Below are 57,671 nucleotides of genomic sequence, written 5' to 3' on the forward strand. Positions count from 1 at the left end.
CCGGCTGCGGATCGTGGACCCCGCCTGCGGCTCCGGCTCCTTTTTGCTGGGGGCCTACCAGTTTCTGCTCGACTGGCACCTAGCCTACTACCAGGCCCACCCCACGGCGGCCCTGCCGCCTACGGTGGCCCCGGCCGGGGCCGTCCAGGCGGGGCGGCGCCAGCGGCGGCGGCTTTCGGTCAGGCGGGGGCCCAGGCGGGCTTCGGTGCCCCGTACCCACAGTACGTTGGCCACCAGGGCCAGCAGCAGCGCCCCGGCGGCCCAGTACAGCTTAAACCAGTTGAAGCCCTCCAGGAAGTGCCCATACTTGTTCAGGTCGGAGTACTGCACGTCGGGGTTGCCGCCGTATTCGAGCAGCTTGTGGTTGAGGCCCAGCTTCTCTTTGAAGATCTTGGCCACGTAGTACACCACCATCACAAAGTGGCCCAGGTACTTGTTGTTCACCAGCACCTGCATGGCCAGCACGCACAGCAGCAGGTAGTCGGGCAGCTGCACCACAAACAACGTTACGAGGTAAAGTCCGGGCTCGTAGTTGAAGTAGCCTTTCAGGGTCTGGAGCAGTGAAGCTTGGAAAAGGGAAGCAATCTAAGTAGATTTAACACGTATTACTGATTCGTATGCCATGACCAAAAGCAGAATAACTAATTTGTCATCAGACATGAATAAATTAATACTTACTATAATCTTATCGTTACATTCGCAAATAGACCTATTTGCTGGTTCTGGTTCTGACAGGTATATTGATGAGACAGGAGAGGGAGGGCCTTTAGCTTTTCTTATGCCCTTTGTCATCCTTATAATCTTAGCCATTGTACTGATTGGTCATTTTAAAGGGTCTACTCGTTCTAAATCAGAGATAAGGGCTTCGGAAGCTAGAGCGAAGGCAGATGACGAGGCACGCGCATCAAAAAAAGCAAGGGAGGACGCAAGACTGGAAGCAATTCGGCAAGCTGAACTCCTTTCAATTATATCACAGAAGATATTTTGCACACAATCCCCTGAAGATCAGTCAACTACAATAAATGAACAAGGTGAATTAAACGCTACACTTATACATGAAGGAGAGTATATTTCTCAGATGTTCTCCATGAAAGGGGGATTCATTGTGGAAAGATTCTGGGATAAGGGTAATCATCCTTTGCGCAATACGACCATTATTCGTGAGGATATCACCCATGCTACTGAAGCAAATGGATATGTTTGGGCAGAAGACCCCCCTGATTACCCTTATTATTAGTATGTGCTTGAAAAGTGGTGTTGAAGAAGCATGGTGAATACACACCTTACTAACTGATGTTACGCACCATTTTGACCGATTGGCTGGAAAGGGCCTTTGCTGAAGCAGCTAAAGTGGCTTCAGAAAGAGGGGGCGCAATCAGTGCGTAACATCAGTTACTAAGAGTGCAATTCAAATCTTCGCTTGGTTGTTTTTGAGCAGTTGGGTGACGAGGTCAAACTTTCGGCTTTTGTAGGCTACGCGCAGGCGCAGCAGGTGGTCGCAGCCATGGTTAGCCCAGCGCTGGCCGGAGCGTTTCATGCGCACTTGCAGCACACTGCGGTGAGCGGCCTCAATCGGACCGCTGCCGATGAGCAGGCCGTCGGCCTGATAGGAGCCATAGCGCATGCGGTAGTGATTGGCCCGCAAGTAGGTGCCCAAGCACTGCCAGTCCGCCGCGGGTAGCTGCCGCAGCCCGGCCACGTGGGCTTCGACTTGTTCGCTCTCGTCGCAAAGCAGGTACTGGCATGCCGCACCCCATCAGCACCAGCAGCAGCACCCCCTAAATTAGCCCCAGGGCGACCAGCTTACTCAGGAAGGGCACCCAGTTGGGCACGGGCAGGGCGTCGGTGATTTGGGCCACGCCGTTGTCGCGCTCCCGCCACACCAACTCGCCGGAGTAGTGGCCTTGGTTAAAAGTTTGGTCCAAAGGTTAAACGGGCCGGTCATCAGGCGCTGCCTGGTTCCCCTCCTGGCGCGAGTTTAGCGCAGCGTAACTCGTGACCAGCCATGAGGTGGAGGTTGTACCTCCACTGCCGCGCCAGCGGCAAACCGATACCGCGCCGCCCGGAGCAATCCGGGCGGCGCATTCGTTCTGGCGGGGGAGGCACAGCCTCCCGGCAAGGCTGGTCACGAGTTACGCTGCGCTAAACTCGCGCCAGCAGGGGCGGGCTTCCTTGCTGATTGACACTATTTCACTACTAATAGGCCGCCCCGCCGGGGCTGGCAAACGGCGCAAGTGCGTAAGTCCTATGCAGGTCGAATACCAGCTGATCTGGGTCGGGCTGAGTGACATTCTCTGCGTGAAAGGGCTCAGGGATTACGTGAAGGTGCATTTACACAGCGTGCCACGGCCTTTGCTGTCGCTCTTGAGGGTGGAGGCCATGGAAGCGCAGCTGCCCGCCCGCCGGTTGCTGCGCTTCCCCCGCTCCTTCATCGTGGCCCTGGACAACATCGAGGCGGTTCGCCGCCACACGGTGCCCGTCGGTCCCGTCGCCATTGTAGTCAGCGACCAGTACAAGGAAACGTTCCTGCAGTTTCTGAGCCGCCGGGCTTCGCCTTAGAGCGTGTGGACACTTAGCTAAAAGGGCCTTTGAAGCCATCGAAACAGTCATGCTGAACTTGTCGAAGCATCTCTACCGAACGTTTTGCCGCAAAAAAACGGTAGCGATGCTTCGACAAGCTCAGCATGACCGCCTTTTTCGTTAAGTGTCCACACGCTCTAGGTGGGGCGGCGGGTTCACAGCCGGAGTTTGGGGGCTGATTCCGGCCCGGCTTTTTCTACTTTTGCCCCACGGCCCGGCCGCTTTCATTTTGCTTTAGTATCCATGCCCGACCACGCGGCCGTTCCGGCCACCATTTCCCGCCCCCGGTTAGCCGTGCTGTGCCTGTCCGAAAGTCTGGGCGGGCTCGAGCTCAACAGCCTGAAGTTCGCGGCCTGGATGCAGGCGCGGGGCTGGGACGTGACGTTCGTGGCGCCCCCGGCTTCGCCCCTGGCCGGGCTGGCGGCGCAATGGTTCGTGCCTCTGGCCCCCCTGCGGGCGCAGCGCGGCTTCCGGCTCCCGGCCGCTGCCCGGGCCCTGGGCCGGGAGCTGGAGCAGCGCCGGGTAGAGGTGCTCATCATCACCCAGAACAAGGATCTGGGCCTGGCGACGCTGGCCAAGCTACTGGTCAAGGGCCGCCTGCACCTGATTTATCAGCAGCACATGCAGCTGGGCCTGGCCAAGCGCGACTGGTTTCACACCCTGCGCTTCCGCCTGCTCGATGCCTGGCTGTCGCCCCTGCCCAGCCTGGCCCGGCAGGTGACGGAGAAAACCCGGTTTGCCCCCAGCCGGGTACACGTAGTACCCCTGGGCTTGCTCGTAGAGCAGTTTTCCGCTTCGCCGGTTCCCCGGGACGTAGCCCGGCGGGCGTTGAACCTGCCAGCGGAAGGTCCCCTGCTCGGCATTCTGGGCCGGCTCGACGACGGCAAGGGTCAGGATTTCGTGCTTGAGGCCCTGCATCAGCTGCGCACCACCACGGCCCACCCGGCCCGGCTGCTGATTATGGGCGAGCTGACCCGCAACGAAGGCGACGCCTACCTGCACCGGCTGCGGGAGCTGGTGGTGCGGCTGGACTTGCAGGAACAGGTGTTTTTCCGCGACTTCCAACCCGACCCGGTCACCTTCTACCAGGCCATCGACGTGTTCGTGCTGGCCTCGACCAGCGAAACCTACGGCATGGTGACCCTGGAAGCCATGGCGGCCGGCGTGCCCATCGTAGCCTCGGCCACGGGCGGCACCGTCGACCTGGTTCAGGACGGCCAAACCGGTCTGCTCTACCCGCTGGGTGATGTAGCCGCCTGCGTGCGGCAGCTCCGTCAGTGCCTGGAACAAGCCGAACCCACCCGGCAGCGCGTGGCCCGGGCCCGACAGGAAGTGCAGCGCTATTCCCACCATCAGCAGTGCGCGCTGACGGAAGTGGTTATCGATTCGATAGTGGCTCCGGACTCCGCCCCCCGCTAGAGCGGTTTCGCCCTCCGTTTACCGGTCACCCATAACGCGAAGTTCCCCTTCACGAGTAGTTGCTGACGGCGGCTTCACACTCGGGCAACGAGTCGCGAAGTGGAACTTCGCGGGTCGTTGCTGACGGCGACTTCGCACTCGGGCAACGAGTCGCGAAGTCCACCTTCGCGGGTCGTTGCTGACGGCGGCTTCACACTCGGGCAACGAGTCGCGAAGTGGAACTTCGCGTTACTTCAACTGACGCCGAAAGACGGCATACCGTTGAGGCATCGACGGCCAAAACGGAGCGGCAAAAGGCTGTGCGTAGGAATGGCGCTGCCTCAAATCTGTCGTCGCCCCGGCGGGGAGTAAAAGCTCCGAAGAAGAGCCCGGCCGGCCGGGACTGTCCCAACTCTGGCGGCCGTACCCCATCTTTACGCCGACTCTTTCTGTTTCCTATGACCCTTTCCTGGACCACCAAGCCCTTTGCCGACCTTACCCTCGCCGAGCTCTACGCCCTGCTCCAGCTGCGCTCCGCCGTATTTGTGGTAGAGCAGACCTGCGCGTTTCAGGATATCGACGGCCAGGATCAGGCCGCCTACCACCTGCTGGGCTACACCGAAAGCGGGGCGCTGGCCGCCTACGCCCGTCTGTTTGCCGCCGGTATCTCCTACCCGGAAGCCAGCATCGGCCGCGTGGCGGTGAGTCCGCAGCTCCGGCGCTACGGGCTGGGCCGGCAGCTATTGGCGCAGGCGCTGACCACGGTAGAAACGCTGTTCGGCGCCCAGCCCATTCAGATTGGGGCCCAGCTCTACCTGCAGAAGTTCTATGAGGGCTTCGGCTTCCGTCAGCAAGGGGCCGGGTACCTCGAAGACGACATTCCGCACATTCATATGCTGCGCAGCTAAGCGCATTTCCCAAAAAAAAGGTCCGGCGTATGCGCTAGACCTTTTTTTATTAGCTCCGAAACCGGCTGTTACCGCTTCATCATCCGCAGCGACTTGCCGGAGATGGTGACCGAGGCGCTATCCGAAAACTGACAGGCGAACTGCGGAATAAACACGTTTTCCAGGCTCAGCCCGCTCTTGTGGCGCACCGTCAGATTGGCGCCCGCAATGCGGTTGTTCTCCTTGAGGTGCAGCTCGGCGCCGGGGCCGGCCTCCGGGCCGGTGGTGGCGCGCAGAAAGCCCAGGGTGTTGTTGGCCAGCGTCACGGCGCCGGCCCCGTTCTGCTCGATGGTCAGGCTGTCGAGCGTGAAGTCGTCCACGTACACGGCCTGGTCGCCGGTGGTCCGCACCCGGGTCAGGGCGGGGCAGGAAATCAGCACCTTCATGCCGCCAATGCTCTTTTCCTGGCCCTGCGAATCCTTAGGGAAGCTGGTCGTGACCAGCAGGCGGCGGCCGGCCTGCCGCACCTGAATGTAGGGGGCCGAATACTTATCGACCCGCACGCCGAATGCGCCCGGCGTCAGGCGGATATCCAGGTTGTTGCCCGCGGCCTGCACCTCGTCGAAATCACGCAGGCTCAGCGCCGTGAAGTGGCGGAACACGTTCTTGTAGGCGCCGGTGCGGTACTCGGCTTTCAGGGCAATGTCGTAGGTCAGCAGCGAGCCCACCAGGATGCCCACAATCGTAACCAGCAGCTTATTACTCGTTTTCATCGGTTAGTTTTTCGCTAGGGTGAGTTGCTCCGTCTTGAATTGGTCGTAGCGCTGGCGCAGCTCTTCCAGATCGATTTCCAGCAGGGAAATAGTCTTGAAAAACTGGGGCAGATCCTGCTGCAGAAACCGCGCTTTGCGGTAGCTCTTCACCTTCTGCCCGGCGCCCGGCGCCACGAAGTAGCCGATGCCGCGCTTGTTGTAAATCACCTGCTGATTCTGCAAAAATTCGTAGGTGCGCATCACGGTGTTGGGGTTTACCTGCAGCTCCACGGCCAGGTCGCGCACGGAGGGTATCTTGTCTTCCACCGGCCACTTGGCCAGCAGGATGTTTTCGCTCACATACCCGGCTATTTGCAGGTAGATGGCCTCGTTGTCCCGAAATTCCATGGTTTCCGTCTTCGCTTAAATTTCCTTCTCCTGCACCCGGAAGTAGGCCGCCACCCAGAACAGCAGCCCCATGATGATGGGCACCAGGGCCACCAGCTTGCCGCTTCCTTCGGACAAGGCCAGCTGGTAGTGCTCCTTGCCGATGCCCAGGTCGACGTCGCCGAACGGCACGACCAGCGGGCTGGAGATATTGTCGACCAGCAGCTTCATAAGCTGGGTGTTGAGCACGAATACGAGACCCAGGGCGAGAAATACCACCAACCCCGTGCGGATCAGGGGCTGCTTCCCGAAAAACAACGCCCCCCAGATGACGATAGCGTGCAGAAAGGCATAGGTCAGAAATATCGGAAGCATTGAGGGCTCGGCCGTGAAGATGTTCAGCAGCTGCGCCGGCTGCCCGGGCAGGTGGTCGAACTGCACCACCACGCTGATTACCAGGTAGAAGCAGGCGGTGAAGACCAGCGTAAACAGCACAAACGAGTAGAGCCAGCCCACCAGATACTTCTCCAGGTGCGAAGCCGGCAGCATCAGCGCGCCGATGGCCCGCTTCTTATCGGCAAGCTGGGCGAAGATGGAGCCCGTGAACGGCAGCCCGGCCATCACCAGGAAAAACCCGAAGTAGGCGGCCTGCTGCCCCGGCACCATAGGTCCGGTTTGCAGGTAGGCGTTGCCGCCCATCACCAGGGCCAGCAGCCCGATCAGCACGCCCACCGACATCAGGTAGCCTTTGCCCTGCTCGGCGGTGTGCTTGCGAAACAGCCGCCCGAAGCGCGCGGCACTAAATTGATTGCTCATAAACGGGTTGCTTTAGGAAGTTGATAATCGATGATTCGCCGCCGATAACCGCGTTGAACAGCAGCTCCATATCGACGCGGCTGTAGGTGCCGGTGGTGTTGGGCAGAATGGCCTGCCGCCCGCGCACCGACTCTTCGGCGTAGAGCACCTCATCCTCCTGGCCCTCGCGCACCGTGGCGAAGGTGAGGCGGTCAGCCAGCTGGTCCAGCTCCTGGTTGAGCACGATTTCGCGGTTGTGCAGAATCACCACCGTGTCGATCAGGCTGTCGAGGTCGCGCACCTGGTGGGTGGAGATAATCAGGCAGCGCTCCTCGGTGAGGGCCGAGGCCATGATTTTGCGGAACTGCACCTTGGACGGAATGTCCAGCCCGTTGGTGGGCTCATCCATCACCACCAGGCTGGTGTTGGTGGCCAGGCCGAAGGCAATCATGAACTTCTTCTGCTGGCCGAACGACATCTTATCGAGCACCGCGTGGGCCGGCACCTCAAACTCCTGCAGGAAGTCGGCCAGCTGCCGGTGGTCGAACCGGGGGTAGAAATCCGCCGTGTTGGCCACAAACTGCGCCGCCGTCAGCGCCGGCACGTGGATTTCCTCGGGTAGAAAGTACAGGTCTTCCAGCACCGAGGGCAAACGCTTGGCCGCCGGCTGCCCGTTGATAAGGCAGCTGCCGGCCTGCGGAAACACCAGCCCGACCATGTTTTTCAGCAGCGTCGACTTGCCCGCGCCGTTCTTGCCCAGCAGCCCGTAGATGTGCCCGCGCGACATGGACAGCTGCAGATTTTCAAAAAGCGGGGCCTGCTTCCTGGAGTAGCCGAAACTCAGGTTGTGAATACGCACCATTACATATTGCTTTAGTGTACTACTTATCTAGTACACTACAAACGTAAGCAAAAATATTTCCCGCCCAAATATTCAGCGGGAAATATTTTTACTTAGCCCTGGATCTGTCTCGGAGTCCGCGTCCGGAGGTAACGCGACGGGGTACTTCACGACTGATTATCCGCTTGCGAAGCCGCCCTCAGCAACGACTCGCGAAGGGGAACTTCGCGCTACAAACACCCTGCGAACCGAGGGCGAAGCTGCTCCTGGCAACAGTTTGCCACGTCACCTGACCTGCAAAACCGCCCAACGGAGAAAGCAGTGAGCAGCTTATTGCCGCGGCAGCGTGATAACGAATTCCGTACCCTCCCCTTCCCGCGATTCTACGGTCAGCGTCCCGCCGTGGCCGGTGCTGATGATATCGTGGCTGAGCGACAAGCCCAGCCCGGTGCCCTCACCCACGGGCTTGGTCGTAAAAAATGCCTCGAACACCCTGGCCTGCACTGCCGCTGCCATGCCCGTCCCGTTGTCGCGCACCCGGATTTCAACTCCTCCCGGCAGCGAATGAGTGACCAGCGTTACCTCGGGCCGGTACTCGGAACCCGGCTGCCGGAGCCGGCGCTGCCGGACGGCGTAGAAGGCGTTGGCACACAGATTCAGCACCACCCGGCCCAGATCCTGGGCAATAACCGGTACGGGGGCCAGATCGGGAGCCAGATGCACGGTGAGGGTGGCGCTGAAGTCCGGGTGCAGGTTGCGCATTCCCTGGTAAGCCAGGCGCAGGTTTTCCCCGGCCAGGGCATTCAGGTCGGTCAGCTCCCGGGGGCTGCTGCCGGTACGGGCGTGCTCCAGCATCCCCTTGATGATGGCCGTAGCCCGCTGCCCGTGCTGGCTGATGTTGGCCAGGTTCTGCTTGAGGCCGTCCAGGATTTCGCGCTCCAGCCGCCCATCCCGGGCCAGGCGCTGGGCCCCGTTTATTTCGTCGACCAGAACGGTACTTACCTCCGCGAATTTCTTCACGAAGCCGAGCGGATTCTGCAGCTCGTGGGCCACGCCGGCCGTCAGCTCGCCCAGGAACGCCATTTTTTCGCGCTGCACGAGCTGGTCCTGGGTGGTTTTGAGCTCGGCCAGCGAGGCCTGCAGCGCCGCGTTGGCCCGGCGCTGCTGGCGGTAGTTGCGCACCAGCAGGCCGATAAACACCAGCAGAACCGCCAGCCCCGCCAACAGCCCATACAGGCGGTAGCGGGCTTTCAGGGCCTGCTGCTCGGCGGCGGTCTGCTGGGCCCGCTGGCGCTCGGTGTAGGTGATATTCTGCAGGCGCATCACCTTTTCCTGCCCAAACAGCGTGTCCTTCATCGCCAGCATCAGACTCTGGTATTTGAAAGCACTGTCGATGGGCCCCCGGACTTTAAACGCCTGGGTCAGCAGGGTGCTGGAGTTGAGCACGCCCCGCAGAAAGCCGTTGGCCCGGGCGGCCTGGCACCCCCGACGGGCGTAGTAGATGCTTGAATCGGCCCGGCCCTGCTGCTGGTAGAGCGTGGCCAGGCCCACGAAGGAGAAATGGCTGCTCCGCAGATGATGCCGCACCGCCGATTCGGCAAGGCTGCGCCGGTAATAGGCCAAGGCCTCGGCCGGGCGGCCCTGCTTGCGGGCCACGTTGCCCAGGCCGTAGAGGATGTAGTTGGTAGGCGAATGAATCCGCTGGGCCAGCTGGTAGGCCTGCTGCTGGAAATACCGGGCCGAATCGGTTTCGTCGTACAGGTCGTAGGCCAGGCCAATGTTGCTCAGGTCGATGACCACCCGGTGGTCGTCGCGCAGCTGCCGGCCCAGGCGCAGGGCCTGAAAGTAGTAGGCCAGGCCCTGGTCCCGGTCGCGCAGATACACGTAGATGATGCCGATGCTGCGCAGGTTCTGGGCCTGCATGGCCCGGTCGTTCGTGGCTTCGGCCAGCCGCAGCGACTGCTGAAACAGCTCCAGGGCCCGGGCCAGGTTACTTTCGCGCAAGGCCGCCCCCAGCCGGTTCAGGGCCGCGCATTCGCCGTGCCGGTAGCGGATCTGCCGGGACAGGTCCAGGGCCCGCTGGGCGTACGCCTGGGCCGAATCGGTTTGCAGGGCCCAGTACTGGTCGCTGATCCGGCACAGCAGCAGCACCCGGCTGGTATCGGGCTGGGGCTGGAGCAGCTGTTGTCCCAGCTCATTCAGGGCCGGGCTCTGGGCCCGGGCGGCAGGATACCTGGGCCCCAGCAGAAAGACGAGCAGAAGCAGGGCGAATACCCGCGGGCCGGACCAAAAAGGCATGCAATAACTGGGCGTGAAGAGGCGAAGAAACCAACCAACCGAACACGGGCTCTGAAGTTTAGCCGGCCGGTTACCTGAATCCGTAAATATCCGGTGAATTAGATTAACTCCCGCTATCGACCGGCATTTAAGCCCGCTACCGGTCCTGGCCCGCGGGCACACGATCCAGGACCGGTAGCGGCATCGGCGTTGCCAGAGCTTCGCCGGCCAGCCGGTTAGCGCCTCGTAATCGGGAATTTCAAAACCTGCGGCCCACGCCGGCGGTAAAGGAAGCTCAGCCCATACCCCAACCCTATGCCTACTTCCCCTGCCGCTCCCGCTCCCGCCGTAATCCTGATCGGGGCCGGCATCATGAGCGCCACGCTGGGCGTTTTGCTCAAGCAGCTCCAGCCCGGGCTGACCATTGAAATAGTGGAGCGCCTCGACCGCGCCGCCGCCGAAAGCTCCGACGCCTGGAACAACGCCGGCACCGGCCACTCGGCCTTCTGCGAGCTGAACTACACCCCCGAGCTCCCCGACGGCACCATTGAAACGGCCAAAGCGGTCAAGATTGCCGAGCAGTTTGAGGTGTCGAAGCAGTTCTGGAGCTTTCTGGTGGAACAGCGGCTGCTGCCCGCCGCCCCGGGCTTCATTCACAGCATTCCGCACCTGAGCTTCGTGTGGGGGGCGCAGAACGTGGACTTCCTGCGCCGCCGCCACGCGGCCCTCACCGCCAGCCACCTGTTCCAGGGCATGGAGTTCTCCGCCGACCCGGCTGTGGTGCGGCACTGGATTCCGCTGGTGATGGAAGGCCGCGACCCGGCCGAGCCGGTAGCCGCCACCCGCATGGACGCCGGCACCGACGTGAACTTCGGGGCCCTGACGCGGGCCATGTTTCACTACCTGCAGCAGCTGCCCGGCGTCACGCTGCGCTTCCACCACGAGGTGAGCAAGCTGCGGCAGGAAGACGACGGGCGCTGGGCCGTGAAAGTAGAGGACCTGACTACCGGCGAAAAGCGGCGGGTGCGGGCCCCCTTCGTATTTATCGGGGCCGGCGGCGGCTCCCTGCCCCTGCTGGAGAAGGCGGATATTCCCGAAGGCCACGGCTTCGGGGGCTTTCCGGTGAGCGGACAGTGGCTGAAGTGTACCAACCCGGCCGTGATTGCCCGACACCAGGCCAAGGTCTACGGCAAGGCCGCGGTAGGCGCCCCGCCCATGTCGGTGCCCCACCTCGATACCCGTCTGATTGACGGCAAGCGGGAGCTGCTGTTTGGCCCCTACGCGGGCTTTTCAACCAAATTCCTCAAGCACGGCTCCTTTCTCGACCTGCCGGCCTCCATTCAGCCCGGCAACATCGTGCCCATGATTTCGGCGGGCCTGCACAACCTGTCGCTGACCAAATACCTGATCGACCAGGTGCGGCAGTCGCCCGAAGACCGGCTGGCGGCGCTGCGCGAGTACCTGCCCACCGCCGAAATGGGCGACTGGGAGCTGGAAGTGGCCGGGCAGCGGGTGCAGGTAATCAGGAAGGATGCGAAGGAAGGCGGCGTGCTCGAATTCGGCACCGAAGTAGTCAGCGCCGCCGACGGCAGCATTGCCGCGCTGCTGGGCGCGTCGCCGGGCGCTTCCACCGCCGTGGCCATCATGCTCGAGCTGCTCAAGCGCTGCTTTCCGCAGCAGCTGGCCACCGAGGCCTGGCAGACCAGGCTGCGGCAGATGATTCCGTCCTATGGTCAGGCATTGGGGCAGGAAGCAGCGCTGGCGGCTTCCGTGCGGGCCCACACCACGGCGGTGCTGGAGCTGCACGCCGGGCCGGTAACTTTCTGATTAACTTGCGGTTTCAGACGCCTTGCCCGTTGGATTGGCCGGTAGTATTATGAGTTTCATTTGGATGAAGTACCTGTTCCTGCTCTTGCTTTGGCCGCGGCTGCCGGGAGTGCAGCCCCCCACGGAGCCGCTGCAGATTGCCGAGCGGTTTGTAGCGCCCGAGGGCTGGCCGGAAATGAAAAGCTACCTCTGCTGCGAAGCCGCCCGCCAGGCCAAGCGGCAAACCCTGGGCCAGCAGATTCCCCCCCGGCTGCAGCGCCGCTACCAGCTGTTGCACCAGGACTCGGCCCGGGCCGTGGTAGCCGTGGAGTTGCACGACTCCACCTCCCGCAACGACTTCTACCTGCACTTTGCCCGGGAAGCCGCCGGCTGGAAGCTGCAGGCCGTCCGGTCGTTGGCCATGACGGCCCTGGGTGCGCCCATGCTCCAGATGCTGACCCGGATGTCGGCGGCCGAAGTAGCCAGCTACAACCGGGCCCATCCGGCCGCCGACCATGCCTTTACCGTCGGCAACATCCGGCTGTGGATGGGGGCCGATGCCGACATCATCCGCCACTTCAACCGCCGCCAGCGGGACTTTCAGGCGGTGGTGCGGCTCGTGCAGGCCAAACAGTATTTTAAGACTCCGGCCGACAGTACCGCCGCCAATGAGCAGGCGGCCAATACGGACCCGGCCGTCCGGACCCGACTCCAGTCGTTGTTTATCAGCCGCATCTCCCAGCGCAATACCGGCTGCGGCACCTGCCTGGAATTCATCATCGGGGGCCGGGTCAACAGCACCGTCGGACTGCTCTACCAGCCCGATGCCACCGCGGTACCCGCCATGACCCCCAACCGCATCATGGTCATCAAGCCGCTGGGCAACGGGTGGTATCTGTACAAGACCAGCTGAGCCGGGTTCGGGCCCACGGCTGGCCAGCGCGAAGCCCGGCATGAATTTGAGAGCGGCAAACCACAGCGGGACGAGGCGTTTCATGCCGGAAGATAGCGGCTCCGGTCAAACCATAGCAGCCGCGCTATACTTGCGCGGGGCCGTTAGAACACCTCCGGCAGCCGGATCTTTTCCAGGTAGGCCGTGAGGCCGGCGGGCTGCTGAAACAGATGAATAAACAGGATCGGGTCCTCGTCCTGCACCCGCCAGACCTCCGCGTAAAAGTCGCCCCAGGCATAGAGCTGCAGCTGGAAACTGTCTTCCGCACGCTCGGCCAGGAAGTCGCCGTGGCAGGCGAGGCAGTCGGCTTGTTGCCCCATGGGCAGCATCTTGAATACGCGTAGATTCATAGGCGGCCTGCAGAACCGCAACCCCGGGCAGTCTGGTTCCAAACGGAGCAGGCGATATTTGCTATTTACTATCTAATCCTGATTTCCGGCCGATTGACGGGCAGTAGAGCCTACTATATTAATACTGCGGCCACTCGTTTACCTTCGCGGCATGAGAACGTTTCGCTTCCCCCACCCGCTCGTGCTGCTCGTCGGCTTTATCCTGCTGGCCATGCTGCTGAGCTACGTGCTGCCCGCCGGTGAATTTGCTCGCCAGGCCGATGCCGCCACCGGCCGCGACGTGGTAGTGGCCGGCTCCTACCACCGCGTGCCCGCCACCCCCGTCACGCTCCTGCAGGCTTTGGTGGATATTCCCAAGGGCATGGCCGACGCGGCCAGCGTGATCTTCCTGGTGTTCCTGGCCGGCGGGGCGTTCACGGTGGTTGACCATACCGGGGCCCTGCGCCGGGGCGTCGACTGGCTGCTCGACAAGTTCCGGGGCCGGGAAGTGGTGGTGATTCCCATCATTTCCATCCTGTTTGCCACCATGGGCGCGCTGGAAAACATGCAGGAGGAAATTATTCCCCTGGTGCCGGTGCTGCTGATTCTGATGCGCCGCATCGGCTACCCGCCCCTCACGGCGGTGGCCGTCAGCCTGGGCTCCTCGGCCGTGGGCGCCGCCTTCAGCCCCCTGAATCCGTTTCAGGTGGGCATTGCCCAGAAGCTGGCCCAGCTGCCGCTGCTGTCGGGCGGCGGGTTCCGGATGGTGTTTCTGGTGGTCGCCCTGGGGTTGTGGATGGCCGGCACGGTGCGCTACGCCCAGAAAAACCGCGTGGCCCCCGAGGCGGCTGATGACACGGCAACCGCCACCCGGAACCCGGGCCGGCACGGCCTGGTGCTGCTGCTGCTGGTAGTCACCTTCGCCTACTTCGCCTACGGGGTGCTGCAGCTGGGCTGGGATTTCGAGCAGATGGCGGCCCTGTTCTTCACCTTCGGGGTGGTGGCCGGCCTCGTCGGCGGCCTGGGCCTCACGGGCACGGCCGAGGGCTTCATTGCCGGCTTCCGCGACATTGCCTTTTCGGCCCTGCTGATCGGGTTTGCCCGCGCCATCTTCGTGGTGCTGGAGCAGGGCCACATCGTCGACACCATCGTGCAGGGCCTGTCCGCGCCGCTGGCTCACCTGCCCGTTACGCTGTCGGCGCTGGGCATGATGGGGCTGCACACGGCCCTGCACCTGCCCGTGCCCAGCGTGAGCGGGCAGGCCGTGCTGACCATGCCCCTGCTCGTACCCCTGTCCGACCTCATCGGCCTGCCCCGGCAGGTAACGGTGCTGGCCTACCAGTACGGGGCGGGCCTGTGCGAGCTGCTCACGCCCACCAACGGCGCGCTGATGGCGATGCTCGTGGCCTGCGGCGTGCGGTTCGACCAGTGGTGGAAGTTCGTCTTCCCGCTCTACCTGGTGCTGCTGGCCGTGGGAATCATAGCCGTCGGGCTGGGTATTGCCATCGGGCTGCAGTAAGACAAGATATCCTGTCATTGCAAGGAGGCGCGACGACGCAATCCGTCTGGGACAATAAGCCAAACGCAGTTAAAGCAGAAAGCCCCGACGCCATGCTGACGTCTTGTCCTTCCCCACATCTTTGGCGGGCTTGCCCGGATGTGCTTCACGCAGTGTCCCGCAGGGGTAGAGCGCAGTGTCTCGCAGCAGTGCCATTCAGCAACAACACAGCGAGACACTGCGCTCTACCCCTGCGGGACACTGCGTGAAGACTTCATCGCTGCCGCTGGAAAAGAGGTGGGGAAGGACAAGCGCCATGCTGATGTTGGGGCTTTCATTTGAACCAAGGCGCCTGACATTTCAGAGGACGGATTGCTTCGCTTTGCTCGCAATGACAAGTCCGCCTCGCCATGACCAGGCGTCTCATCCAAACCGCAGCTCGTCGGCTTCAAAGATGCGTTTGAGCTTGCGCTTCTTTTCCACGATCTGAAAGCTGATCTGGTGCCGGGCTTCGTCCCAGAACACGTCGGAAATCAGGCCGCGGTGAGGCAGGCGGCCGGGTTCGGGCCGCGCTTCCTCCACCAGGTCGCCGAAGCTGAAGGGGGGCTTGTCGTGCAGCTCGGTGAACAGCTCGCCGCTGACGTAGAACTGCTGCTCGTCGTAGCGGATCAGAATCCAGTCGTCGGTTTCATCGATTTTCTCGAACAGCTTGCCCGTGGGCTCCAGCCACTCGAAGGTGCGGCGGTTGGCGGGGTGAATGTAGCGGAAGCCGTAGGCGGGCGTCCAGGCGTAGAGGCCGTAAACAACGGGTTGGGGGCGGGGCACGGGCGGAGCACTTAACAATGAGTAATGAACAATGAGCCGAGGCTCAACCGCTGAAACGGCCCGGCAAAGGTAAAAGCTCCCGCTACCTGCCCCGCATTCGTCATTGCTCATTCTTCCCTTCTCACCATCAGCGGCTTCCCTGGCAAGATATAACCTGTTGGCTATGTAATCAGTTAGAGCCCCAAAGCCGCTGGCTTCCGTGCTGATTTTTTGCTGAACCCAATGTCTGAGACCTCTTCCCTGCCTGTCCCTACGCCGCAGGCCGGCATGGGCGCTATTCCCCACGCCGCCGGCACCACCTTCCGCGTGTGGGCCCCCAACGCCGATGCCGTGGCCGTCGTCGGCCCGTTCAACGACTGGAACCCCGAAACTCACCCGCTCACTCACGAAGCCGAGGGCTACTGGGCGGCCGACGTGGCCGGCCTTACCCCCGGCACTGAGTATAAATTCTGGCTCCGCAACGGGGCAGCGGACCTGACCCGCAACGACCCCTACGCCCGCGAGGTCACCCACTCGGCCGGCAGCTCCATCGTCCCCACCCTGGATTTCGACTGGCAGGACGATCATTTCGAGATGCCGGCCTGGAATACGCTGGTCATCTACGAGCTGCACGTGGGCACCTTTAACCCGGGCACGCCCGACCAGCCCGGCACCTTTCTGGACGTGGTGGAAAAACTCGGCTACCTGCGGGACCTGGGCATCAACGCCCTGGAGATAATGCCGCCCACCGAGTTTCCCGGCGGCCGCAGCTGGGGCTACAACCCCTCCCACCCTTTCGCGCTGGAAACCGACTACGGCGGCCCCCAGGCCTTCAAGGAGCTGGTGAAGCAGGCCCACCGCCACGGCATTGCCATCATTCTCGACGTGGTCTACAACCACTTCGGCCCCGGCGACCTGGACCTGTGGCAGTTTGATGGCTGGCAGGAGAATGACGGCGGCGGCATTTACTTCTACAACGACTGGCGGGCCGAAACGCCCTGGGGCCACAACCGCCCCGACTACAGCCGCCCCGCAGTGCGTCGCTACATCCGCGACAACGCCCTGATGTGGCTCGAAGATTACCGCGTGGATGGCCTGCGCTGCGACTCCATCTCCCACATCCGCAACGTGCACGGCAGCACCGACCCCTCCCACGACCTGCCCGAGGGCTGGAGCCTGATGAAGTGGATCAACGAGGAGATCCAGGCTACCATGCCCTGGAAGATCACCATTGCCGAAGATCTGCTGGGCAACGAGTATATCACCCGCAGCCTCGCCGACGAAGGTCAGGGCTTTTCCTCGCAGTGGGACCCGGCCTTCGTCAACATCCTGCGCGACGCCCTCACCACCCCCCACGACGCCGACCGCGACCTGACGGCGGTGGCCGAAACCCTCGGGCAGACTTACAACGGCGACGCCTTTCAGCGCGTCATCTACACCGAGTCGCACGACGAGGTAGCCAATGGCAAGAGCCGGGTGCCGGAGGAAATTATGCCGGGCGAAGCCAGATCGTGGTTTCCGAAGAAGCGCGCTACGCTCGGCGCGGCGCTGGTGTTCACCGCGCCCGGCGTACCGATGATCTTCCAGGGTCAGGAGTTTCTGGCCGACGGCTTCTTCTCCGACGACCAGCCGCTGCAGTGGCAGCACGCCGAGCAGCACCCCGGCTTGGTTCATCTCTACCGGGACATGATTCAGCTGCGCCGCAACCTGGCCGGCCACACCCGCGGCCTGCTGGGGCAGCACACTGAGGTGCATCACCTCAACAACGACGATAAAACGCTGGCCTTCATCCGGCGCGACCAGTCCGGCCCCGGCGACACCACCGTGGTCCTCTGCAACTTCGCCGACCGCTCGCACCAGAACTACATCATCGGGCTGCCCCGCGGCGGCCACTGGCGCGTGCGCTTCAACTCCGACTGGGCCGGCTACGACGAGGAGTTCGGCAACTTCGAGAGCCTGGACACGCTGGCTGAGCCCGGCATCTACGACGACCAGCCCTTCCACGCCTCGTTCGGACTGGGCCCGTACTCGGTGCTGATTATTTCGCAGGACGCTTCCTGACGAGTTTTCCCGCAGAGGTCCGCCGAGGGAAATCCCATTCACCACCTATCTTGCCGGTCCACGCCAAACCCCACTGCATGCAAATCCCTGCTTCCGCTCCCAACCCCATTGCTCCCGATGCGCTGCTGGTCGAAGTAGCCTGGGAAGTCTGCAATCAGGTGGGCGGCATCTACACCGTGATTCGCTCCAAGGTGCCCGCCACGGTGCAGGTCTGGGCCGACCGCTACTGTTTGCTCGGCCCTTATTTCCCCCAGCAGGCCCAGGGTGAGTTTGAGCCCCTGGACGAGTACGAGCTGCTGCAGCTGCGCAAGGACGACCCGTTTGCCGGAGCCGTGCGCCAGATGCGCGCCCAGGGCTACGACGTGCAGTATGGCCACTGGCTCGTGACGGGCAAGCCCCGCACGGTACTCATCAGCCCGTTTCAGGCGTACGACCAGCTAGACAGCATCAAAACCGACCTGTGGCACCACCACGGCATCCCGACGCCCGACCATGACGACCTGCTCCACCAGGTGGAGGCCTTCGGGCTGCTGGCGAAGATCTTTCTGCAGCTGCTGACGGCGGAGGTTTCGCCACCCCAGCGCGTGATTGGCCACTTTCACGAGTGGATGACCGGCGTGGCTATTCCGGCGCTGCGCCGCGAGCAGGTGCCGGTGCACCTGGTGTTCACCACCCACGCCACGCTGCTGGGCCGCTACCTGGCCATGAACGACCCCAACTTCTACGACCACCTGATGCAGGTGAACTGGGCGGCCGAGGCGGTGCATTTCAACATCGAAACCGCCGTACGCATCGAGCGGGCCGCGGCCCACGGCAGCCACGTATTCACCACCGTGAGCGAGCTGACGGTGCGCGAGTGCATCTACCTGCTCGACCGGATTCCGGACGCGGTGCTGCCCAACGGCCTCAACATCGAGCGGTTCGTGGCCCTGCACGAGTTTCAGAACCTGCACCAGCAGTATAAGGCCAAGATTCACGAGTTCGTGATGGCCCACTTCTTCCAGTCGTACTCCTTCGACCTGGACAACACGCTCTACCTGTTCACCTCGGGCCGCTACGAGTACCACAACAAGGGCTTCGATCTGACCCTGGAAGCCCTGGCCCGGCTGAACTACCGCCTTCAGCAAAGCGGCATGGAAGGCCAGGTCGTCATGTTTTTCATCACCAAGCGGCCGTTTCACAGCATCAATCCGCAGGTGCTGCAAAGCCGCGCCATTCTGGATGAGGTGCAGGAAACCTGCGAGGCCATTGAGCGGCAGGTGGGCGAGCGGCTGTTCTACGCCGCCGCCGCCGGCACCGACCACCGCCTGCCCGACCTGGGCAGCATGGTGGACGACTACTGGAAGCTGCGCTACCGCCGCACGCTGCAAAGCTGGAAAACCACCAGCCTGCCGCCCGTCGTCACCCACAACCTGGTCGACGATGCCAACGACGACATCCTGAACTTCCTGCGCCGCTCCAACCTGGTGAACCACCAGCACGACCGGGTGAAAATCGTGTACCACCCCGATTTCGTGTCGCCCACTTCGCCCCTGTTCGGTATGGAGTACGGCCAGTTCGTGCGGGGCTGCCACCTGGGTATTTTCCCCAGCTACTACGAGCCCTGGGGCTATACGCCCCTGGAGTGCGTGGCCCGCGGCGTACCGGCCATCACCAGTGACCTGTCGGGCTTCGGCGATTACGTGCTGCAGACCGTGCCCGACCACGAGGACAAGGGCATTTACGTGGTGAAGCGCCAGGAAAAGACCTTCGAGGAATCGGCGGCGGAATTGACCGATATGCTCTGGAATTTCGTGCAGCTCAACCGCCGGGAGCGAATCATGCAGCGCAACAACGTGGAAAGCTCGGCCGAGCTTTACGACTGGAAAAACCTGCGCGTGTACTACGACCGGGTCTACGCCCTGGCCCTGGAACGGGCATAGGCCCTGGGCGGGCTCCTGTTCATTGTGAAATAACCTGTTTATCAACCCGTAGCTATGACTTCGAAATCCCGGACTGCGCTGCTGGTGGTGGGACTGCTGGTTGGCGCGGCCACGGCCGTCGGCCACGAGTTCTGGCTGTTGCCGCCGCGCTTCTTCGTGGTCCCCGGCACCCGGCTGAACCTGCACGTGTTCGTGGGCGAGAATTTCACCGGGGCCCGCTGGCCGGGTAAAAGCAACCGCCTCACCAGCTTCGTGCACTACGCCCCCAACGACACGGTGGACCACACCAAAGTGGCCAGCCAGGACGACACGCTCAATACGTCGGTGGAGCTGATTCAGCCCGGCGTCCATCTGCTGTCGTTCAGTACCAACAACGCGTTTATCGAGCTGGAAGCCGGCCAGTTCAACGCCTACCTCAAAGAAGAAGGCCTCGACCAGGCCCTGGCCCGGCGCCAGCAGCGCAACGAGCTGGCCAAGCCCGGCCGCGAAGCCTACCGGCGGTGCGCCAAAACCCTGATCCAGGTGGGCCGCAGCCGCCCGGATGCCGTCAAAACCTACGCTTCCGTAGCGGGTCACCCGCTGGAGCTGGTGCCGGAGCAGAACCCGTACGCGCTCCAAGTGGGGGCTTCACTTACGGTACGGGTGCTGGCCGATGGGCAGCCGCTGGCCGGGGCCCTGGTGCAGGTGTGGCAGCGCCAGCCGGGCCAGCCTACGCGAATAGTGAAATTACACAGCAACCAAAACGGCAGAGTCCTGTTTCGATTAAACGCGGCGGGCAGCTACATGGTGAGCACCGTGCGCATGGTGCCTGATGCCGGGCTTCAATCGGCGGAGTGGCAGAGCACCTGGGCCTCGCTTACCTTCGGTGTGGCCGGCGTATCGGGGCGCTGAAATCAGAGAATTTTCTCCTAACTTGGTCTCCCCGCAAACCCGGTCCCCGAATATTTTTTTTCCTACCTTCGCAACTCTCTTAACACTCCGACACCACTGCGGTATGAAGTACTCGATTGATAAAAAGGAAACTTACACGATTATCACCATTGACGAGAAGAAGCTCGACACGACCGTAGCGCCTGATCTGAAGTCGGAATTCGTGAAGCTGAACGCAGAAGGCATCAACAATCTGATCCTGGATTTGCAGAACGTGAAGTACACGGATTCGTCGGGCCTGAGCTCTATCCTCATTGCCAACCGGCTGTGCAATTCTACTGGTGGTTTGCTGGTGCTTACCGGCCTGCAGGACCACGTAATGAAGCTTATCACTATCTCCAAGCTCGAGTCGGTGCTGCATATTCTGCCCACCGTGGAAGAAGGTATCGACCGCATCTTCCTCCACGCCATCGAGCGGGACCTGACCAGCAAAGAATAATCTTAGCTCCAAGCCCTAAGCTGCAAGCTGCAAGCTTTCGTTCTGCTGGCCCGGCCTCGGAACGAAGGCTTGCAGCTTGCAGCTTAGGGCTTGGAGCTTTTTTCATCTATGGAGTTTGAGCTGAAAATATTAGGCAGTGCTTCTGCCACCCCCTTTCTCAACCGCCACCATACGGCGCAGGTGCTCACCGTGGGCCCGCACTCCTACCTGCTCGACTGCGGCGAGGGCACCCAGAGCCGCCTGATGGAATATAAGGTGCGCCACCAGCGCCTGAATACTATTTTCATCTCCCACCTGCACGGCGACCATTTCTTCGGGTTGTTTGGCCTGCTCTCCACCATGCACCTGCAGGGCCGCACCGAGCCGGTCTGCCTGTTTGGCCCGGCCGGCCTCGATGAGGTTCTGACCACCCAGTTTCGCTGCTCCCACACCCAGCTTTCGTACCCGCTCGAATTCACGGCCGTGGATACGGAGCAGCACGCGCTGGTGTTTGAAGACCGCTACCTGACGGTGCACAGCCTGCCCATGCAGCACCGCATTCCGTGCTGCGGCTACCTGTTCCGGGAAAAACCCAAGCGCCGCCACCTCGACAAAACCCGGCTGCCCGCCGGGCTCACCCCGGCCCAGCTCCATCAGCTGGTCCAGGGCGACGATGTGGTGGATGAGCAGGGCACGGTGCTGGTGCGCAACCTCGACGTGACTACTGCCCCCAGTCCTTCGCGCAGCTACGCCTTCTGCTCCGATACGCTCTACACCGAAAGCCTGGCCGAGCTGGTGCAGGAGGTGGACCTGCTCTACCACGAGGCCACCTTTATGGACGATATGCGCGAACGGGCCCAGACTACCCATCACTCCACCGCCCGCCAGGCGGGGCTGCTGGCTCGTAAAGCCCGTGCCAAGCGCCTGCTCATCGGCCACTTCTCGTCCCGCTACCGCGACCTGGAACCCCTGCTGCACGAAGCGCAGGCTGTTTTTGGCCCGGTAGAACTGGCCATCGAAGGCAAGGTGGTCAGCATTGCGGAGTGAGTTGTGTTGGCCAAGGTAATTGTCAGAACGTCATGCCGGGCCTTCTGCGCATAAAGCAGTGCCTGAGGCCTCCCGCGTGGTCTCGTCTGATTGCTGATCCAACGTCATCAAGCGGGATGCTTCGGCTTCGCTCAGCATGACAGACGCATAATACCCTTTCCTCTTTGAAAACTTTCGACCAGAAAAAAACCCGGCTTTACCTCGTCCTCAGCGGCATTTTCATCGTCAATGCTTTGCTGGCCGAAATTATCGGGGTGAAGATCTTCTCGCTGGAACCCCTCATTGGCCGGCCCGACAACCTGACGGCGGGCGTGCTGATCTGGCCCGTGGTGTTCGTGACCACCGACATCATCAACGAATACTTCGGCAAAGCCGGCGTGCTGCGGGTGAGCTACCTCACGGCGGCGCTCATCCTGTTTGCCTTCCTCGTGATTTACGCCACCACCAGGCTGCCCCCGGCGACTTTCTGGCTCGATGTCAACAACAAAGATCCGCAGGGCCAGCCCATCAACATCGACTTCGCCTACCAGATGATTTTCCGGCAGGGCATGGGCATCATTGCCGGCTCGCTCACGGCCTTTGCCATCGGGCAGGTGCTCGATGCGACGGTGTTTCAGCTGCTGCGCCGCGCTACCCGGGGTCGCTACATCTGGCTGCGCGCTACCGGCTCCACCCTCGTCTCCCAGCTCGTCGACAGCTTCGTAGTGCTCTACGTGGCGTTTTACCTGTTCGGCAACTGGAGCTTCGACCAGGTGCTGAGCGTGGCCAATACCAACTACTGGTATAAATTCGCGGCGGCTATCCTGCTCACGCCGGTGCTCTACCTGGCCCACTTCCTCATCGACCGGTACCTGGGCCCGGAAGAAACGGCGGAGCTGCAGCAGGAAGCGGCGGCAGATGTGAGCGTGTAGTTGAGTTGCCAGTTGCCAGTTGCCTGTTACCAGTTGCCTGTTACCAGTTCATTCCGGCAATTCGTAGATCAGCAGCTCTTTTACCTTTAACTCCTCTCTACCATTCTCAGAAGCCTGGCAACCGGCAACTGACAACACGCAACTGATTATGTCCCGCATTCTCACCGGAATTCAGAGCACCGGCCGGCCCCACCTGGGCAACCTGCTCGGCGCCATTCTGCCCGCTATTGAGCTGTCGAAAAACCCGGCTCACGACTCGCTGTACTTCATTGCCGACCTGCACTCGCTCACCACCGTGCGCGACCCGGCCCTGCTGCGGCAGAACACCTACGCCGTGGCCGCGGCCTGGCTGGCCTGCGGCTTCGATACGGAGAAAAACCTGTTCTACCGCCAGTCCGACGTGCCCCAGGTGGCCGAGCTGACGTGGTACCTCTCGTGCTTCACGCCCTTTCCGATGCTGGCCAACGCCCACTCGTTCAAGGATAAGTCGGACCGGCTCTCCGACGTGAATGCGGGCTTATTCACCTACCCGGTGCTGATGGCGGCCGATATTCTGCTCTACGATGCCGAGATTGTACCGGTGGGCAAGGACCAGATTCAGCACCTCGAAATTGCCCGCGACATTGCCGCCGCCTTCAACGCCCGCTACGGCGACACGCTGGTGCTGCCCCAGTCCCGCGTCGATGCCGAGCTGATGACCATTCCCGGCACCGACGGCGCCAAGATGAGCAAGAGCTACGGCAACATCATCGACGTGTTTGCCCCGGAAAAAGAGCTGCTGAAAGCCCTCAAGACCATTATTTCGGACAGCACGCCGCTGGCAGCGCCCAAGGACCCGGCCACCGACGTCACGTTCAGGCTCTACTCCCTGCTGGCCACGCCGGCCGAAACCGAGGACCTGCGCGCCCGCTACCTGGCCGGCGGCTACGGCTACGGCCACGCCAAGCAAGAGCTGTACGAGCTGATTCTGCGCCGCTTTGCCACCGAGCGGGAACAGTTCGACTTCTACCTCAACAACCTGCCCGAGCTGGATGCCCGCCTGGCCGAAGGGGCCCGCAAAGCCCAGGAGTACGGGAGCGTGGTGCTGAACAAGGTGCGGGAGAAAGTCGGCTATTCAGTCCGCTGAGCTGGCGAACTAAAACCGGCTGTCATCCTGAGCAAAGCGAAGGACCTTCCTCTTTTTGCACCAAAGAACCAATTTCAACGCACAAAGCCCTTTATCACCGCAGTGGTAAAGGGCTTTGCTCATTTTAAAAGGCTTGGCAGGTTATCCGAGGAAGGTCCTTCGCAAGCTCAGGATGACAGGCGTTATTTCGCAGCTTAATACGCCAACCCGTCGATGGAAGTCGGGTGCTTTTGCTCGGTGTAGAAGCTGAAGCCGACTTTGCTGCCGCGGCTGACCTGCTGGTTTTCGAGCTTCTGCTTCACCGATATTTTCCGGATGTCCTGCATGGGCGGGGCAATCAGGTCGTTGTTGACGGCGGCAATCATGGCGCTTTCCACGAACAGGCGCAGCATGTCGGGCGTGAGCAGGTTATCGGCCATATCGTTGTCGGGCAGCTCGAGCTGCTGCACGCCTTCGAGGAAGTAGTGGTTTTCGATGTTGATGAGCAGGCGGCCCACCAGGTAGCCCGGGTCGTTCAGGCGCTGGTACTTGATGCTGTCGGCCATAAAGTTGTAGGCCATGACGTGGCCAAAAAACCGCCGCCGGAAGTCCGCCTCCACGTATTTGGAACCCATCGGGCCGTAGTCGTCGGGGAAGGTAACGATGTTGGAGTGCATCACGAACACGAGCAGGTCGCCGGAGAACTTGATGTGAAACTCCATGTCGTTCACGGGCCGGTACTCCACCAGCACACTCGAATCGACGGGCGAGAGTTTGCGGCTCAGCTCCACCACCAGCTCCTGCGACACCTTGCGCAGCAGATCGAAAGCGGCGCCGGTGTTGCGGAAAATAGCCTGCTTGGCAATGGACTTCTGCTTGAGCCCCGCGAAAATCTGGTCGAGCCGGTCGGCCGGAGCCGCCACGGGCGACCCAGGGGCGGCCGTGGGCTCCTGGGTTGTAGCCCCGGCCGGGTTTTCCCCGATAGGCGTAGGTTCCGGGGGCGGCGTGGCGGCGGCCTCTGGCGCTGGGGCAATCAGATCGGTGGGCGGGGTGGTACGAGGCATTGCAAAGGAAAAGCAGGTGGGAGAATCCGAATAAAGCCGGTCAGCCGGCCTACAGGTGGCCGTTGTTGCTTCGGCGGTCAGACGTTTGAAATACGGCCGACCGCGGCTGTCGATGGTAGTAACTGCTGTTACGCAGAGTGAGGTGGGTTGCCGGCTGTCAGAAGTTAGAAGTCAGGAGCTGGAAGCTAGGCGTTTAGGGTGCAGGTGGTAGAAGCGGAAGGAACGAAACGGGTAGCCAGGCAGACGCGCCTTGAATCGGCAGCCTGCTCGTATGCTGCCTTCCCGCTTCTGACTTCTAACTTCCAGCTCCTAGCTCCTCAAACAGGGTTTCAGTAATGCCCCGCGGAACATCAGGTAGTAAATACGGAAATAATCCGCTCTACCGTTTCGGCCGGCTTTATTCCGGTTGCTCATTCAGGACGTCCCGCGGGTGCTGCCCCAACGACGGCGGAGCCGACAGGAAGGGTATTGCGGGCCATGCCGGCGAGCGAAAAGCCACCGTCCGCAGGCCAGCCGGCGCGAGTGCGGTTGCCGGGGGCAGCAGCATAGGCTGGGCCGAAGCCTGCGTCAACGCCTCCCCTACCGTACGCACGGCCCCGGCCGGCACCGCCCGGCGCTCCAGCTCCCGCAGCAGCTCCCGGCCGCTCACTGCTCCGATTCGGGCCTGCAACAGCGACTCCAGCTCTCTGCGGTGGGCCACCCGCGCCGCATTGGTGGCGAAGCGCGCTTCGGCGGCCCACTGCGGCCGTTCCAGCGCCGCGCACAGCTGCTGAAACTGCCGGTCGGCGCCCACCGCCAGAATCAAGGCCACGCCATCGGCCGCCTGGTAAACCGTGCCGTAGGGCACAATGCTGGGGTGGCCCGAGCCCAGCGGCTGGGGGTCGTGCCCCGTGACCAGAAACGTGGTGGCCTGATTGGCCAGGGAAGCCAGGGCGCTGTCGAGCAGCGACACCTGCACCAGGGCCCCCTGGCCGGTACGGGCGCGGCGGTAAAGCGCCGTGAGCAGGCCTTCTTTCAGCTGGTGGGCGGCCAGCAGATCAATCAGGGCCACCGGCATTTTCTGGGGCGCCTGACCGGGCAAAGCGTTCAGGTGCATGAAGCCGGTTTCCGCCTGAAGCACGGCGTCGTAGCCGGCCCGGGCGGACCCGGGGCCGTAGCCGGTGAGGTGCCCGTAGATCAGCCTGGGGTTCAGCTCCCGTAGCGTGGCATAGTCAACGCCCAGCTTTTCCGCGTCGCCGGGCTTGTAGCTGGCCAGCACCACGTCGGCGCGGGCGGCCAGGCGGTGCACGGCGGCGCGGCCCGCGGCGGCAGCCAGGTCCAGCACCACCGACTGCTTGCCCCAGTTGGCGCAGCTGAAATAGGCCGATACGTCGGTCGCGGCCGATTCGGCGGGCGTTTTCCAGGTGCGCGTCACGTCGCCGGCCGGGGGCTCTACTTTCAGCACCGTGGCCCCCAGCTCGGCGAAGAACTGCCCCACCTGGGGACCGGCCAGGACGCTGGCCAATTCGAGAACCAGTAAATCGGCGAAGGGCAAAGCGGCGGCAGCATCCATGGCGGCAAAGAAACGACGGAATGCGGTGCCGGCCCCATTTGGGCCCGGCTTTGCGCTGAACCTTACCGGGCCGAATTCCCTTATCTTTGCATTAAATCAAGCGGTTTGCTGACCGGAAAACGTGGTCAGCGCATACTTTCACTTCATTTCGCTGAACCTTGAAGTTTACCGATTTCAATCTGCACGACGACCTGCTGGCCGGTGTAGATGCCATGAACTACCAGAATGCCACGCCCATTCAGGAGCAGGCCATTCCGAAAATCATCGAAGGCAAGGACCTGATTGCCTGCGCCCAGACCGGCACCGGCAAAACCGCCGCCTACCTGCTGCCCCTCCTCGACAAGATTTCCCACGCCAAGCACGGCCACACCTCCACCCTCATTCTGGTGCCTACGCGCGAGCTGGCCACCCAGATCGACGAGCAGGTAACGGGCTTCGGCTACTTCGTGGAGGCCAGCAGCATCGCCATCTACGGCGGGGGCAAAAGCGAAACCTGGGAGCAGCAGAAGCGCGCCCTCACTTCCGGGGCCGACATCATCGTGGCCACCCCCGGCCGCCTGATTGCCCACCTGCAGATGGGCTACGTCAAGTTCGACCAGATCAAGTACCTGGTGCTCGACGAAGCCGATAAGATGATGGACATGGGCTTCTCGGACGATATTCTGAACATCGTGCGCCAACTGCCCAAGCAGCGGCAGACCCTGCTGTTCTCGGCCACGATGCCCACTAAAATCCGCGACTTCTCGAAGCAGATTCTCAACGAGCCCGAGGAAATCCGCCTGGCCGTCTCCAAGCCCGCCGCCGGCATCGACCAGCAGTTCTATATGGCCTATGACCGCCAGAAGATTCACCTGCTCGAGCACATCATCAAAACCCAGGAGGTGCAGAGCATGGTGCTGTTTACGAGCCAGAAAGCGGCCGTAGCGGGCATCGTGCGCGCCATCAACAAGCTGGGCTACGTGGCCCAGGGCATTTCGTCGGACCGGACGCAGGAGGAGCGGGAGCAGATCATGCGCGACTTCAAGAACAAGTCGTTCCCCATCCTGGTGGCCACCGACGTGCTGAGCCGCGGTATCGACATCGACTCTTTGAGCCACGTGGTGAACTACGATATTCCCCGGGCCGCCGAGGACTACGTGCACCGGATTGGCCGTACGGCCCGCGCCGCCACCAAGGGTACGGCCATCACCTTCATTGCCGACCAGGACCAGGACCGCGTACTCAAGATCGAGAAGCTCATTGAGCGCGAAGTAGAAAAGCAGGACATCACCGAAGGCCTCGGCCTGGGCCCCGCCCCGGAGTTTGACCCCAAGCGCTTCAGCGGTCTGGGCGGCAAAATCGGGGGCCGGCCCGAGCGGGGCGGCCGTTCCGGCGGCAGCAGCCGGGGTCCGCGCCCCGAAGGCGGGGCGCCCCGCGGCGAAGGGGGCCGCGACGGCGGCCGCCCGCGTCGGGAGGCCGACCCGAAAGACCCCAAACAGAAGGAGCGCATCGCCAATGCCCAGGCCGCCCTGGCGGCGCTGGACGCGGGCGGGGCCCCGGCCGTACCGTATCAGCGCCCCCCCCGGGAGCCGCGCCCCGAAGGGGAAGCTCGTCCGCCGCGGGAGCCGCGGGCTCCCCGCCCCGAGGGGGAGGCTCGCCCGGCCCGCGAACCCCGGCCCGCCGGTGAGCCCCGCCCGCCCCGCGAGCCGCGGGCCGAAGGCGAAGAGCGGGAACCCCGCGCGGAAGGCGAGCGTCGTCGCAGCCGGGGAGGACGCAACCGCAGCCGGGACCCGAAGCCCGCAGGCAGCGAAGCAACGAGCCCCTCGGCGGCCCCCGCCGCGCCCACGGCGGACTAAGCCTTCGTATGACCACCAAAAAAACCCCGCTGCGCCCACCGCAGCGGGTTTTTTTTGGTGGTCTTTTTTTGCCGGGCAAGCTTGGTCGGGCTATCCGCGGAGGGCCCGCGCTTTTGCCCGCTACGGTTGAGCTTACCCCGGGTCTGCGCGCGCCGGCCCGCCTTATCCAGGCCTGCCCGCAAGCCGGCTCTGGCGTAGCCGAACCGGCTTGCGGGCAGGCCCCCAATTTAGGGTAGCTCCTCTGCTCCCGGCAAGATGACGAAAGGTGGAAATTCGCAGCGTGAAAAAAAAGCACACCCTGCCTGATGGTAAGCAGTTTGCTCTTTTCCGAGGCTTTGCTCCTGACCCGATGAAAGCTGCCTGAGCCGACTTCGCCGCTGCCAATTCCCACCCGCCGTTCCTGCTGCTCACCCCAGCGCTACAAAAACCTATGCAAAAAAAACTACGTTCTCACCCGGTTGGTATCCCTGATAATGCCGCTGCCGGATTCAGCTCAAATCCAGCCCGGGCGGCGCTTACGCTCCGCTCCGCCAACCGCTGGGCCGCAGCCCGGCTCCGGGTACTATTGCCGGTACTGCTGGCTGGCAGCAGCCTGCTGGCGCACAGTCAGTCGGTGGGGTCCGAGGTGTATATTCCGGGCCGGACGAAAGGAGCGGCGGGAACGCCTGACAATAACTCGGTAGCCGGGGTCCAGGTCGCACCAGTCGCGTTGGCCCGCACGTCGCAGATTCTGCTCAACACCTATGGGGATACACCGCTGGCCGTGCCACTGGCCGCCACCGATGCCGATGCCGGCAGCTCTATTGCGTCATATAGCATAACGGTGCTGCCTCCGGCCGCTTCGGGCGTGCTGAAAATTAACGGGACAACCGTTGTGACCACCAAAACGACGATAGCCGCCGCCGATGCGGGCAACCTGACCTTTGACCCGGCGGCCGGCTACTTCGGCACCGCCGTGTTTCGGTACCAGGCCAAAGACAACACCAACGCCAACTCAGCGGACATCACCTACGGCATTCCGGTGAGCAAAGCCACCTGCGGCACCGGGACCGGCCAGGCCAACCTGCTGAGCTACTACGCCCGTACCGAGGGCGAAGACTGGAAGGTGAACCGGACCGTAGTGGTGGGCGGCGTTACCATCACGGCGAGCCCCACGGGCACGCCCTACACGTCCTCGCCGGCCACTACCGATATTCTGTTCGTGTCGGACCAAGTCAGTATGCCCGGCAAGGGGCTGGTGTGGGCCGAGGACTACACTTCTACGGCAGCCACCACCTCGTCGGTGACCTTCACGTTTAGCCGCCCGCTGGCCAATTTTTCCCTGTCGGTGGGCGACATCGACAACGGCACGGGCTACATCGACCTGCTCACGCTGCAAGGCTACGACGCCAGCAACAACCTGGTCGCCATTCCGGCGGCCAACGTGAGCACGGGCTCCACCAACTCGTACAGCAACAACAGCTTCACGGGTACCGCCAACAGCCCGGCCGATGCCAATACGAACGTGCTGGCCACTTTCCCGGCGGCCATTACCCGGCTGGTGATGACCTACCGCAACACCGCGACCACCCAGCCCGACCCGGCCAGCCAGCTGATTGTGTTTCCGTCGATGGCCTGGTGCGCGCAGGCCGACATCCAGACCACCCTCACCGGCCCCGGGCGGGCGCAGGCCGGCAGCACCGTGACCCTCATCGCCACGACCCGCAACGGCAGTGGCGACCAGGTCAACACCATCCGGCCCACCGTGCAGCTCCCCGCGAACCTGAGCGGCGTGACCGGCGGCACCTACGTTTCGTCGACCGGCGTGCTCACGCTGCCCGTTATCAGCGACCTGGCCGCCGGCGTTTCGGTCGCTCAGACGCTCAGCTACACCATGCCCAATACCGTGGCCGTGACGGCCACGTCCGGCTTCACGTCCACGGCCGACGACCCCACGGCCGGCAACAACACTTCGACCCTCACCACGGTCCAGAACCGGGCGCCGGTGGCCAGCAACGTGACCAACGCACCCGCCATTCTGCGGACCACCACGAGCCAGACCACGCTGGCCTCCTTCAACGCCAGCGACCCCGACGCCACGGCCGGCAACACCACCCTGGTTTCCTATACCATCGTGTCGCTGCCCACGGCGGCGCAGGGCACGCTATATGTGAACGGCGTGGCCGCTACGCTGAACCAGGTGATTACGGTGCCCACCTCGGCCACGGCCGCGGCCCCGGGCTATCAGCTTTCGTTTGTTCCGAACAATACGTTTGCCGGCAACGCCAGCTTCATCTACCGGGCCACCGACGACACCAACACGGCCTCCAACACGGCTACCTACACGGTGCCCGTGACGGCGGGCGCCGACGTGGTGGCGACGGTCAACGGCACGGGCACGGGCGTCGAAGGCCAGTCGAGGACCTACGGCGTCACCCTCGTCAACAACGGCCCGGAGGCGGCTACCAACGTGGTGCCCACGCTGACCCTGTCCAACAAGCCGCCGTTTAGCAGCGTCACCGTGCCCGCCGGCGGCAGCTACGACCCCAGCACGGGCATCGTCACGTTCGGCCCCATTGCCTCACTGGCCAGCGGAGTTTCGGTGCTGAACACGCTGAGCCTGGTGGTGCAGCCTACCCCGGCCAGCTTCAGCGTGACGGCCGCCAACACCAGCGCCACGCCCGACCCCACGCCGGCCAACAACAACGGCACCGCGGCCGCCGCCATCCTCACGGTCACCGTTTCGCGGATTGGAGCGGCGGGCATCGCCAGCGCCTGCGCCACCCCCGCCAGCAGCGGCTCCGCCACCCTCACCGCCAACCCCAATACCTACTTCCCGGCCACCAGCCAGACGGTGGCAGCGGGCGCTACCTCCCTGGTAGTGGACGCGGCCGTGGGGGCCACTCCCGTGGCCGCCGGCGACCTGCTGCTCGTCATCCAGATGCAGGGAGCGGACATCAACGCCACCAACACCGATGCGTACGGCGACGGCGTGACGGGCGGCCAAGCTACCAGCAACCTCAACAACGCCAATTTCACGGCCGGCCTCTACGAGTACGTGGTGGCGGCCGGGTCCGTATCCCTGAGCGGGGGCACCGTAACGTTTACGACCGGCCTGAAAAACGGCTACCAGAACGCCAGTGCCACGGGCACCACCGGCCAGCGCCGCTTTCAGGTGGTGCGCATTCCGCAGTACCAGAACCTGACGGTGAGCGGCACGGTGGCCCCCAGCGCCTGGGACGGCCGCACCGGCGGCATTCTGGCCCTGGACGTAACCGGCCAACTCACCTTTGACCCTGGCGCGAAGCTCGATGCCTCGGGCAAAGGATTCCGCGGCGGGGCCGGCCAGAAGCTCACCGGCACCACCGGCCTGACGGGCACCGACTACCGCGCCACCGCGCCCGCCTCGGGCACGACGACCACGGGGGCCCACGCCATGAAGGGCGAGGGCATCGTGGGCACCCCGCGCTACGTGAATACGGGAGCCGCCCTGCTCGACACGGGCACGGACGGCTACCCCAGCGGCAGCGCCGGCCGTGGCGCCCCCGGCAACGGCGGCGGCGGCGGTACCGATGCCAACCCCACCACCAACAACAACAACTCGGGCGGCGGCGGCGGCGGCAACGGCTCACGCGGCGGCCGCGGCGGCAACGCCTGGAGCAGTGGCACGGCCGTGGGCGGCGAGTCCGGCGCGTCCTTTAGCGTGCCCAGCAGCAACCGCCTGATACTGGGCGGTGGCGGCGGCGCCGGTGTGAGCAACGACGGCACCGGCGATACCGGCCTGACGGGCTACGCCAGCAGCGGCGCGGCCGGCGGGGGCATCGTGCTGGTGCGCACGGGCTCCGTGGCGGGCGGAGGTGCCGTGCTGGCCAACGGCGCGGCAGCCAGCAGCGCGATGGTGCAGGACGGTAGCGGCGGCGGCGGGGCCGGCGGCTCCGTGCTGATAACGGCTAACAATACCACCACCCTGAGCCGCCTTACCCTGGCGGCCAACGGCGGCAACGGCGGCAGCAACAGCGCCTCGGCGGCCCACGGCCCCGGCGGCGGCGGCGGCGGCGGCATCGTGCTCACCAACGCGGCCCCGGGCAGCGCCAGTGTGCTCAGCGGCGCCAGCGGCACCACCGCCGGCGGCGCGGCCTTCGGCGCCACTGCGGGCCTGCCCGGCCTTGCCAACAGTCAGATCAGCACCAGCATTGCCAACAGCACGGCCGGCATCAACTGCAGCACCGATGTGACGGCTACCATTGCCGGCCCGGCTTCGGCCACCAATGCCCAGACGGTGAGCTTATCGGCCGTATTCGCCAACAATGGCGGGGTAGGCGCGCTGGGAGTGACGCGCACTATTACGCTGGCGTCAGGCGACGTGAACAACCCGGTTACTGCCGTATCGGCGCCGGGCAGCACCAGCATCAGTGCGCCGGCTGCCGGCACCGGTACGGTAACCATCACCTACGCGGCTATTTCGCCGCTGGCGGCCGGCGCCAGCAACTCGTTTGGCATTTCTTACACGACCCCCGGCACGGCGGCCGTAACGGCTACGGCCCTCATTTCGACGACTTCGAGCGAGCCCGTAACGGACAACAATACCAGCTCGGCCGTTACCACCATCAGCGGCTTCGCGGACCTGGTATCGGCCGTGTTCGGACTCTCTTCCTCCACTACGGGCCTGGCGACCGGCTCCTACTCCGTGGTATTTGCCAACAACGGCCCCGCCGCGGCGGCGAACGTGACGCGCACCGTCACGCTGCCCGCCGGGGCGACTCTGACTACGGCCCAGCTCGACAACATTGGGGCCCAGGGCGGCACCTATACCAGCGGCACCCAGGTTATCGACTTCGGCACCCTGACCACGCTCAACAGCCGCAGCGCCAGCGTCTATAACTTCGGCTACACTGCCGCCACCACGAGTGGCAGCGGCAACATCGTCAGCAATACCACGACCACCACCCCGCAGGATGCTGGCAGCGGCACCGGCGTCGCCGCCGATATGTTCTCCTTCGCGGTAACCAACATTGCCTCTACCGACGTGGCCACCAGCGGCATCACGACCTCCGCGGCTTCGGTAGCGGCCGGGCAGCAGGTTTCGTTCACGCTGAACTTCATCAACAACGGCCCGGCTGACCTGAGTGGGGCCCTGCGCTCGGCGCAGCTCACCCCCGGGCTGAGCATCGTATCCATCAGCGGTGGGGGCGTCTACGATGCCGGTTCGGGTCTGGTGACGTACCCGGCCATGGCGCTGGCCAACGGGGCCAGTGCGCCTTCCACCATCACTTTCCTGGCGCCGGCTTCGGGCCCGGTCAACCTCAGCGGCAGCATCAGCGGCGGGGCCGGGACCGTGTCGGGGGGCAACTTCAACAACAATCAGGCTACGGCCAGCATTGCCGTGAGCCCCCTGGCCGACGTGGCTACCACCATCAGCGGCCCGACGACGGTTATCACCGGCAACCTGGCTACCATCTCCGCGACGACGGCCAACAACGGCCCGTCGGTGGCGGCCGCCGTGGTGCAGACCATTCAGCTCCCCATTGGCCTGACGGATGTTTTCCCTTCAAACAACGGGCGTTACGATGCCACTACGGGCGTAGTCACGTATCCGGCGCTGACGGTGCTGGCCACTGGCGCGGCGGTACACAACACCGTCAGCTTCCCGATGCCGGGCGCCTCGTTCACGGCATCGGCGGCCGTAACCACCACCACGGCGGAGGCCTCAGGCGCCACGGCCAACAACGCGGCCACGGCAGCCACCACGCAGCCGACGGCCCCTGACGCCACCCTGGCCAACGTGTATACGACCCTGACGCTGCCGGACAAAAACGCCGCCCCCGGGGCTCCGATTACCCTCACCCTCGAAACCGGCAACCACGGGCCCCAGCCGGCGCTCAACGTGGTGCAGCAGCTGGCGCTGCCGGTAGGCCTGACCCTGGTCAGCATCAGCAACAGCGGCACGTATAACCCCGCCACGGGCCTGGTCACCTTCCCGGCCATCGCCAGCCTCACCAGCGGCACCAGCGTGCCCAATACCGTGGTGCTGACGGCCCCCGCCGCCGGCCCGGTGGTGGCCATGGCCAGCGTGCTGGCCACCACGCCCGACCCCGTGCCCGCCGACAATCTGGTGATTCGTAACGTCGACATCCTGCGCATCACCGACCTGGCTACCACCATCGTGGGCCCGGCTACGGCCTCGGCTACGCAGGTGGTCACCTTCACGGTCACGACCCGGAACAACGGCCCGGTGCCCGCCCTGAACGTCATCCAGTTTGTGTCTATCCCGCCGGGCTTCGCGACGGGCGAAGTACTCCCGAGCGGGGGGGGCTTCTACGACCCTGCTTCGGGCGCCGTGATCTGGCCGACCGTGGCTTCGCTGGCCGTGGGGGAAGTACGGACCTACACCTTCAGCTACGTAGCCCCGGCGCTTAATTCGACCGACGCCAGCAAGCCGCGCACTATTCTGAGCCAGGCGGCCGTAACGGCCTCGACGCCGGATGGCAACACGGTCAACAACTCGTCCACCATCGGCACCGACATTCAGTGGAATGCCGACGTGGCCATTGCCGTAGCGGGGCCCACGACGGCCGTCGTGGGCAATACCATCACCTTCACGGTGTCGACCTCGAACAACGGGCCGGCCCCGGCGGCGGACGTCACTCCGACCGTGCGCATTGCCACCGGGCTGTCGAGCGTGGTAGCCAGCGGCGGCGGCGTCTACAATATGAGCACGGGCCTGGTTACCTTCCCGGCCATCCCCACCCTGGAGGTAGGCCTGACCGGGGCCGTGACCAACACCATTACCATTGTAGTGCCCGACCGGCCTATCATCGGCGTATCGGCCGCGGCCAACAACCCGGACAACGAGCTGAGCCTGACCAACAACGCGGCGACCCTCATCCTGCCGGTCACGCCGCGCACCAGCATCCTGGTCGACGTGCAAACCACCATTGCCGCCAACCTGAGCTCCCAGCAGGCCGGCCAGCCGGTTAGCTTCACCGTGACGGCAACCAATGCCGGCACCGACGCGGCCAATATGCGCCAACGGGTGAGCCTGCCCGCCGGCCTAGGTGGGGTGGTAGTAAGCGACGCTGGTGGCACCCTCACGGGAGCCTACGACGCCGTTACCGGCGTGGTCACGTTCCCGGTGGAGGCCAGCCAGGCTCCGGGTACGGTGCTCACCTATGGCATCACGCTCAACGCTCCGGGCAAGGGGCCGCTACTGGCCACGGCCTCCGTAAACAGCAATTTCTCGGATGCGACCCCCGCCAACAACACCCAAAGCGTGAGCGTGACGATTGTGCCGCTAGCCGACGTGGCCACCGTGCTAAGCGGTCCGCCGGCCCGGCTGCCCGGGGGCCTGGGCACGTACAAAGTACGCACCATCAACAACGGTCCTTCGCCGGCCAGCTCAGTGGTGCAAACGGTGCAGCTGCCTACCGGTCTCACCGACGTGGTCGCTTCGGGCGGGGGTGTTTATGATGCGGTAACGGGACAAGTCACCTTCCCTACTATTGCCACGCAGGTGGTGGGCCGGGCCGGGGAAGTGAGTCACACCCTGCAATTCACCTTCCCGGCCACGGCCACGACCTTCACCGCCACCGTAACCAGCGGCACGACCGAAAAGGCGGGTACGACCGCCAACAACACGTCGAGTATGACCACGGGGCTCACCAACCAGATACCCCTGGCCAACACCGTGAGCAACCTGCTGCAGGCCCCGGAGGGCAATACGGCCGGGCCGCTCACGCTCACCTCGCTGCAGGGCCTTGACCTGGACGGGGCCATAGCTTCGTTCACCATCAGCACGCTGCCCGCGGCGGAAACCGGCGCTCTTTTCCTCAATGGCGCGGCCGTCGGGGTGGGGCAGGTCATTGACATCAGTCAGGCGGCTAATGTTACGTTTGACCCCGCCGGCAGCTTCGCGGGCAATGCCTTCTTCACCTACACCACCGGCAACCAGGGCGCGGCCTCCACTGCGGCGCTCTACACCATTGCGGTGGGCCAGGACGAAGCGGCCGTGTATACCCTGATGCCCGTGAAAGGCGGCAACGCCAACCCTTACCAGAATGGTGACGTGCTGGCCACGAGCTTCGACGTGAACAGCGGCAGCTTTAACGCGGCCGCCGTCGTGGCCGACAACGGCGTGCGGACGGCTGCCATCACCTCGGGCACTTTGCCCGACGGCCTGGAGCTGGACCCCGTGACGGGTCAGGTGCGCGTGTCCGACCGTACGCTACTGGTGAGTGGGACCTTCCCGGTCACCATTACCACGGTAGATGGCAACGGGGGCATCACTACGCAGGTGGTGCCGCTGCAAATCGGGGCCTCGCCGCTACCGGTGGAGCTGACGCGCTTCGAGGCCAGGGCCGCGGGCTTTGATGCTCAGCTGAGCTGGACCACGGCCCAGGAGCTCGACAACGCCGGCTTCCAGGTGGAACGCTCGCTGAATGGTATCCGTTTCGAGCCCCTGACCTTCGTGGCCGGGGCCGGCACCACCACCCAGGCCCAGCACTACACCTTCGTCGATGCGGGCGTGGGGCAGCAGCACCCGGGCGTGGTCTACTACCGCCTCCGGCAGCGTGACCGGGATGGCAAGACCTCGCTCAGCCCCGTGCGGGTGCTCACTTTCGCCCCGGCGGCCCGCGGCCCCCTGGCCACCAGCGTCCCACTCTTCCCCAACCCGGCCCAGGCGCAAACCACCCTGGATCTGACCAGCCTGCCCGCGGCCACGTACCAGGTGACCTTACTCGATATGATTGGTCATCAGGTGCAGACCTATACCCTGGCCGGGGGCCGGCCCCACACGCTGGAAGTCGGCAACCTCGCGGCCGGCACGTACCTGATCCTGATTCAGGATGGCCGTCTGAAAATCACGCAACACCTCCTTAAGCAGTAACGAACCGCCTGAGGGCTGTTGGCAACTACGGCACAAAAGCCCTGTTCACCCGGATCGGGGTTTTCATTTCTGATAACAACAAAAGGCCGCTGAACTCAGCGGCCTTTTGTTGTTATCAGCTCTTCGCTTGGGCCAGGCTGAAAATCTGCTTGATCAGGCCCTAATACGCTTCTGCGGGCATTTCCGCTTTGGCTTTCAACAACTGTTCGGCATCGGTGCCGGCAGTGGAGCGGAGCTGCGGGGTGCCGTCGGTGGCGGCGGTGTAGATAACTTCGGCAATCTGCGCGGGGGTGGAAAACGAGCCGCCCCGGCTACTGAACGCGGCCAGCACACTGCGCACCTGGCCGGCGTAGGGGTTGGCCTCGTCGGCGGGGTCGAGCGTCATTTGCAGGGAGCGGCCGGCAAAGTCGGTGGCCACGCCGCCCGGGGGCTACCACTTTCACCCGGATGCCGAACGGCTTGAGCTCGTACCACAACGACTCGGAGAAGCCGTCGAGGCCAAACTTGGTGGCGTGGTAGAGCGAGTTCATCGGAAACGCCGTGCGCCCACCCACCGAGGTGATGTTGATAATGGAGCTGTTTAGAAAGTCTGATTTTTTGTTGCCTGTCATCCTTCATCTGGTGTCCGCTTGCGAAGGACCTTATCACGAGTGCTCATTTTGGCCTAATTCCAAGTTATGCGGACGTGATAAAGCCTTTCGCAAGCGGACGCCAGATTAAGGATGACAAACTTCTTGACTTTCTAAACGACTTCAACAACTCCTGCCTTTTGAGCCCGCAGAATAGGCAGCACGGCCCGCGCGACGCTGAATACGCCGAACAGGCTGGGGGCAAACTGCTGCTGTATCTGGGCGACGGTGGCCGACTCAAACGGCCCGGCCAAACCGTAGCCGGCGTTGTTGACCAGCACATCGAGGCTACCAAAATCCTGGTGGGCCTGCTGCAGGGCGCGGGTCACGGTAGCTTCGTCGGTCACGTCGAGGGCGTAGACGCGGACCGTGGGCAGGTCGGTGAACCGGGCGTCGGCGGGGTTGCGCATGGTGGCGGCCCCGTTTCAGCCGTGGTGTACGGGAGCAAGCTTGCCCCGGCCCGCCGTCAGCACAACAATCGTTCAACCATGGGCGGGGGCAAGCCCCGCCCCTACCCGTTCTACTGTACCCTATCCTGAAATTTGCCCTGGTGATTCGACACCCTGTTTTAGCCTATCAAATTCCTCCTGCTCCATGGCTACAGCACCTGCCCCACCCCAAACAGCACCGTAAACACCAGGGTCGTCAACGCCATCTGCTTGAGCAGCGGGTCGAGCTGCATCGACTCCTGGCGCTGCCACACGCGGCGGGCATTGAGCAGCAGCAGCGGGGCCGACAGCAGAAACAGCCACTGCCAGGGCGAGTGATACGTGAGGGCCACGTAGACCACGGCACAGCCGAAGCCCAGCAGCAGCAGCAGCCAGTGGTAGCGCCGGGCCTGCACCGGCCCCAGCCGCACCGGAATCGTGATTTTGCCGGCCAGCTCGTCGGAGCGGATGTCGCGGATGTTGTTCACGTTGAGCACCGCCGTGGCAAAGCAGCCCAACGCGGCGGCGGGCAGCAGCACGGCCAGCGGCAGCGTGCGGGTTTGCAGGTAATAGGTGCCGCCCACGCCCACCAGGCCGAAGAAGGTAAATACCGACACGTCGCCGAGGCCGGCGTAGCCGTAGGGTTTCGCGCCGGCGGTATAGTTCACGGCCGCCCAGATAGCCGCCAGGCCCAGCCCGAAAAACGCCAGAAACGCCCCGGCGCCGGCCGTACCCAGCGCCACCCACAGCAGCCCGAGCCCGCTCCCGAGCGAGAGCAGTCCGAACACCCCCATGCCGCGCCTCATCTGGGCCGGCGAAATGGCCCCGCTCTGCACGGCCCGCTGCGGTCCTTCGCGGTGCACGCTGTCGGCCCCGTTCTGGGAGTCGCCGTAGTCGTTGGCGAGGTTGCTCAGAATCTGGAGCAGAATGGTGGTAAGCGCGGCCAGCCCGACTACGGACGCCCGAAACTGCCCGTGGCTGGCGGCCAGAAAACCACCCGTGAGAATACTGGCCAGGGCCAGCGGCAGGGTGCGCGGCCGGAAGGCGGAAACCCAGGCTTTCGCGGGACTGGCAGCAGGCGCTGAGGAAGTGGAAGAGGTGGTCATACCAAACAAAAAAGGGTCATCCTGAGCAGAACGCAGAACCTCTCCCGCCAAAGTAAGCCATGGCGTTGCACCGAAGCGGGAGAGGTCCTGCGCTCTGCTCAGGATGACATAGGTACTGAGTCGGGCTATTTCAGAATGGCCGCGACCAGCTCGTCGCTCATGGGCTTGACCTTCGAGGGATAAAAGCCGACCACGTGGCCCTGCTCATCGACCAGATACTTGCAGAAGTTCCAGTTGGGCGCGTCGCCGACGGTGCCGTTCTTGCTCTTGTCGGCCAGGAACCGGTAGAGTGGGGCCGTGTCGTCGCCGGTTACTGAAACCTTGGCGAACATGGGGAAGCTCACGCCGTAGTTTTTCTCGCAGAAGGTGGCAATCTGGGCATCGGTGCCGGGTTCCTGACCGCCGAAGTTGTTGGCCGGAAAGCCCAGCACGGCTACCCGGTCGCCGTGTTTTTTGCTGAGCTCTTCCAGCTCCTTGTACTGCGGGGTGTAGCCGCACTCCGAGGCCACGTTCACGATAAGCAGCTTTTTGCCCTGGAACTGGCTTAGCTTCACTTCCTGGCCATCAATAGTTTTAACGGTGTACTCGTACACGGAGCCGGTGGCGGCGGCGGTTTCGGGAGCAGACATAGAAGCAGTGGTAGAAGTTGGGGTAGAGCTGGATGAGCATCCGCCAGCGGCCAGCGTACCCAGCAGAACAAGAAAAGAAGCTTTCATACAGCGGGAGAAGTTATGAATACGGGCAAGCCAGTGCAGCTGTTTAGAAAGTCAAGCAGTCCGTCATCCTGAGCAGAGCGCAGGACCTTATCCCGGCTGAACGGTACCCGCTCGCTGAAATACCCGGCGTGATAAGGTCCTGCGCTGCGCTCCGGATGACAAACGCTTGGAAAAACCGACTTTCTAAACAGCTTCAGTAGTAGCTATCGGCCAAACTACCGGGCGCAAGGCAATGTTTTTTAGGAGAACCAAGTAGTCGTTGACACAAGAGCTGGCCGGTCCTTCTTCCCAGGTTCAGGACGACCAGCAAACAACGAACTACTCCCGTCACCTCATCAGGTGCGGGGCACGGTGAGCCACTTCTCCAGGTCGGTGGGCTGGTACGCCAGCATCTGGTCGAGCAAACCATCGGGGGTGGTGTGCTGCTGAAGCTGGGCGCGGTTTTCGGGGCGCAGGAAGCCGTCGTCTACCATGCGGTCGAGGGCCAGGAGCTGGTGGTCGTAGAAGCCGTTGACGTTGAGCACGCCGCTGGGCTTTTTGTGCAGGCCCAGCTGGCCCCAGGTCAGCACCTCAAACAGCTCTTCGAGGGTGCCGAAGCCCCCGGGCATGGCAATGAAGCCTTCCGCGAGGTCGGCCATCAGCAGCTTCCGCTCGTGCATACTCTTCACCACGTGCAGCTCGGTGAGGCCCACGTGGGCCAGCTCCTTACCGGCCAGAAAATCGGGAATAACGCCGATGGCCTGGCCACCGTGGCGCATCACGCTGTCGGCCACGGCCCCCATCAGGCCCACCCGGCCGCCGCCGTACACCAGCGTCAGGCCGCGCCGGGCCAGTACCTGGCCCATCACCCCGGCTTGCTGGCGGTAAATTTCATTGGTCCCGGCGCTGGAACCACAGTAGACGGCAACACTTTTCATGAGCAGGAGCTAGGGCTTATAAATTTTCAGGTCCCCGCCTTTTTTCAAGCAGGGGTGGCCGAAGGCCGGGGTGGTTATCAGGGCCAGCAAGCTAGAACTAGTGCGTTGTTCTGGGGCTTCAACCTCCCCTGGCCCCTAGCTCAGCTGAGGAGGGGAACTAGTTTTCCAGCTTCCTGGCTCTAATGCATTGCTACATCCGCTCGGGCACCTCAATGCCGAGCAGCTTCATGCTGGCCTTGATGGTGCGGCCGGTCTGGGCCGACAGCGCCACGAAGAAGGCGCGGCTGGTTGCGTCGGGCTCGGTGAAGATTTTCACCTCCGTGTAGAAGCGGTTGTAGGCCCGGGCCACGTCGTAGGCAAACTGGGCGACCACGGCGGGCGAGAACGTGCGGGCGGCTTCGGTTACCACACCGGCGTAGCGGGCCAGCTCCTGCACCAGCCCGCGGGCCGACGCCGGCAGCGCGGTCAGGGCGCTGAGGTCGGCGTCTTCCGCAATGCCCAGCTCGGCGGCCTTGCGGCGGATGGCGGCAATCCGGGCGTGGGAATACTGAATGAACGGCCCCGTGTCGCCTTCCAGCTTCACCGACTCCTCGGGGTTGAAGAGCATGCGCTTCCTGGGGTCCACTTTCAGCAGGTAGTACTTCAGCGCGCCCAGGCCCAGGGTGTGGAACAGCTGACGCTGCTCGTCCTCGCTCAGCCCTTCAATCTTCCCTTTTTCCAGCGTGGCGGCTTTGGCGGCTGCCACCACCTCGCGCACCAGCTCGTCGGCGTCCACCACCGTGCCTTCGCGGCTTTTCATCTTGCCCGAGGGCAGATCCACCATGCCGTAGCTGAGGTGGTAGATGGCGTCGGCGTAGGGCTTGCCCAGCTTTTTGAGCACGGCCTTGAGCACCTGCATGTGGTAGTTCTGCTCGTCGGCAATGACGTACACGCTCAGGTCGTAGCCGAAATCCTGGTACTTCAGCTCGGCCGTGCCCAGGTCCTGGGTGATGTAGACCGAGGTGCCGTCGGCGCGGAGCAGCAGCTTTTCGTCGAGGCCTTCTTCTTTCAGGTCAATCCACACCGAGCCGTCTTCCTTTTTGAAGAACACGCCCTTCTGCAGGCCTTCCTCCACCCGCTCCTTACCCAGCAGGTACGTGCCCGACTCGTAGTAGAACTTGCCGAAATCGACGCCGATGGTCTGGTAGGTTTCGTCGAAGCCCTCGTACACCCAGCCGTTCATCTGCGTCCAGAGCGTGATAACTTCTTCGTCGCCCTGCTCCCACTTTTGCAGCATCGTCTGGGCCTCCAGCATCAGCGGGGCCTGCTTTTTGGCCACGTCGGGAGCCACGCCCTCGGCTTCGAGCTGCCGGATCTGCTCGCGGTAGTGCTTCTCGAACAGCACGTAGTACTTGCCCGCCAGATGGTCGCCCTTGATGCCGGCGCTCTGCGGGGTTTCGCCCTGCCCGTAGTACTGGTACGCCAGCATCGACTTGCAGATGTGGATGCCGCGGTCGTTGACCAGGTTGGCCTTGGTAACGGTGGCACCGGTGGCGGCCAGGATCTCGGCCACGGAGTAGCCCAGGAAGTTGTTGCGCAAATGGCCCAGGTGCAGGGGCTTGTTGGTATTGGGCGACGAATATTCCACCACCACGTTCTGCGGTCCGCCCGTAGGCACCGGCGCACCATCGGGGCGCTGACGAAGCTGCTCAAACAGGCGCAGCCACTCGGCATCGGCAATTTCGAGGTTCAGAAAGCCCTTCACCACGTTGAAGCCGCTCACTTTGCGCTCGTTCGCCGTCAGCCACTCACCCAGGGCCTGCCCGATCTGCTCGGGGCCTTTGCCCAGGGCTTTGGTCAGCGGAAAGGTGACGAGGGTGAAGGCCCCCGCAAATTCCTTGCGCGTAGGCTGAATGGTGAGCTGGGTGGCGGGCACCTCGGCCCCAAAAACCTGCTGAATGGCGGCGCTGAGGGCCGTTTTGATGTCTTGTTCGAGTTCTTGCACGGGGTGCGGGGTATAGAGCGAAGCGCCGCCGACTCCGGAATGCCCGGCGGGAATGGAATTCGTAAAAGTAGCGCAAGCGGCGACGGGGTCCAACAGGAACCTGCCGCCGCTTCCACTTACAAGCAAACTCGAACGTCATTCCGAGCGCAGCCGAGGAATCTCGCCCGCTTCGTTGCAATGGTAATCCTACGAAGCACGCGAGATGCTTCGGCTGCGCTCAGCATGACCCGTTCTTTCCCAACAACGTCCGCACGCGAGATTCCTCGACTGCGCTCGGAATGACGTTCTTTCTGCCTACGACGTGCCGCCCCGGCCCGCCGTCACGTCCTGCACCCGCAGGTGCTCAGTGATGGCGTCGGTGGCGGCTTCCAGGATGTCGAAAGCGTTTTTGGCCATGGTGTTTTCGCTGTCGAGGGTGGGGTTGATTTCCACCATCTCGAAGCACACCACCCGGTCATTGTCCAGCAGGGCCTGGCACAGGGCAATGGCTTCCTGCACGTCGAGGCCCAGCTCCACAGGCGTGCCGGTGCCTTTGCTGAAGCGCGAATCGAGCGAGTCCACGTCGAAGCTGATGTACACCAAATCGCAGAAGCGCAGCTGCTCGTAGATTTCGCGGGCTACCTGCCGCGGCCCCTTGGCTTTGAACTCGGGCAGCTTGAAGTTGCGGATGCCGAGCCGGTCGATAACGGCGTTTTCCTCATTCTCGGTGTCGCGCACGACCACGTACACCAGGTGCTCGGGCTTGAGCTTGGGGCCTTCTTCGCCCAGGCTTTTCAGCCGGCGCCAGAAGAACTCGGTTTCGGGCTCCACCACGTTGCGCTGGCAGGCGAGGTTATCCTCGTTCAGGGCCATGGCCAGCGGCATGCCGTGCATGTTGCCGGAAGGCGTGGTGTAGGGCGAGTGAATGTCGGCGTGGGCATCGACCCAGACCACGCCCAGTGTTTTGTGCGGGTAGGCGGCCTTGATGCCGGCCATGGTGGCGGCGGCGTTGCTGTGGTCGCCGGCCAGTACCAGCGGAAACTCCCCGAAGCGCAGGGTTTGCTCTACCGCGTTGGCAATGCCCTTCTGCACCGTATAGATCGAGTCGATGTGCTTGGCGAAGGGAAAATGATTTTTGTCGAACAGCACGTGGTTCAGATCCGGTACCGCCACGGCGTTGAAGCGGCGGAAATAGTCGGAGCCCTTGTTCAGACAGGCAATCCGGAGGGCATCGACCCCCAGACTGGCCCCACGAGTCCCGGCTCCCAGCTCGGAGCGGACTTCAATGAGCTTAATGCGGCGCATATTACATGAGCAAAAAAGGATAAAAGGGTTTGATGCTTGCCGATTGAGCGGGTGGGAATTCCTCTCAGGCTTGACGCGCACGGGCCTTCCGCCGCGACCAACGAACAAAGCACAACCAAAACCCCGCGGGCGGGGTATCTTTGCGGGCGCTAAGTTCGGGTTTTTCGTTGTTGGTTTTTGGTTTTTGGCTGTTCGATTGGCGCTTTTGCGGCAACTTCCTTCACCCGGACCCTGAAATCACCCGTTTCTGCCAGCACGACCGACGAAGAGCCAAAAACCAAAAACGAATAACCAACTCCTTCAATGGATACCTACCACGACCTGATTTCCCAAACCTTCGATTTCCCTACCCCTGAGTTTCACGTCGAGCAGAATGAGCTGCGCTTCAACGGCATCGACCTGATGGCACTGGTCGAAAAGCACGGCACGCCGCTGCGCCTCACCTACCTCCCCAAAATCAGCTCCCAGATTCAGCGGGCCAAGGAGTTGTTCCGCGTCGGCATCGACAAAACCGGCTATACGGGCCGCTACTCCTACGCCTACTGCACCAAGGCTTCCCACTTCAGCTTCGTGGTGGAAGAGGCCCTGAAAAACGACGTGCACATCGAAACGTCGTCGTGGTTCGATACCCACATCATCCGGGCCATGCACGCCAAGGGCAAGGTGCAGAAAGACACCTACATCATCTGCAACGGCTTCAAGACCGAGGACTACAAGCGCGAAGTCACCGCCCTCATCAACGAAGGCTTCGTGAACTGCATGCCCATTCTCGATTCGCCCAACGAGGTGCAGTACTACCACGACAACGTGCGCGAGAAGTGCAACGTGGGCATGCGCCTGGCCTCCGACGAGGAGCCGCGCTTCCAGTTCTACACCTCCCGCCTGGGCATCCGCTACGCCGACGCGCTGCCGCTCTACGAGCAGAAGATCAGGGATGACCCGCGCTTCGAGCTCACGATGCTGCACTATTTCATTAATACCGGCATCAAGGACACGTCGTACTACTGGTCGGAGCTGAGCCGCTTCGTGCACAAGTACTGCGAGCTGCGCCGGGTGTGCCCCACGCTCACCACCATCGACATCGGCGGCGGCCTGCCCATCCAGACCTCAATTCAGAAAGAGTACGACTACCAGTACATGGTGGAGGAAATCCTGCGCACCATTCAGCGCATCTGCGGCGAGGAAGGCGTGCCGGAGCCCCACATCTTCACCGAATTCGGCATCTTCACCGTGGGCGAGTCGGGCGCGAACATCTACTCCATTCTGGACGAGAAGCTCCAGAACGACAAGGAGCTCTGGTACATGATCGACGGCTCCTTTATCACCAACCTGCCCGACACCTGGGCCCTGAACCAGCGCTTCATCATGCTGGCCCTGAACGGCTGGGAGAAGAAGTACAAGAAGCTTCAGCTTGGCGGCCTCACCTGCGACTCCCAGGACTACTACAACGCCGAAAAGCACATCTACCAGGTGTTTTTGCCCGAGCGCAAGCCCCAGGATGCCAAGCCGCTCTACGTGGGCTTTTTCCACACCGGCGCCTACCAGGAAAGCCTGTCGGGCTACGGCGGCATCAAGCACTGCCTGATTCCGGCCCCGAAAATGGTAATTCTGGACCGCGCCGAGGACGGCACGCTCACCGACTACGTGTTTGCCGAGGAGCAGAACGGCGAGTCGATGATGCGGATTCTGGGCTACCAGAAGTAATTGAAACTCAAAACTTCCGGCGGGTGTACTTGGTACGACCGGCCGGAAGTCGTACTTTTGATGTCGGCAACTCTTCCCCCACTTCTCGTTTCGACTTACATGAAAAAGCTACTTCTGCTGGCCTCCGTGGCTCTTCTGGGCCTGGGTGCCTGCAACAAGGTTAAGTGCCCGGCCTACACCAGCACGAAAGCCGCCAACCATATTTCGTCGCCCATCACGGCGTCGACCGTGACTACCCCGGTGGCCCGCCAGTAAGTTAGAAGTAGCGCAAGCTGGCTATCCGGCCCGCCAAAGCCCGCTTTCCGTGACGGAAGCGGGCTTTGGCGTGGAATGGATTTCCAACCAGAACGTCATGCTGAGCGAAGTCGAAGCATCTCGCGTGCAACGGTATTGTCATGCTGAGCGAAGTCGAAGCATCTCGCGTGCTGCCGTTGGATTACTACTCAGACGACGCCACGCGAGATGCTTCGGCTACGCTCAGCATGACGGTCTTTTACGAACTGTACAGAAATCTAGCTCTCCAGAATAATATCCGTAGCGCCCCGCAAATCCGCGGCCCGCGGTTCGTAGTCGAACGTTTCGGTGCTCCCGATACACAGGCCGCGCACGCCGGCCCGGGCCCCGGCTTCCAGGTCGCGGGACCGGTCGCCGACCATCCAGCACCGGGCGGGGTCGAGGTGGAAGCGGGCCAGGCCTTTTTCCAGCATCAGCGAATCCGGCTTGCGCATAAGCGACTCGGAGACGCTCGGGTGGCCGGGGGCGAAGTAAAAGGCATCGATAAGGCCGCCGCAGGCTTCCTGCAGCTTGGCATGGCAGGCCTGCACGTCGGCGGCGGTGTAGAGCCCTTTGGCAATGCCGGCCTGGTTGGTGACGACAATCAAAAGGTAGCCGGCGGCTTTCAGGCGGGCCAGGCTTTCGGGCACGCCGTCGATGACCACGAAGTCGGCGGGGCGCCACACGTAGTCGCCCATTTCGTGGTTCAGGACGCCGTCGCGGTCCAGGAAAATGGCTTGGCCGCCGGCAACAACGGCGGGAGTTGGGTTGTTCATCGGGGCAAAGCTACGGATTCCGGCGCGCGGCAGCGGCCACGAAATGGGCGTTATCTTTGCAGCCAATCAAGCTTCAGGGGAATGAGAGTAGCAATTCTGGGCGGCGGCATTTCGGGCCTTACGCTGGCGTTTTACCTGCAGAAAGCCGGCGTCGCCTACGACCTGTTCGAGGCCGGCCCCGCGGGCGGCAACATCCGCTCCCAACAAATTGACGGCTACCTGCTCGAAACCGGCCCCAACTCCCTGCAGCTCAGCGACGAGCTGGAACAGCTGCTCACCGACCTCGGCCTCACCGACCAGCTGCAGGATACCGCTGCCGTGAGCAAAAACCGCTACGTGCTCCGTGGCGGCCAATACCGCAAGCTGCCCGGCACCCCGCCCGCGCTGCTGGCTAGTCCGTTCTTCAGCCTGAAGGCTAAATTCAACATCCTGCGTGAGCTGGCCCGCCCGGCGGCTCCCACGGATCCGATGGAAACCCTGGCCCATTTTTTCCGCCGCCGCTTCGGCCCCGAAATCGTGGATTACGCCCTGAACCCGTTCATTTCCGGCATCTACGCCGGCGACCCGGAAAAGCTGCTGGTGCACAAGACGTTTCCCAAGCTGGCGGCCCTGGAGCAAACCTACGGCTCGGTGCTGCGCGGGCTGGCCAAAAGCGGCACTTCCGGCACCCGTAAGCGCATCGTGTCCCTGCGCCGGGGCCTGCAAACCCTGACCGATACCCTGGCCGCCCAACTTACGAACTACCATGGTAATCAGGCCGTTACGGCCCTTTTACGCCCGGCCCCCGGCCGGTACCAGGTTCAGACGGCCGCTGGTATTTTCCCCGAAACCTACGATACCGTGGTGCTGGCGCTGCCGACGTACGCGGCGGCCCCGCTCCTGCAACCCTGGTTTGCGGCAGCGGCAACGGCGCTGGCGGCCGTGTACTACCCGCCGATGACGGCCGTGTTCACCGCCTACAATCGGGCCGACGTAGAGCACCCGCTCGACGGCTTTGGCGCTTTACACCCCAAAGCGGAGCAGCCCTACGCCGCCGGCAGCATCTGGACCAGCTCAATTTATCCGGACCGGGTGCCCGCCGGGCAGGTGCTTTTTACCACGTTTGTCGGGGGTAGTCAGTACGAAGCCCAGGCCCGGCAGAGTGCCGCCGACCAGAAATCGGCGGTCCACGCTGAGCTCAGCCGCTTCTATGGCATCCGGGCCGTGCAACCCGTCTGGCAATACCGGTACTCTTGGGACCACGCCATTCCCCAGTTCGACCAGCATATCGTGGCGGCCCACACCGCCGTTGATGAGCTGCAGGATCAGGGCATCTACGCCGCCGCCAACTGGCGGGCGGGGGTAGGCGTGCCCGACTGTATTCGGCAGGCCCGCAGCCTGGCCGAAAAAATTTCCGGCTGCAAACGCTGATTCCATATCTTTGGGGCAATTATGACTGATGGGCTCGTCCTGATACCGACCTACAATGAGCGCGAAAATGCGGAGCTGATTATCCGCAAAGTGTTTTCGCTGCCGCAGGCGTTTGATGTGCTCATCATCGACGACAGCTCCCCCGACGGCACGGCCGGCATCGTGCGGGCGCTGCAGCAGGAGTTTCCCGCCCGCCTTTTTCTGGAAGAGCGCAAAGGCAAGCAGGGCCTGGGCACGGCTTATCTGCACGGCTTCCGCTGGGCCCTGGCGCACGGCTACGAGTACATCTTCGAGATGGACGCCGACTTTTCCCACAACCCCGAGGACCTCTCCCGCCTCTACCACGCCTGCGCCACCGACGGGCACGACCTGGCCATTGGCTCGCGCTACATTCAGGGCGTGAACGTGGTAAACTGGCCCATGGACCGCGTACTGATGTCGTGGTTTGCGTCGGCTTACGTACGCTTCATCACCGGCATGCCCATTGCCGATGCTACGGCCGGCTTCAAATGCTACACGGCCCGGGTGCTGAGCGTCATCACCCGGGACCATGTCCGCTTCGTGGGCTACGCCTTCCAGATTGAGATGAAGTGGCTGGCTTACAAATATGGCTTCCGCATCATTGAGGTGCCCATCATCTTCACCGACCGCACCCGGGGAGCCTCGAAGATGACGAAGGGGATTTTCAAGGAAGCTTTTTTTGGCGTGCTCCAGATGAAAGTGGGCAGCTGGTTTCGCCGGTTTGAGCGCCAGCAGCCGAAGTTCCTGCCCCCGGTAGGCACCCACCCGGCCGCGCCCGCAACCCCGGCTTCCGAATCCCGGTAAGGCCTTTTACCACCTGACCCCCGCACGTCTGCGCGTTCCGGTTGTATCTTGGGCTGCGCATGGAAAATACTCCTCTCTTCTGGGTCGGCTTCAACATCTTCGTGCTGGCCATGCTGATGCTTGATCTGCTCGTGTTCAACCGCAAGGCCCACGTCGTGACTATGCGGGAAGCCCTGAGCTGGAGCGCCTTCTGGATTGCGCTGTCGTTGTCGTTCAACTACCTGGTGTATCGCACCATGGGGCCGCAGGCGGGGCTGGAGTTTCTCACCGGCTACCTGATTGAGAAGTCGCTGAGCGTCGACAACCTGTTCGTGTTCCTGCTCATCTTCACCTATTTCCAGGTCCCGCAGCAGTACCAGCACAAAATTCTGTTCTGGGGCATTATCGGGGCGCTGGTGCTGCGGGCCATCTTCATTCTGGCCGGGGCGGCGCTGCTGGCCAAGTTTCACTTCCTGATGTATGTGCTGGGGGCCTTTCTGGTCTACACCGGCATTAAAATGGCGACCAGCGGCGGGGAGCCGCAAATTGACCCCGACAGCAACCCCGTCGTCCGGTTTCTGAGCCGCCACCTGCCCATTACCAGCAAGCTGGAAGGCGGCAAGTTTTTCGTGCGCAAGGAAAAGCTGCTGTTTGCCACGCCCCTGTTCGTAGTGCTGGTAATGGTCGAAACCACCGACGTCATCTTCGCCGCCGACTCCATTCCCGCCATCCTGGCCATTTCGCGCGACACGTTTATCGTGTACACCTCCAACGTGTTTGCGCTGCTGGGTTTGCGGGCGCTGTACTTCGCGCTGGCCGGGCTGATGAAGCTGTTTCACTACCTGCACTACGGCCTCTCCCTTATCCTCATCTTCATTGGGGGCAAGCTGCTCATCGCCGAAATCTACGTGCTGCCCATGACCATTTCCCTGGGCGTTGTGGGGCTGATTCTGACGCTGTCGGTGGTCGTGTCCCTGCTGTTTCCCAAGGCGGCAGAAGTTCCCAAGCAGGTTCCTTAGGCGCCGGGCGGACGTTGGCAGCACGGAGCTGCGGGCCGGGTGAACGGGTTGGGCCAACCCTACTGGCCTGATTACTTCCGCAAGATCCGGGTTGAACGCGGGGGGTCGGAGCCCGTAGTTTTGGTGCCACTCCAACCACTGCCAGCTATGGTTTCTGCCCACGCTGCTCCCGGTTACGCCCGCGTGGAACGGGCTAGTGCCTGCATTGCCGGGTACCTGCCCCAGCCCCCGGACCTGGCCGAAACTACTGCATGGCACGGCGAGACCCTGCGCTTTGACCCTGCGGGACCCTGCGTGAAACCCCTCTTGGTAAGCCCGCCAGACATGTGAGCAAGGACAAGCTGACCGATTTTAGCGGGGCCTTTTCCTGGATGCTGCCCGCTTACGGCTTGGGCGTGGGTTCTTCTGCCGGCGGGGTGGTGTTCGTATTCACGCCTTCGTCCGGAGCGGCCCCACCCAGCAGATCAATCAGGTTCAGGGGCTCAAACTGGGCCGAGTCGGCGGCCAGTACGGTGCGCGTGGTATCGGGGCGCACGGCGCGGAAGATAGAGCCGTGGGCCGGGCCCGGGAAGCTCAGGTTGTAGGTCAGGCTCTCCCGGTCGTTCTGCCCGATCAGCCCCTTGCGAACCATGAGGTCGGCAATGAGGCGGTGGAAGTAGCGGGCGCTGCTGCGCATCTCACCGTAGTTGTTGAAGGAGCGTTGATAGTATTTGGGCCGCGGAATGATGCTGGCCAGGTACAGACTCTCCGACAGGTTCAGATCGGCGGGCGACTTGCTGAAGTAAAATTCGGCCGCCTCGGAAACCCCGTATTTTTTCGGGCCCCACTCGATGATGTTCAGGTACACCTCGAACATGCGTTCCTTGGGAACCAGCCGGGTGTTTTCCAGCAGCCACACAATCAGGGCTTCCTCCACCTTGCGGGTCACGGTTTTCTGCCGGGTCAGGAATACGTTTTTCACCAGCTGCATAGAAATGGTGCTGCCGCCCCGGGCGAAGCGCTTCTCCTTGATGTTCTGAATGGCCGACTTCACAAAGGCCTTTTCCATGAACCCCTTGTGATTCAGAAAGCGCGGGTCCTCGGCCGTCATGATGGCCGCTTTCAGGTAAGGCGAGACGTCACGGTAGGACACGAATTCCGGATTCGACGGACCCACGGCAAAGGTTTTGATGGAGTCGCCTTTGTCGTTATAAGCCGTGTACAGGAACTCCTCGTTGAGCTTGTTCAGGTTTTCGCGGCCAAAGCGGGTGATGCGGAAGTTCTTCGGCGTCAGCCCCGAGTTGAACTGCAGGCTGTCGAGCTGGTTCATGTCCAGCGCGAAGTGCATGTTGTAGGTGAGTGTGCCTTCGCCCCGCATGCCCTCCAGGGTATTGAACATACCTTCGGGCAGCGCCGCGAAAAACGTGTTGGCCGCCGTCTCAGCCGAGCGGATATCCGCTTTTACCTGCATGCCCGCCATGGTTTCGCGGCGGTTGCGCAGGCCGTTCACATCCCGCCCTGTCACCCGCTGGTTCAGCGGCAGCTTGCGGATGCTGATAACCGGGAAAAACTCCATGCGGTTCAGCGTCACCTTCGTCCCCTTGTCCAGGGCGGCAAAGGCCTGTCCCAGCCGGGCCACGAAGTCGATACCGCCGCGTGGAAAGCGCACGTCGCGGTCCGAAAGCTTGGGATGATTGACGATGAAGTTAGCCGCCGAGGCCGTACCGCGCACGGTTAGCTCGTCGTCGTTCAGCTCTTTATCGGCCAGGCTGAAGCGCAGCGTGTCGAACTGCACCCGGGCACCGTAGCGGCGCAGCACGTAGGGCAGCACTACGGGACGGCGGTCCAGGCCGAACACCTCCGCATTCAGCGCGTAGTCGCCGGGCTCGATGTGGCCCTGCACGCCCACCCGGTTTTCCACCGAGTCGACCACCGCCGTGAGCTGCCCGGTAATGTCGCCATCCTCAATGGCCAGGCGCGGCATGGTGATGCGGGCCCGGTGGCGGGGGCTGTCGTAGGTAATCAGGAAGTTGCGAAAATCGGCCTGGCCCGGCACGTTATCGAAGCTGGCTTCGAGCACCTGGTTGGCCAGCAGCGCGTAATTAGTGCCCTGAGTGGTATCGCGGGGCACGGCCGGCTGGGGGCCTTTTTTGCGGTAGAGAAAGGAATAGTTGTCGGAGCGGGCCGTCTTGCGGGCCGTCAGGCGGGCGTCACTGATTTCGAGGTTGCTGAATACGGGCCGGCCCGCGAACAGCGACCGGACGCTGAGGGCCACCGTCATCAGCCGCGCCCGCAGCAGCGTATCGTTGGTCTGGGCGCGGGGCACCAGGCTCATGCCCTCGATCTGCACCGTGTTCAGGTCGGTGAAGCGGGCCGGGCCCAGGGTGAGGGTTACGGGATATTTGCGCTCTACTCTGGCTTTCACCTGCCGCAGCGCGTAGGTGAGCAGCTCCTGGCGCTTAAGCAGAAATACGCCCAACGCCACCCCCAGCAGCAATACCAGGATACCCAGGCCAAACCCTATTTTTCGTTTTGTAGCTAAAGTCACGCGAGCCGGGAGAGAAGAGAAAAGTGCGGTCGGGCTAGCCAGATTCGTGCCGAACCCGCCGCCGCTCGGGAGTCAAAGGTAAGGAAAAAGCCCCGGGGCCGGGTCGGCTACGCGGCCTCATTCGCTACCTTTGACGCACTCTGGCCCACTTTGTTTCCTTCCGCATGAGCTCCGCCGCCGACTTTGCCCCTCTTTCGCCCCTGACGGCGGTTTCGCCCCTCGACGGCCGCTACCGCCGCCAGACGGCTCCGCTGGCCCCTTATTTCTCGGAGCTGGCCCTGATGCGTTACCGGGTACTGGTGGAAGTGGAGTACTTCATTGCGCTCTGCGAGTTGCCCCTGCCCCAGCTCCACGATGTGGACGCCGCCGTGTTTGGCGACCTGCGCGGGCTCTACCAGTATTTCTCCCTGGCCGATGCCGAGGCCGTGAAAGACCACGAGCGGGTAACCAACCACGACGTGAAGGCCATTGAGTATTTCCTGCGCGACAAGTTCGCGGCCCTGGGCCTGGGGCAGTACCTGGAGTTTATTCATTTCGGCCTCACGTCGCAGGATATCAACAACACGGCCGTGCCGCTGAGCCTGCAGCAGGCGCTGCTGCGGGTGCTGCTGCCCGCCTACGCCCAGGTGCGCAACCAGCTGGCCGCCCGGGCTACCGACTGGGAAGCCATGCCCATGCTGGCCCGCACCCACGGCCAGCCCGCCTCGCCGACGCGGCTGGGCAAGGAAATCCAGGTGTTCGTCGCCCGGCTCGATGCCCAGGTGGAGCTACTGGCGCAGGTGCCCTTCGGGGCCAAGTTCGGCGGGGCCACCGGCAACTTCAACGCCCACCTGGTAGCTTATCCGCAGGTCGACTGGAAGCAGTTTGCCGACGTATTCGTGAACAACCGCCTGGGCCTGCACCGCAGCTACCCCACCACCCAGATTGAGCACTACGACCACCTGGCCGCCACCTGCGACGGCCTCAAGCGGCTCAATACTATTCTCATCGACCTGGCCCGCGACGTGTGGCAGTATATTTCTCTGGGCTACTTCCGCCAGACCATCAAGGCCGGCGAAGTGGGCTCCTCGGCTATGCCCCACAAGGTGAACCCCATTGACTTCGAGAATGCCGAGGGCAACCTGGGCGTGGCCAATGCCCTGCTGGAGCACCTGGCGGCCAAGCTGCCCATCAGCCGCCTCCAGCGCGACCTGACCGACTCCACCGTGCTGCGCAACCTGGGCGTGCCGCTCGGTCACTCCCTGATTGCCCTGAACTCGCTGCAGCGCGGCCTCGATAAGCTGGCCCTCGACGAAGCCGCCCTGGCCCGCGACCTGGACGCCAACTGGGCGGTAGTAGCCGAAGCGCTCCAGACCATTCTGCGCCGCGAAGCCTATCCGGACCCTTATAACGCCCTCAAGGCGCTGACCCGCACCGGCGAGGCTATTTCCCAAACCAGCATCCGGGAGTTTATCGACACGCTGGCCGTGGGGGAGGACGTGAAGCAGGAACTGCGCGCCATCACGCCGCATACCTACGTGGGGCTGTAACCCGCCGGGGCGTAGCTGGCTGCTGCTTTCCCGGCGCGGGGCATCCGCCGGCGCCGCGCAGAGTAGTTTTCTGGCTGCTGCTCAACGGCCCGATCAGCCCTGCAGCCTGCTTCAGCAGCAGCTGGGTAGATGGCCCTCAGCAGCCCAATAGCCGAAGCCGGGCGGTGCTTGACGATAGCTATTTATTAACCAACTACTTATCGGAAATTTCCCTCAGAATCAGTAATTTGAGTTATACTACTGTAGGCCTGACCACTTGGACAGGCCTATACCACGCCCCCCTCACCTACTGCACCTCATTGTACCATCTCATCTACCAAAGTCAGGCCCGGGAGGTTTTTGATACTTTCCAGCTGGCGGTATTACTGGAAAAGTCCCGAATCTGGAACGTGAGGCACGGGGTGACCGGACTGCTGCTTCATACCCCCGATGGCCAGTTTATGCAAGTGCTGGAAGGCGAGGAACCGGACGTAAGGCGGCTGTATTACGGCCGGATTGCGTTGGATCCACGTCACTCCGGGTGCACGGTTCTCAGCGAAGGGCCCTGGGTCCGCCGCAGCTTTCCAGGCTGGAGTCTGGGCTTTCTTCCCGCTGAGCACCCAGACCTGCGTTCGGCTCCCGGCTTTGTGGAGCTCCGCAGCCTGCGGGCCCTGCTGCCGGGCCTGGCCCCTAATCGGCCCGCGCTGGTTCACCTGTTGCTGGAGTTCATTTCCCGGTATGATGAGAATCTGGACGCCGATACTCTCGAACCCTAAGAAGCTTCTTAGCGCAAATTTTAGGTTGGGATACGGGCTCTGGCAGGTAGTCCGCACCGGAACTATGCCCGCTGAAATCCGGAAACCAGCTTACTTGTCCTGGGCCGGGTCGGCATCCAGGGCTTGCAGATCAGTGTTGATCTGAGCCAGCACCTTCCGCAATTCGGTTTCGATATCATCGACCAGCTGCTCCAGCATCGGGCGGTCAAAAGCGCCCGGCCACTGCTCCAGCTGCTCCACCAGCGTCAATACCGGATAGATTCGTAGGTGCGTCAGGCTGGGCTTGACTTTATGGGCCGCCGCTTTCAACCCACTCAGCTCGCCGGTCAGCAGACTTTCCCGCAGGCTCGTCAGCACCAGGGTGCTGCTTTGGATAAACGTCCGAAGCATGAAGCTCACAAACTTGTCGTCGCCGTGGGCGGCTTCTTTCAGAATGTCGATCCGGTAAAGCCGGGCTTCGGGCTCGGGGGCCGGGGCCACGAGCAGCCAGTCGTGCACGAGCTTCAGCAGCTCGTCCTCGTGAAAAGGCTTGGCCAGATAATCGTTCATGCCCGCCGCCAGACATTTCTGATCATCGCCCCGAATAGCGTTGGCCGTCAGCGCGATGATGGGCGTGCGCAGGGCCAGCTCTTCCCGGAGCTGGGCGGTGGCTTCATACCCGTTCAGCACGGGCATCTGCACGTCCATCAGAATCAGATCAAATTCCTGGCTGCGCGCCAGGGCCACCGCAACGGCCCCGTTTTCGGCTTCCGTAACCTCCATGTGCGCATGCTGCAGAAACGACTTGGCCAGCATCCGGTTATACTCATTGTCCTCGACGAGCAGAATACGCTTCCCGCGCAGCTTTTCCCGCACCCGGTTCGAGCTGATGGGCAGCGTTTTCCGCGGCAGGTCGGTTTCCGCCCCAATGGGCAGCAGGAGCGAAAATGTGCTGATGGTGCCATGCTGCTGCTCACTCTCGATCCGCAGCTCGCCCCCCATCAGATTCACCAGACTGCGGGAGATGCTTAGTCCCAGCCCCGTACCACCGAACTTGCGGGAAACGGATGGGTCTTCCTGACTAAAATCCTGAAACAGGTTCTTGAGGTATTTCGGGTCGATGCCGACGCCGGTGTCGCTGACGCTGAATTCGATCAGCACCTGCTTCTTAAAAGTGGTCATCAGCTCGCAGGAAATCCAGATTTGCCCCTTTTCGGTAAACTTGATGGCGTTGCCGGCCAGGTTCAGCAGCACCTGAATCAGGCGGTGCGGGTCGCCGAGCAGCACGTCCGGAATGCCGGCGCCGATTTCCACGATCAGGCCCAGTCCTTTGTCTTCGGCTTTATACTGCAGGGTTTTCTCCACCTGCTCGCACACCTTGCGCAGGTTGAAACCGATTTGCTCCAGGGTCATTTTGCCGGCATTGATCTTCGTCAGATCCAGAATATCGTTGATGATAACGAGCAGGTTTTCGGCCGAGGAGGAAATGGCGTGCAGGTAGTTGCGCTGCGGCCCCGAGAGCGACGTTTTGGCCAGCAGTTGGCTCATGCCCAGAATAGCGTTCATGGGCGTGCGGATTTCGTGGCTCATGTTGGCCAGAAACCGCTCCTTGGCGGAGGCTGACTCCTCGGCGTAGCGCTTGGCCTGGCGCAGGTTCACTTCCAGCTGTTTCTGGTGCGTAATATCGAGCGTTACCCCGATTGTGCCGACGAGCTGCTTATCGTCGTCGTAGAGCGGGGCTCCGCTGACGAGCACCCACTTTATTTCGCCTCTTTTCGTTTTCAGCGATACTTCATAGGTGTCGGAGATACCCAGCGCCCGCAGCTTTCTTTTCTCTTCCAGCAACAGCCGGTCAGCTTCGTTGGGCATTATGCGGTCCAGGTTGCTGTGCAGCAACTCCTGCTGGGTATAGCCCGTAATTTCGCAGTAGCTGTCGTTCACGAATAACACCTCGCCTGCCAGATTCATCTCCAGCAGGCCCAGATTCAGGTTTTCCAGAATGCCGCGGTATTTTTCTTCCCGCCGCCGCAGGGCGTCTTCGGCCGTCTTACGCACGGTAATATCCTCGTACATCCACAGGTAGCCGATATAGCTGCCCTGGGCATAAATCGGCGTAGAGTCGCGCTCGATGGTTCGGCCATCCTTCAGCGCCAGCTCTTCGCCCCGGATAGTACGCTGCTGCTGCGGGGTTTCGATGGTACCGCGCAGAAAGCTTTCCTGATCATGGAAGTGCAGTTTGACCTGCTTGGCAAGCAGCAGGCGGTCCGTGCCCATCAATTCTTCGGGCGTGCTAGGCAGCTTAAACAGTTTGCAGAAAGCCTCGTTGACCAGAATAATTTTCCGGTTTTCATCTTCCATCAGTACGGCCCGCTGCAGGTTGGCAATGGTGCTGCTCAGGCGCAAGGTCGAGGCTTCCAGGGCCCGCTGCGTCCGGGTGATTTCCGTGACGTCGGTATGCGTTCCGGTTACCAGCAGGGGGTTGTGCTGCTCATCGCGCCGGGTAACCATGGCCCGCGATAAGATCCATTTGTCCTGCCCGTCCTGGTCAGTTACGCGGTAGGTAGTGGAGTACGTCGGCACGATTCCCCTCAGGTAAGCGAGTATCGCCTGCCGGGCCGCCACTTTATCATCGGGATGCACATTGTCGTACCAGGGTTCGGCATCCGCCTCAACCGACACCGGCTGGCCCTGGTACCCCAGCAGGAAGCGGTATTTCTCCGAGAGCAGCAGCTCGTGGGTCAGGCAGTTGTACTCCCAGGTATCGTTGCCCACGCTCTCCATGGCGGCCCGCCAGCGCTGCTCGGTTTCGCGCGCCGC

The 57,671-nt window shown here is 62.8% G+C and carries 46 protein-coding genes and 1 pseudogene (1 of these 47 cut by a window edge); 24 read left to right on the forward strand and 23 right to left on the reverse strand.

The features are described 5' to 3' along the window. Window positions 1-87: 87 nt before the first annotated feature. A complete protein-coding gene (locus ABD833_RS12405) occupies window positions 88-498 on the reverse strand; it encodes a hypothetical protein (protein WP_345073372.1) in 411 nt (136 codons plus the stop codon). A 160-nt stretch (window positions 499-658) separates the two neighbouring features. Here ABD833_RS12405 and ABD833_RS12410 point away from each other — a divergent pair, with 160 nt between their 5' ends. Next, window positions 659-1,237 (forward strand): hypothetical protein, encoded by a 579-nt coding sequence (locus ABD833_RS12410; protein ID WP_345073373.1) that lies wholly within the window; start codon window positions 659-661, stop codon window positions 1,235-1,237. Window positions 1,238-1,408: 171 nt separating this feature from the next. Here ABD833_RS12410 and ABD833_RS12415 read toward each other — a convergent pair whose 3' ends face one another. Further along, on the reverse strand, window positions 1,409-1,624 hold the full coding sequence (locus ABD833_RS12415) for a hypothetical protein (protein ID WP_345073440.1): 216 nt from the start codon (window positions 1,622-1,624) through the stop codon (window positions 1,409-1,411). 154 nt (window positions 1,625-1,778) lie between these two features. Next, window positions 1,779-1,925, reverse strand: coding sequence for a hypothetical protein (locus ABD833_RS12420; RefSeq protein WP_345073374.1), 147 nt, complete (start codon window positions 1,923-1,925; stop codon window positions 1,779-1,781). 322 nt (window positions 1,926-2,247) lie between these two features. Between ABD833_RS12420 and ABD833_RS12425 the strand changes: the two genes are divergently transcribed. From ABD833_RS12425 to ABD833_RS12435, 3 genes are all read left to right on the forward strand, one after another. After that, entirely contained in the window at window positions 2,248-2,559 is a 312-nt protein-coding gene (locus ABD833_RS12425; protein WP_345073375.1) for a LytTR family transcriptional regulator DNA-binding domain-containing protein, read from the forward strand. A 264-nt stretch (window positions 2,560-2,823) separates the two neighbouring features. Then, on the forward strand, window positions 2,824-3,999 hold the full coding sequence (locus tag ABD833_RS12430) for a glycosyltransferase (protein WP_345073376.1): 1,176 nt from the start codon (window positions 2,824-2,826) through the stop codon (window positions 3,997-3,999). A gap of 437 nt (window positions 4,000-4,436) precedes the next feature. Then, window positions 4,437-4,886, forward strand: a complete 450-nt coding sequence (locus ABD833_RS12435) for a GNAT family N-acetyltransferase (RefSeq protein WP_345073377.1) — start codon at window positions 4,437-4,439, stop codon at window positions 4,884-4,886. A gap of 68 nt (window positions 4,887-4,954) precedes the next feature. Here the strand turns inward: ABD833_RS12435 and ABD833_RS12440 are convergent, their stop codons facing one another. The 5 genes from ABD833_RS12440 to ABD833_RS12460 form a co-directional block, all read right to left on the reverse strand. Beyond that, a complete protein-coding gene (locus ABD833_RS12440; protein WP_345073378.1) occupies window positions 4,955-5,638 on the reverse strand; it encodes a hypothetical protein in 684 nt (227 codons plus the stop codon). Between the two features lie 3 nt (window positions 5,639-5,641). After that, on the reverse strand, window positions 5,642-6,025 hold the full coding sequence (locus ABD833_RS12445) for a GntR family transcriptional regulator (RefSeq protein ID WP_345073379.1): 384 nt from the start codon (window positions 6,023-6,025) through the stop codon (window positions 5,642-5,644). A 15-nt stretch (window positions 6,026-6,040) separates the two neighbouring features. After that, window positions 6,041-6,820 carry a hypothetical protein gene (locus tag ABD833_RS12450; protein WP_345073381.1) on the reverse strand — a complete coding sequence of 260 codons (780 nt, stop codon included), beginning with the start codon at window positions 6,818-6,820 and terminating at the stop codon, window positions 6,041-6,043. Then, window positions 6,804-7,661, reverse strand: a complete 858-nt coding sequence (locus tag ABD833_RS12455) for an ABC transporter ATP-binding protein (RefSeq protein WP_345073382.1) — start codon at window positions 7,659-7,661, stop codon at window positions 6,804-6,806. Before ABD833_RS12455 ends, ABD833_RS12450 begins: the two co-directional genes overlap by 17 nt. Window positions 7,662-7,970: 309 nt before the next feature. Then, window positions 7,971-9,938, reverse strand: coding sequence for a tetratricopeptide repeat-containing sensor histidine kinase (locus tag ABD833_RS12460; RefSeq protein WP_345073383.1), 1,968 nt, complete (start codon window positions 9,936-9,938; stop codon window positions 7,971-7,973). 294 nt (window positions 9,939-10,232) lie between these two features. On the opposite strand from ABD833_RS12460, the gene ABD833_RS12465 reads away from it, so the two are divergent. Then, window positions 10,233-11,744 (forward strand): malate:quinone oxidoreductase, encoded by a 1,512-nt coding sequence (locus ABD833_RS12465; RefSeq protein ID WP_345073384.1) that lies wholly within the window; start codon window positions 10,233-10,235, stop codon window positions 11,742-11,744. 49 nt (window positions 11,745-11,793) lie between these two features. Next, complete coding sequence (locus ABD833_RS12470) at window positions 11,794-12,636, forward strand: hypothetical protein (protein ID WP_345073386.1); 843 nt, start codon at window positions 11,794-11,796, stop codon at window positions 12,634-12,636. 143 nt (window positions 12,637-12,779) lie between these two features. Here the strand turns inward: ABD833_RS12470 and ABD833_RS12475 are convergent, their stop codons facing one another. Next, a complete protein-coding gene (locus ABD833_RS12475; protein WP_345073387.1) occupies window positions 12,780-13,025 on the reverse strand; it encodes a hypothetical protein in 246 nt (81 codons plus the stop codon). 151 nt (window positions 13,026-13,176) lie between these two features. Here ABD833_RS12475 and ABD833_RS12480 point away from each other — a divergent pair, with 151 nt between their 5' ends. Next, window positions 13,177-14,523, forward strand: coding sequence for a YfcC family protein (locus tag ABD833_RS12480; protein WP_345073388.1), 1,347 nt, complete (start codon window positions 13,177-13,179; stop codon window positions 14,521-14,523). 402 nt (window positions 14,524-14,925) lie between these two features. Here the strand turns inward: ABD833_RS12480 and ABD833_RS12485 are convergent, their stop codons facing one another. Then, window positions 14,926-15,327: a DUF6960 family protein gene (locus ABD833_RS12485; protein WP_345073390.1), complete on the reverse strand. Its 402-nt coding sequence runs from the start codon at window positions 15,325-15,327 to the stop codon at window positions 14,926-14,928. A gap of 222 nt (window positions 15,328-15,549) precedes the next feature. Between ABD833_RS12485 and ABD833_RS12490 the strand changes: the two genes are divergently transcribed. The 7 genes from ABD833_RS12490 to trpS all read left to right on the forward strand — a co-directional run bounded on the left by ABD833_RS12490 (window position 15,550) and on the right by trpS (window position 23,721). Next, entirely contained in the window at window positions 15,550-17,367 is a 1,818-nt protein-coding gene (locus tag ABD833_RS12490; RefSeq protein ID WP_345073391.1) for an alpha-amylase family glycosyl hydrolase, read from the forward strand. 77 nt (window positions 17,368-17,444) lie between these two features. Then, window positions 17,445-19,289 (forward strand): glycosyltransferase, encoded by a 1,845-nt coding sequence (locus tag ABD833_RS12495; protein WP_345073392.1) that lies wholly within the window; start codon window positions 17,445-17,447, stop codon window positions 19,287-19,289. 54 nt (window positions 19,290-19,343) lie between these two features. Then, window positions 19,344-20,180, forward strand: coding sequence for a DUF4198 domain-containing protein (locus ABD833_RS12500; protein ID WP_345073393.1), 837 nt, complete (start codon window positions 19,344-19,346; stop codon window positions 20,178-20,180). A gap of 103 nt (window positions 20,181-20,283) precedes the next feature. Beyond that, on the forward strand, window positions 20,284-20,658 hold the full coding sequence (locus tag ABD833_RS12505) for an STAS domain-containing protein (protein ID WP_073111726.1): 375 nt from the start codon (window positions 20,284-20,286) through the stop codon (window positions 20,656-20,658). A gap of 108 nt (window positions 20,659-20,766) precedes the next feature. Then, complete coding sequence (locus ABD833_RS12510; protein ID WP_345073396.1) at window positions 20,767-21,684, forward strand: ribonuclease Z; 918 nt, start codon at window positions 20,767-20,769, stop codon at window positions 21,682-21,684. Window positions 21,685-21,848: 164 nt separating this feature from the next. Next, window positions 21,849-22,595, forward strand: coding sequence for a queuosine precursor transporter (locus ABD833_RS12515; protein WP_345073398.1), 747 nt, complete (start codon window positions 21,849-21,851; stop codon window positions 22,593-22,595). A gap of 148 nt (window positions 22,596-22,743) precedes the next feature. Further along, window positions 22,744-23,721: a tryptophan--tRNA ligase gene (gene trpS, locus ABD833_RS12520; protein ID WP_345073400.1), complete on the forward strand. Its 978-nt coding sequence runs from the start codon at window positions 22,744-22,746 to the stop codon at window positions 23,719-23,721. A 194-nt stretch (window positions 23,722-23,915) separates the two neighbouring features. Here the strand turns inward: trpS and ABD833_RS12525 are convergent, their stop codons facing one another. Both ABD833_RS12525 and ABD833_RS12530 read right to left on the reverse strand, forming a co-directional pair. After that, the gene (locus ABD833_RS12525; protein ID WP_345073401.1) at window positions 23,916-24,764 is read right to left on the reverse strand and encodes a hypothetical protein; all 849 of its coding nucleotides are present in this window, start codon (window positions 24,762-24,764) and stop codon (window positions 23,916-23,918) included. Between the two features lie 397 nt (window positions 24,765-25,161). Further along, entirely contained in the window at window positions 25,162-26,316 is a 1,155-nt protein-coding gene (locus ABD833_RS12530; RefSeq protein WP_345073402.1) for a CaiB/BaiF CoA transferase family protein, read from the reverse strand. A 158-nt stretch (window positions 26,317-26,474) separates the two neighbouring features. Between ABD833_RS12530 and ABD833_RS12535 the strand changes: the two genes are divergently transcribed. Continuing rightward, entirely contained in the window at window positions 26,475-28,151 is a 1,677-nt protein-coding gene (locus ABD833_RS12535; RefSeq protein ID WP_345073403.1) for a DEAD/DEAH box helicase, read from the forward strand. A 430-nt stretch (window positions 28,152-28,581) separates the two neighbouring features. Next, window positions 28,582-37,014, forward strand: coding sequence for a T9SS type A sorting domain-containing protein (locus ABD833_RS12540; protein WP_345073404.1), 8,433 nt, complete (start codon window positions 28,582-28,584; stop codon window positions 37,012-37,014). 160 nt (window positions 37,015-37,174) lie between these two features. On the opposite strand, the gene ABD833_RS12545 is transcribed toward ABD833_RS12540, so the two are convergent. The 8 genes from ABD833_RS12545 to ABD833_RS12575 form a co-directional block, all read right to left on the reverse strand. Continuing rightward, entirely contained in the window at window positions 37,175-37,432 is a 258-nt protein-coding gene (locus ABD833_RS12545; RefSeq protein ID WP_345073405.1) for a hypothetical protein, read from the reverse strand. Beyond that, a complete protein-coding gene (locus ABD833_RS19360) occupies window positions 37,326-37,625 on the reverse strand; it encodes an SDR family NAD(P)-dependent oxidoreductase (protein ID WP_425553646.1) in 300 nt (99 codons plus the stop codon). Before ABD833_RS19360 ends, ABD833_RS12545 begins: the two co-directional genes overlap by 107 nt. 131 nt (window positions 37,626-37,756) lie before the next feature. Continuing rightward, window positions 37,757-38,053, reverse strand: coding sequence for an SDR family NAD(P)-dependent oxidoreductase (locus tag ABD833_RS12550; RefSeq protein ID WP_345073406.1), 297 nt, complete (start codon window positions 38,051-38,053; stop codon window positions 37,757-37,759). 188 nt (window positions 38,054-38,241) lie between these two features. Further along, window positions 38,242-39,177 (reverse strand): 1,4-dihydroxy-2-naphthoate polyprenyltransferase, encoded by a 936-nt coding sequence (locus ABD833_RS12555; protein WP_345073407.1) that lies wholly within the window; start codon window positions 39,175-39,177, stop codon window positions 38,242-38,244. Window positions 39,178-39,302: 125 nt separating this feature from the next. Further along, window positions 39,303-39,806, reverse strand: a complete 504-nt coding sequence (locus ABD833_RS12560) for a glutathione peroxidase (RefSeq protein ID WP_345073408.1) — start codon at window positions 39,804-39,806, stop codon at window positions 39,303-39,305. 422 nt (window positions 39,807-40,228) lie between these two features. Next, window positions 40,229-40,810 carry an LOG family protein gene (locus tag ABD833_RS12565; RefSeq protein ID WP_345073409.1) on the reverse strand — a complete coding sequence of 194 codons (582 nt, stop codon included), beginning with the start codon at window positions 40,808-40,810 and terminating at the stop codon, window positions 40,229-40,231. A 190-nt stretch (window positions 40,811-41,000) separates the two neighbouring features. Further along, window positions 41,001-42,794: an arginine--tRNA ligase gene (argS, locus tag ABD833_RS12570; protein ID WP_345073410.1), complete on the reverse strand. Its 1,794-nt coding sequence runs from the start codon at window positions 42,792-42,794 to the stop codon at window positions 41,001-41,003. Window positions 42,795-43,088: 294 nt separating this feature from the next. Further along, window positions 43,089-44,078: an arginase gene (locus ABD833_RS12575; protein WP_345073411.1), complete on the reverse strand. Its 990-nt coding sequence runs from the start codon at window positions 44,076-44,078 to the stop codon at window positions 43,089-43,091. Window positions 44,079-44,381: 303 nt separating this feature from the next. Between ABD833_RS12575 and ABD833_RS12580 the strand changes: the two genes are divergently transcribed. Beyond that, a complete protein-coding gene (locus ABD833_RS12580; RefSeq protein ID WP_345073412.1) occupies window positions 44,382-45,782 on the forward strand; it encodes a type III PLP-dependent enzyme domain-containing protein in 1,401 nt (466 codons plus the stop codon). Window positions 45,783-45,881: 99 nt separating this feature from the next. Further along, entirely contained in the window at window positions 45,882-46,037 is a 156-nt protein-coding gene (locus ABD833_RS12585) for a hypothetical protein (protein ID WP_345073414.1), read from the forward strand. 257 nt (window positions 46,038-46,294) lie between these two features. Here ABD833_RS12585 and ABD833_RS12590 read toward each other — a convergent pair whose 3' ends face one another. Continuing rightward, window positions 46,295-46,831 (reverse strand): D-glycero-alpha-D-manno-heptose-1,7-bisphosphate 7-phosphatase, encoded by a 537-nt coding sequence (locus ABD833_RS12590; RefSeq protein ID WP_345073415.1) that lies wholly within the window; start codon window positions 46,829-46,831, stop codon window positions 46,295-46,297. A gap of 81 nt (window positions 46,832-46,912) precedes the next feature. Here ABD833_RS12590 and hemG point away from each other — a divergent pair, with 81 nt between their 5' ends. From hemG to ABD833_RS12605, 3 genes are read left to right on the forward strand one after another with little or no spacing between them, the layout of a single operon-like run. Then, on the forward strand, window positions 46,913-48,241 hold the full coding sequence (gene hemG / locus ABD833_RS12595; RefSeq protein ID WP_345073417.1) for a protoporphyrinogen oxidase: 1,329 nt from the start codon (window positions 46,913-46,915) through the stop codon (window positions 48,239-48,241). Window positions 48,242-48,262: 21 nt separating this feature from the next. Then, window positions 48,263-49,066: a polyprenol monophosphomannose synthase gene (locus ABD833_RS12600; RefSeq protein WP_345073420.1), complete on the forward strand. Its 804-nt coding sequence runs from the start codon at window positions 48,263-48,265 to the stop codon at window positions 49,064-49,066. 59 nt (window positions 49,067-49,125) lie between these two features. Next, on the forward strand, window positions 49,126-50,064 hold the full coding sequence (locus ABD833_RS12605; protein ID WP_345073421.1) for a TerC family protein: 939 nt from the start codon (window positions 49,126-49,128) through the stop codon (window positions 50,062-50,064). Window positions 50,065-50,446: 382 nt separating this feature from the next. On the opposite strand, the gene ABD833_RS12610 is transcribed toward ABD833_RS12605, so the two are convergent. Further along, window positions 50,447-52,591: a transglycosylase domain-containing protein gene (locus tag ABD833_RS12610; RefSeq protein ID WP_345073422.1), complete on the reverse strand. Its 2,145-nt coding sequence runs from the start codon at window positions 52,589-52,591 to the stop codon at window positions 50,447-50,449. 164 nt (window positions 52,592-52,755) lie between these two features. Here ABD833_RS12610 and purB point away from each other — a divergent pair, with 164 nt between their 5' ends. The 3 genes and pseudogenes from purB (at window position 52,756) to ABD833_RS12620 (ending at window position 54,875) form a co-directional block, all read left to right on the forward strand. Continuing rightward, window positions 52,756-54,120 carry an adenylosuccinate lyase gene (gene purB / locus ABD833_RS12615; RefSeq protein WP_345073424.1) on the forward strand — a complete coding sequence of 455 codons (1,365 nt, stop codon included), beginning with the start codon at window positions 52,756-52,758 and terminating at the stop codon, window positions 54,118-54,120. A gap of 164 nt (window positions 54,121-54,284) precedes the next feature. Continuing rightward, window positions 54,285-54,686: pseudogene (locus ABD833_RS19365) on the forward strand (BLUF domain-containing protein); the annotation flags it as partial. Window positions 54,687-54,746: 60 nt separating this feature from the next. Then, entirely contained in the window at window positions 54,747-54,875 is a 129-nt protein-coding gene (locus ABD833_RS12620; protein ID WP_345073426.1) for a hypothetical protein, read from the forward strand. 90 nt (window positions 54,876-54,965) lie between these two features. On the opposite strand, the gene ABD833_RS12625 is transcribed toward ABD833_RS12620, so the two are convergent. Next, window positions 54,966-57,671, reverse strand: partial view of a PAS domain S-box protein gene (locus tag ABD833_RS12625; RefSeq protein WP_345073427.1) — the 3' portion only. It continues 774 nt past the right edge of the window; 2,706 of the gene's 3,480 nt are visible here — the last part of the coding sequence; its start codon lies off the right edge, out of view — the gene reads right to left on this strand; its stop codon occupies window positions 54,966-54,968.

This window comes from Hymenobacter fastidiosus (genome assembly GCF_039539565.1).
In the GTDB taxonomy this organism is placed as follows: Bacteria; Bacteroidota; Bacteroidia; order Cytophagales; family Hymenobacteraceae; genus Hymenobacter; species Hymenobacter fastidiosus.

Coding starts and splice junctions, on each gene's coding strand:
- ABD833_RS12410 (WP_345073373.1), top strand. CDS start 659: ATGAATAAATTAATACTTACTATAATCTTATCGTTACATTCGCAAATA.
- ABD833_RS12415 (WP_345073440.1), bottom strand. CDS start 1,624: ATGCGCTATGGCTCCTATCAGGCCGACGGCCTGCTCATCGGCAGCGGT.
- ABD833_RS12425 (WP_345073375.1), top strand. CDS start 2,248: ATGCAGGTCGAATACCAGCTGATCTGGGTCGGGCTGAGTGACATTCTC.
- ABD833_RS12430 (WP_345073376.1), top strand. CDS start 2,824: ATGCCCGACCACGCGGCCGTTCCGGCCACCATTTCCCGCCCCCGGTTA.
- ABD833_RS12435 (WP_345073377.1), top strand. CDS start 4,437: ATGACCCTTTCCTGGACCACCAAGCCCTTTGCCGACCTTACCCTCGCC.
- ABD833_RS12440 (WP_345073378.1), bottom strand. CDS start 5,638: ATGAAAACGAGTAATAAGCTGCTGGTTACGATTGTGGGCATCCTGGTG.
- ABD833_RS12445 (WP_345073379.1), bottom strand. CDS start 6,025: ATGGAATTTCGGGACAACGAGGCCATCTACCTGCAAATAGCCGGGTAT.
- ABD833_RS12450 (WP_345073381.1), bottom strand. CDS start 6,820: ATGAGCAATCAATTTAGTGCCGCGCGCTTCGGGCGGCTGTTTCGCAAG.
- ABD833_RS12455 (WP_345073382.1), bottom strand. CDS start 7,661: ATGGTGCGTATTCACAACCTGAGTTTCGGCTACTCCAGGAAGCAGGCC.
- ABD833_RS12460 (WP_345073383.1), bottom strand. CDS start 9,938: ATGCCTTTTTGGTCCGGCCCGCGGGTATTCGCCCTGCTTCTGCTCGTC.
- ABD833_RS12465 (WP_345073384.1), top strand. CDS start 10,233: ATGCCTACTTCCCCTGCCGCTCCCGCTCCCGCCGTAATCCTGATCGGG.
- ABD833_RS12470 (WP_345073386.1), top strand. CDS start 11,794: ATGAGTTTCATTTGGATGAAGTACCTGTTCCTGCTCTTGCTTTGGCCG.
- ABD833_RS12475 (WP_345073387.1), bottom strand. CDS start 13,025: ATGAATCTACGCGTATTCAAGATGCTGCCCATGGGGCAACAAGCCGAC.
- ABD833_RS12480 (WP_345073388.1), top strand. CDS start 13,177: ATGAGAACGTTTCGCTTCCCCCACCCGCTCGTGCTGCTCGTCGGCTTT.
- ABD833_RS12490 (WP_345073391.1), top strand. CDS start 15,550: ATGTCTGAGACCTCTTCCCTGCCTGTCCCTACGCCGCAGGCCGGCATG.
- ABD833_RS12495 (WP_345073392.1), top strand. CDS start 17,445: ATGCAAATCCCTGCTTCCGCTCCCAACCCCATTGCTCCCGATGCGCTG.
- ABD833_RS12500 (WP_345073393.1), top strand. CDS start 19,344: ATGACTTCGAAATCCCGGACTGCGCTGCTGGTGGTGGGACTGCTGGTT.
- ABD833_RS12505 (WP_073111726.1), top strand. CDS start 20,284: ATGAAGTACTCGATTGATAAAAAGGAAACTTACACGATTATCACCATT.
- ABD833_RS12510 (WP_345073396.1), top strand. CDS start 20,767: ATGGAGTTTGAGCTGAAAATATTAGGCAGTGCTTCTGCCACCCCCTTT.
- trpS (WP_345073400.1), top strand. CDS start 22,744: ATGTCCCGCATTCTCACCGGAATTCAGAGCACCGGCCGGCCCCACCTG.
- ABD833_RS12525 (WP_345073401.1), bottom strand. CDS start 24,764: ATGCCTCGTACCACCCCGCCCACCGATCTGATTGCCCCAGCGCCAGAG.
- ABD833_RS12530 (WP_345073402.1), bottom strand. CDS start 26,316: ATGGATGCTGCCGCCGCTTTGCCCTTCGCCGATTTACTGGTTCTCGAA.
- ABD833_RS12540 (WP_345073404.1), top strand. CDS start 28,582: ATGCAAAAAAAACTACGTTCTCACCCGGTTGGTATCCCTGATAATGCC.
- ABD833_RS19360 (WP_425553646.1), bottom strand. CDS start 37,625: ATGACAGGCAACAAAAAATCAGACTTTCTAAACAGCTCCATTATCAAC.
- ABD833_RS12550 (WP_345073406.1), bottom strand. CDS start 38,053: ATGCGCAACCCCGCCGACGCCCGGTTCACCGACCTGCCCACGGTCCGC.
- ABD833_RS12555 (WP_345073407.1), bottom strand. CDS start 39,177: ATGACCACCTCTTCCACTTCCTCAGCGCCTGCTGCCAGTCCCGCGAAA.
- ABD833_RS12560 (WP_345073408.1), bottom strand. CDS start 39,806: ATGTCTGCTCCCGAAACCGCCGCCGCCACCGGCTCCGTGTACGAGTAC.
- ABD833_RS12565 (WP_345073409.1), bottom strand. CDS start 40,810: ATGAAAAGTGTTGCCGTCTACTGTGGTTCCAGCGCCGGGACCAATGAA.
- ABD833_RS12575 (WP_345073411.1), bottom strand. CDS start 44,078: ATGCGCCGCATTAAGCTCATTGAAGTCCGCTCCGAGCTGGGAGCCGGG.
- ABD833_RS12580 (WP_345073412.1), top strand. CDS start 44,382: ATGGATACCTACCACGACCTGATTTCCCAAACCTTCGATTTCCCTACC.
- ABD833_RS12585 (WP_345073414.1), top strand. CDS start 45,882: ATGAAAAAGCTACTTCTGCTGGCCTCCGTGGCTCTTCTGGGCCTGGGT.
- ABD833_RS12590 (WP_345073415.1), bottom strand. CDS start 46,831: ATGAACAACCCAACTCCCGCCGTTGTTGCCGGCGGCCAAGCCATTTTC.
- hemG (WP_345073417.1), top strand. CDS start 46,913: ATGAGAGTAGCAATTCTGGGCGGCGGCATTTCGGGCCTTACGCTGGCG.
- ABD833_RS12600 (WP_345073420.1), top strand. CDS start 48,263: ATGACTGATGGGCTCGTCCTGATACCGACCTACAATGAGCGCGAAAAT.
- ABD833_RS12605 (WP_345073421.1), top strand. CDS start 49,126: ATGGAAAATACTCCTCTCTTCTGGGTCGGCTTCAACATCTTCGTGCTG.
- purB (WP_345073424.1), top strand. CDS start 52,756: ATGAGCTCCGCCGCCGACTTTGCCCCTCTTTCGCCCCTGACGGCGGTT.